The organism is Serratia marcescens (assembly GCF_001902635.1).
Lineage (GTDB): Bacteria > Pseudomonadota > Gammaproteobacteria > Enterobacterales > Enterobacteriaceae > Serratia > Serratia marcescens_F.
In genome coordinates this window covers 1-56,062 of the sequence record NZ_MJAO01000018.1, presented here as the reverse complement: position 1 = coordinate 56,062, position 56,062 = coordinate 1, and the positions used below count along the sequence as shown (strand labels likewise).

Sequence of the window (56,062 nt, the reverse complement as noted above, 5' to 3'; positions counted from 1 at the left end):
CAGCCGCGATACGCAACACTATCAGCAGGGCATGGGCACGGTGATGCTCAATCAACTGGCGCGTATGCTGCCGGAGCTGCTGGAACGCTGGATCGAACGCGCATGACGCCGATTGCGCCCAGCCTGCAGCAGCCGGTGGACGCTTTTCTGCGTTATTTGAAGGTGGAACGGCAGCTCAGCCCGCTGACGCAGCTCAGCTATTCACGCCAGCTGGCGGCGCTGATGCGTCTGGCGCAGGAGATCGGCGTCACCGAATGGACGGCACTGGACGCCGCCCGGGTGCGCATGCTGGCGGCGCGCAGCAAACGCGCCGGTCTGCAATCCTCCAGCCTGGCGCTGCGGCTCTCTTCGCTGCGCAGCTTCCTCGACTGGCTGGTGAGCCAGGGCGTGCTGCCCGCCAATCCCGCCAAAGGCATCCGCACGCCGCGCAGCGGCCGTCATCTGCCGAAGAACATCGACGTTGATGAAATGAACCAACTGCTGGAGATCGATCTCAACGATCCGCTGGCGGTGCGCGATCGCGCCATGCTGGAAGTGATGTACGGCGCCGGTTTGCGCCTCTCCGAGCTGGTGGGGCTGGACTGTCGTCATGTCGATATGGCGGCCGGCGAGGTGTGGGTGATGGGGAAAGGCAGTAAAGAGCGCAAATTGCCGATCGGGCGCACCGCCGTCACCTGGTTGGAGCATTGGCTGGCGATGCGCGAGCTGTTCGGGCCGGAGGACGACGCCATGTTTCTGTCCAATCAGGGGCGGCGCATCTCGACGCGTAACGTGCAAAAGCGCTTCGCCGAATGGGGCGTGAAGCAGGGCGTCAACAGCCATATCCATCCGCACAAGCTGCGCCACTCCTTTGCCACCCACATGCTGGAATCCAGCGGCGATCTGCGCGCGGTGCAGGAGCTGCTCGGTCACGCCAACCTGACCACTACGCAAATTTATACCCACCTCGACTTTCAACATCTGGCGAACGTGTACGATGCCGCGCATCCGCGCGCCAAACGGGGGAAATCCTGATGCATTTTTATCGCCCGCTGCGCCCGCTGGCGGCGCTGACTTTTGATCTGGACGACACGCTGTATGACAACCGTCCGGTGATCAGGCAGACCGAACAACAGTCGGTGGCCTTCCTGCAAAGCTATCATCCCGGCCTGAGCAGTTTCCAGTCGGCGGATTTTCACCGCCTGCGCCAGGAGCTGCGTGAGCAGGATCCGGAGATCTACCATGACGTCACCCAGTGGCGCTGGCGTGCCATTCATCTGGCGTTGAGCCAGCAGGGGTTGCGCGACGCCGAAGCCGCGATCGGGGCCGATGCGGCGATGCAAAACTTCGCGCTGTGGCGCAGCCGCATTGAGGTGCCGGAAGCAACCCATGCCACGCTGAAGGCGCTGGCCGCACGCTATCCGCTGGTGGCGATCACCAACGGCAACGCCGATCCGGCGCAGTGCGGCCTGGATGGTTACTTCCAGTTTGTGTTGCGCTCCGGGCCGGATGGGCGCGCCAAGCCGTATCAGGACATGTATCACTTGGCCGTCGAGCGCCTGGGCGTGGCGCCTGAACAGATCCTGCACGTGGGCGACGATCTGACCACCGATGTGGCCGGCGCGCTGCGCGCGGGGCTGCAGGCCTGTTGGATCAACGATCGGCAACGCGATTTGATGCAGGCCGCCGACAGCCGCCTGCTGCCGCATATTGAGATTTCGCAGTTGGCATCGCTGACAGCATTGTTATAATCCCTGCCAGAACTCTGTATAAATTTCCAGTGAAAATCCGCCGCCGGCGGGTTTTCCCTTAACCATTAGTGGTGCCTATGGACGTCTCCGATCTGCTCGACAGCCTGAATGAAAAACAACGTGAAGCCGTGGCGGCGCCGCGCAGCAACCTGTTGGTTCTGGCCGGTGCGGGCAGCGGCAAGACGCGGGTGCTGGTGCATCGCATCGCCTGGCTGCTGTCGGTGGAAAACTGCTCGCCGTATTCGATTATGGCGGTGACCTTCACCAACAAGGCGGCGGCGGAAATGCGTCACCGTATCGAACATCTGATCGGCACCAGCCAGGGCGGTATGTGGATCGGCACCTTCCACGGCCTGGCGCATCGCCTGCTGCGCGCTCACCACCTGGAAGCCAACCTGCCGCAGGACTTCCAGATCCTCGACAGCGACGACCAGCTGCGGCTGCTCAAGCGCATCATCAAGGCGCTGAACGTCGACGAGAAGCAATGGCCGCCGCGTCAGGCGATGTGGTACATCAACGGCAAGAAGGACGAAGGCCTGCGCCCGCAGCACGTCGAGACCTACAACAACCCGGTGGAGGCCACCTGGCTGCGCATCTATCAGGCCTATCAGGAAGCCTGCGATCGCGCGGGGCTGGTGGACTTCGCCGAGCTGCTGCTGCGCGCGCACGAGCTGTGGTTGAACAAGCCGCATATCCTCAACCACTACCGCGAACGTTTCACCAACGTGCTGGTGGACGAATTCCAGGATACCAACAGCATCCAGTACGCCTGGATCCGCCTGCTGGCGGGTGGCAACAGCAACGTGATGATCGTCGGCGACGACGACCAGTCGATCTACGGCTGGCGCGGCGCGCAGGTGGAAAACATCCAGCGCTTCCTGAAGGATTTCCCCGGCGCGGAGACCATCCGCCTGGAGCAGAACTACCGTTCCACCAGCAACATCCTGAAAGCGGCCAACACCCTGATCGCCAACAACGACGGGCGCATGGGTAAAAACCTGTGGACCGAAGGCGGTGAAGGCGAACCGATTTCGATCTACTGCGCTTTCAACGAACTCGACGAAGCGCGCTTCGTGGTCAACCGCATCAAGACCTGGCAGGACAACGGCGGCGCGCTGAACGACTGCGCCATTTTGTACCGCAGCAACGCCCAGTCGCGCGTGCTGGAAGAAGCTTTGCTGCAAACGGCGATGCCGTATCGCATCTACGGCGGCCAGCGCTTCTTCGAGCGTCAGGAAATCAAGGATGCGCTGGCTTATCTGCGCCTGATCTCCAACCGCAACGACGACGCGGCCTTCGAGCGCGTGGTCAACACTCCGACGCGTGGCATCGGCGATCGCACCCTCGACGTGGTGCGCCAGGCGGCGCGCGATCGTCAGCTGACGCTGTGGCAGGCGACGCGTGAGCTGATGCAGGACAAAGTGTTGGCCGGCCGCGCCGCGTCGGCGCTGCAGCGCTTTATCGAACTGGTGGAGTCGCTGGCGCATGAAACCGCCGACATGCCGCTGCACGTGCAGACTGACCGGGTGATCCGCGACTCCGGGCTGTTCATCATGTATGAGCAGGAGAAAGGCGAGAAAGGGCAGGCGCGCATCGAAAACCTCGAGGAACTGGTGACGGCGACGCGCCAGTTCAGCTATCAGGAAGAAGATCAGGATCTGATGCCGCTGCAGGCGTTCCTGTCGCATGCGGCGCTGGAGGCGGGTGAAGGCCAGGCCGACGCGTATCAGGACGCGGTGCAGCTGATGACCCTGCACTCGGCCAAGGGGCTGGAGTTTCCGCTGGTGTTTATCGTCGGCATGGAAGAGGGCATGTTCCCGAGCCAGATGTCGCTGGATGAAGGCGGTCGCCTGGAGGAAGAGCGCCGTCTGGCCTATGTGGGCGTGACGCGCGCCATGCAGAAGCTGACGCTGACCTATGCCGAAACGCGCCGCCTGTACGGTAAAGAGGTTTACCACCGGCCGTCGCGCTTTATCGGCGAGCTGCCGGAAGAGTGCGTGGAAGAAGTGCGCCTGCGCGCCAGCGTATCGCGCCCGGTCAATCACCGCCGCATGGGCACGCCGATCAGCGAGAACGACACCGGCTACAAGCTGGGCCAGCGCGTGCGCCATCCCAAGTTTGGCGAAGGCACTATCGTCAATCTGGAGGGCAGCGGCGAGCACAGCCGCTTGCAGATCGCCTTCCCGGGCGAGGGCATCAAATGGCTGGTGGCGGCCTACGCTCGCCTGGAAACGGTATAAAGGGAGAGGCGAGTTGCAGGGGCTCGCCCCTGCAATCGTTCATTATCAGTGAGGGTAGCGATCGCCGACCTGCGCGGTGGCGTACCAGCGCATTACCGCTTCGGTGCCTTCGCCGCCTTCCTGCGGCGCCCATTGCATGCAGTCCTCTTCGGTCAGCGCCTGATAGGGGCCTTGCTTCACTTCAAATACCACGCCGCCGGCATCGACTGACAGCACCGCATGCCAGGTAAATGCCGGCATTTCCAGCACTTTGGTTTCTTCGCCGAGCAGGGTGCGTTGCGTCACGACGCCGTCATCGTTGAACTGCAACACGACAAAGCGACCGCGCAGCGGCGTCAGCAGCTCCCAGGTTTGCGGGTGGCGGTGCGGGCGGATATAGGTGCCGGGCTCCATGGCGATCGCCAGACGTTGTACCGGGTCGCTCAGTTCTTCGTGTAAGGTGCGGTGCGCGCGCAGGCGAGCCACGCTGGCGGCCTGTTCGCTCATCGCGGTCAGTTCATGGGCGGTAATCTGTTTCATCGTTTAAATCCGCATGCTTGTCGTACCATTAAGGGTGACGTCATATTAACAACATTCTTGGTGGCGGTAAGCGATCGCCGCGACTTTTTCAGCATGGTTTATCCCAGGTTAAGTGCGATTTTTGTTATTGATCATCGTGATGATTTGTTGCGCAATTATCCCGCCTAACGTGTTGACAGGCTTTTTCCTCTCGGCGTAACATGCGCGCACTATTATCATTGAGGACAGACGCCTTGGACACACCCAGTAGATACTGGCTCACTGACCTGCGCCGCAGGTATAACTTCTAAGGCTCTCCGTTTCTGCTGATAGCCTTCGTGGTTGTCGGCGACCCCGCAAAGCGTCGCTATGAGTCAGATCTCTTCATGGTCTGAAACAAACCGGTGATACGCATCTCCCTCTGTTTCTGTGCTTCAACGCGTTGTCCGCACCCGTTACCTTCAGGGAGTTTCGGCACATGCTGAGCGCTTTTAAATTAGATAACCGCCGCTTGTCCCGTCTGGAGCTGGACGACTCAGATGACCTCACCTCATCGCTGTGGGTTGACCTGGTCGAACCGGAAGAAGGCGAGCGTGAGCGCGTGCAGAATGAGCTGGGGCAAAGCCTGGCGACGCGTCCCGAACTGGACGACATCGAAGCCTCCGCCCGTTTCTTCGAAGACGAAGACGGCCTGCATATTCACTCCTTCTTTTACTTTGAAGATGCGGAAGATCACGCGGGCAACTCCACGGTGGCGTTCACCATTCGCGACGGCCGTCTGTACACCTTGCGCGAGCGTGAGCTGCCGGCGTTCCGCCTGTACCGCATGCGCGCCCGCAACCAGACCCTGCTCGAAGGCAACGCCTACGAACTGTTGCTGGATCTGTTTGAAACCAAGATCGAACAGCTGGCGGACGAGATCGAGAACATCTACAGCGATCTGGAGCAGCTCAGCCGAGTGATCATGGAAGGGCATCAGGGCGATGAATACGACGCTGCGCTGTCGACGCTGGCGGAACTGGAAGATATCGGTTGGAAGGTGCGTTTGTGTCTGATGGATACCCAGCGTGCGCTCAACTTCCTGGTGCGCAAGGCGCGTCTGCCGACCGGCCAGCTGGAACAGGCGCGCGAAGTGCTGCGCGACATCGAATCCCTGTTGCCGCACAACGAATCGCTGTTCCAGAAGGTGAACTTCCTGATGCAGGCGGCGATGGGCTTTATCAACATCGAACAGAACCGCATCATCAAGATCTTCTCGGTGGTGTCGGTGGTGTTCCTGCCGCCTACGCTGGTGGCCTCCAGCTACGGCATGAACTTCGAATTCATGCCGGAGCTGAAATGGTCGTTCGGCTACCCGGGCGCTATCACATTGATGATCCTGGCCGGCCTGGCCCCTTACCTGTACTTCAAACGCAAGAACTGGCTGTAACCCGGCGTGCCGCTCAGCGCAGCTTGCGCTGAGTGTAGAGCGCGTCGAGGGTAAACAGGATCAGCGCCGCCCAGATAAAGCCGAAGGTCACCAGTTTGTCCTGACCGACGGTCTCGCCATAGAAGGTCACCGCCAGCAGGAACATCAGCGTCGGGCCGAGGTACTGGAAGAAACCGAGCGTCGACAGGCGCAGGCGGGTGGCCGCCGCGGTGAAGCACAGCAGCGGCACGGTGGTGACGATGCCGGCGGCCACCAGCAGCAGGTTTAGCGACCACGGGTTGGCGCTCAGATGGCTGGTGGGGCTGTCGGCGATCAAGAACAGATGGGTCGCCGCTACCGGCAGCAGCCACAGCGTTTCGATCAGCATGCCGGTCTGGGCGTCGATGGCGATTTTCTTACGCAGCAGGCCGTAGAAGGCAAAGCTGAACGCCAGCCCCAGAGCGATGATCGGCAACGAGCCGAACTGCCAGAGCTGCACCAGCACCCCGGTGAACGCCAGCGCCACCGCCACCCACTGCATGCGGCGGAAGCGCTCGCCGAGAAACAGCATCCCCAACAGCACGTTAACCAGCGGGTTGATGAAGTAGCCCAGGCTGGCCTCGAGCATATGGTGGTTGTTCACCGCCCAGATGAACAGCAGCCAGTTGCCGCCGATCAACAGTGCGGTGACCGCCAGCAGCAGCAGCCGTTTGCGATTCTGGCAGGCGGCGCGCACTTTCGGCCAGTTGCGGCCCAGCGAGATCAACGCCAGCATGAAGAAAAACGACCAGATGATCCGGTGGGTGAGGATTTCATCCGCGGGCACTTGCTGAATCAGTTTGAAATAGGCCGGGGCGATGCCCCACATAAAATAGGCGGCCAGGGCGAAGAAAATACCCTGACGCGTTTGTTTTGCGTCCATGACGTCACTCTGGTGGGGAACTTTAGATGCGGTGAGTGTACTGAAGACGCTCACCGCACACAATCATCAGCCGACCAGGTAGGTGGCGGTGGCGGTGGCGATGTGCAGGCCGTCGTGGTTATGCAGTTCGACGCGCGCGACGGCGACTTTGTTGCCGCTGCGCAGCACGCTGGCGGAGGCGACGAAGTGTTCGCCGCGGCCGGGGCGCAGGTAGTCGACGCGCAGGTCGATGGTACCCATGCGCGACAGCTTGGCGGCGATCTCTTCTTCGATCAGTGGCTCCATGCGCGTCAGCACACCGCCGGCGCACGCCAGTCCGGCGGCGACGTCAAGCACGGCGGCGATCACGCCACCGTGCAGAATCTCCTGTGCGGCGTTGCCCACCAGCTTGCGCTGGTTGGTGAAGCTCAGCTCGACGTAGTCATCATCGAAGCGGCGCAGCTCCAGCCCGAGCTCGCGGTTAAACGGCATGTGGTAGACAAAAATTTCGCCGATCTTGCGGCGGGCGGCTTCCAGGGTCAGTGGTGTGGTCGACATAGCGGGTTTCCGTTCTTCTTTTGCGTTTTAAGGGAGCTAACTGGTCAGTCCAGGTTAATGGAGTGTTGATTTTATGCTTAACCTTTGTTGCTTTCCAGCGTGTTTCGGCAAAAGAGTCGCACGCGCGTTGGTGTCATGCTGAACGATATTATGTAATCATACCCGGTGGGTGTGTACCGATGAAAAAATGGGGAAGTGTGTGTCAACCGCAGCAGTGATTAACAGAGAGTTGCTGGCCGAGCAGGTATTGCGCGATACCTTCGGCTACCAGCAATTCCGTCCGGGGCAGCAAACGATTATCAATGCCGCGATCGGCGGGCAGGATTGCCTGGTGGTGATGCCGACAGGCGGCGGCAAGTCGTTGTGTTACCAAATCCCGGCGCTGGTGATGGACGGCCTGACGCTGGTCGTTTCACCGCTGATCTCGCTGATGAAAGACCAGGTCGACCAGCTGTTGGCCTACGGCGTTTCCGCCGCCTGCTACAACTCGACGCAAACCCGGGAGGAGCAGCTGGACGTCATGGCCGGCTGCCGCAACGGCACCATCAAGATGCTGTACATCGCGCCGGAACGGCTGATGATGGAAAGCTTCCTCAACCTGCTCGATCACTGCCCGCCGGCGATGCTGGCGGTGGATGAGGCGCACTGTATTTCGCAGTGGGGCCATGACTTCCGGCCGGAATATCGCGCGCTGGGCCAGCTGAAACAGCGCTTCCCGTCGATGCCGGTGATCGCGCTGACCGCCACCGCCGACGAGTCCACCCGCGGCGATATCGTGCGCCTGCTGTCACTGCAGGATCCGCTGGTACAGGTCAGCAGCTTCGACCGGCCGAATATCCGCTACACGCTGGTGGAAAAATTCAAACCGCTCGATCAGCTGTGGCGCTTCGTGCAGGATCAGCGCGGCAAGAGCGGCATTATCTATTGCAACAGCCGCGCCAAGGTGGAAGACACCGCCGCGCGCCTGCAGAGCCGCGGTCTGAGCGTCGGCGCCTACCACGCCGGGCTGGACAACGACCGCCGCGCGCAGGTGCAAGAGGCGTTTCAGCGCGACGATCTGCAGGTGGTGGTCGCCACCGTCGCCTTCGGTATGGGCATCAACAAACCCAACGTGCGCTTCGTGGTGCATTTCGACATTCCGCGCAATATCGAATCCTATTATCAGGAGACCGGCCGTGCCGGGCGCGACGGCCTGCCGGCCGAAGCCATCCTGCTATACGATCCGGCCGACATGGCCTGGCTGCGCCGCTGCCTGGAGGAAAAACCCGCCGGGCAACAACTGGATATCGAGCGCCACAAGCTGAATGCCATGGGCGCTTTCGCCGAGGCGCAAACCTGCCGCCGCCTGGTGCTGCTCAACTACTTCGGCGAAGGCAAGCACGAGAACTGCGGCAACTGCGACATCTGCCTCGATCCGCCCAAGCGCTACGACGGGCTGGAGGACGCGCGCAAGGCACTGTCCTGCGTGTACCGGGTCGGCCAGCGCTTCGGCCTGGGGTACATCGTGGAAGTGCTGCGCGGTTCCAACAACCAGCGTATTCGCGAATACGGTCACGACAAGCTGCCGGTGTACGGCATAGGCCGCGACCAAACCACTGAACACTGGACCAGCGTGCTGCGTCAGCTGATCCATCTGGGCTTTATCACCCAGAACATCGCCATGCACTCGGCGCTGCAATTGACCGAGGCGGCGCGCCCGGTATTGCGCGGCGAGGTGGCGCTGCAGCTGGCGGTACCGCGCATTCAGAGCCTGAAGTCGCGCAGCAGCGCCAACCAGAAATCCTACGGCGGCAATTACGATCGCAAGCTGTTCGCCAAGCTGCGCAAACTGCGCAAATCGATCGCCGACGAAGAAAACATTCCGCCCTACGTGGTGTTCAACGACGCCACGCTGCTGGAAATGGCCGAACAGATGCCGATCAAGGCCGGCGATTTGTTGAGCGTCAACGGCGTTGGCCAGCGCAAACTGGAGCGTTTCGGCGCGCCCTTTATGGCGATGATCCGCGACCATCTCGATAATGACGAAGACTGAGGGCGATAAATCATGCTGATGCTGTTTCTCACCGTGGCGCTGGTGCATCTGATTGCGCTGATGAGCCCGGGGCCTGACTTCTTTTTCGTGTCGCAAACCGCCGCTAGCCGCTCGCGTCGCGAGGCAATGATGGGAGTGGCCGGCATTTCGCTCGGTATCGTGGTATGGGCCGGTGTGGCGCTGATGGGGCTGCATCTGATCCTGCAGAAGATGGCCTGGCTGCACCAGATCATCATGGTCGGCGGCGGCATTTACCTGTGCTGGATGGGCTGGCAACTGCTGCGTTCCGCGCGGGCGCAGCAAGCGCAGCCGGCGGCGGAGGCCCAGGTGGCGTTGCCGAAGGCCGGGCGCAGCTTTATTCGCGGCTTCTTGACCAATCTGTCCAACCCGAAAGCGGTGATCTATTTCGGCAGCGTGTTCTCGCTGTTCGTTGGTGACAACGTCGGCGCCGGGGCGCGCTGGGGGCTGTTCCTGCTGATCGTCGCCGAGACCTTCGTCTGGTTCAGCCTGGTGGCGGTGGTGTTCACCGGCTTCGGGTTACACCTGATCTTTACCCGCTAACAGGCAGTGAAACGCCAAGGGCCGAGCAGCGATGCTCGGCCTTTTTTGTCAGGCTTTGCGGGCGGTCGCCAGCAGCCCCGCCACCAGGATGAACAGCGAGCCGAACAGCCGGTTGAGCAGCTGCATCTGGCGCGGGGTCTTCAGCCAGCCGGCGATGCGCGTCGCCAGGGTGGCGTAACCGATCATCACCAGAATATCCACCACCACGGTGGTGACGCCGAGCACCAGATACTGCTCGGCCTGCGGCTGATTGGGCAGGATGAATTGCGGGAACAGCGCGGCGAGAAACACGATGCTTTTCGGGTTGGTCAGATTCACCAGCACCGCGCGGCGGAACAAGCGGCGGCGCGGCATACTGCCCGCCAGCGCATGCAGATCCAGTGCGCCGGCGGCGCGCCACTGCTGGATGCCGAGCCACACCAGGTAGGCGGCACCCAGCCATTTCAGCAGCTCGAACGCCAGCAGCGATTGCGAAATCAGCGCGCCGAGGCCGATGCCCACCAGCACGATGTGCGCGCTCAGCCCGACCTGCAGCCCGGCGATCGACGCGGTGGCACCGCGATAGCCGTGGCTGATGCCGGTGCTCATGGTGTTGATGGCGCCTGAACCGGGGGACAGGCTGAGGATAAGCGTGGTCAGCAGATAGGTTAACCACCAGTCCAAGGTCATGGCTCGGCTCCCTGAAAGTGTCGTTTTGTGCCACAATGCGCCGAGGCGGCGCCGTTTTTTGTAAGAATTGAATCACAATACGCTAGTATGATTTCTTGTGCCAGCGGTCACACTTTACCGCCGGCCACACGGGGAAAACGCTCTCGATGACCTCATTCACTCTCAGTTCCGATGACTGGTTAACGCGTGAAACGCAGTTTGCGTCTTTCGCCACCGGGCCGTTGCTGGATTTCTGGCGACAGCGCGAAGAAGGCGAGTTCAGCGGCGTGGACGGCGTGCCTATACGCTTTGTGCGCTTCAGCTCCGCGCGGCATCAGCGGGTGGTGATGGTCAGCCCCGGCCGCATCGAAAGCTATGTAAAATACCCCGAGGTGGCCTACGACCTGTTCCACTGCGGTTACGACGTGGTGATCATCGATCATCGCGGCCAGGGGCGCTCCGGCCGTTTACTGGCGGATACGCACCGCGGTCATGTGGTAAACTTCGCCGACTACGTGGCGGACTTCGAGCAGCTTTGGCTGCGCGAGGTCGAGTCGCGCGGTTATCGGCAGCGCTTCGCGCTGGCGCATTCGATGGGCGGCGCGATACTGGCGCAGTTCCTGCTGCGCCGGCCGCAGGCGTTCGACGCGGCGGCGTTTTGCGCGCCAATGTTCGGCATCCAGTTGTCGATGCCGGGTTGGCTGGCCGATCACATTCTCGACTGGGTGGATAAACGCCCGGCTATCCGTGACTATTATGCGGTGGGCACCGGCCAGTGGCGTCCGCTGCCCTATGTGGTCAACGTCTTGACCCACAGTCGCGAGCGTTACCGGCGCAACCTGCGCTATTACGCCGACGATCCCGAGCTGCAGGTGGGCGGCCCGACTTACCATTGGGTGCGGGAGAGCATCCGCGCCGGTCGGCAGATCATCGCTCAGGCCGGTGATATCACGACGCCGCTATTGCTTTTGCAGGCCGGTGAGGAGCGGGTGGTCGACAACCGTTCGCATCAGGCCTTTTGTCAGGCTCTGTCAGACGCGGGGCGCCCTTGCGAAGGGACGTTCCCGCGGGTTATCAGCGGCGCACGCCATGAGATCCTGTTCGAGCGGGACGCGATGCGCGCCGAAGCATTGAACGCAATCCTGCGCTTCTTTGCTCAACACTTAGGCGGCGCGCTGCCGCCGACAACTCCATCAGAGGTTAGAACATAACGCTATGTATCACGTCGTCGCTTCCGATTTAGATGGCACGCTGCTGTCTCCCGACCATACCCTGTCGCCGTACGCCAAAGAAACGTTGAAGCTGCTGACCCAGCGCGGCGTACACTTCGTGTTCGCTACCGGTCGTCACCATATTGACGTTTCGCAAATTCGCGACAACCTGGAAATCAGCGCTTTCATGATCACCTCCAACGGGGCACGGGTGCACAACACCGCCGGCGAGCTGATCTTCAGCCATAACCTGGACGAGGACATCGCCGGCGATCTGTACGGGATGCTGCACGACGATCCGGAGATCACCACCAACGTCTACCGCAACGACGATTGGTTCATCAACCGCGAAAGCCCGGAGCAGGAAGAGTTTTTCCAGGAGTCGGTATTCAAATATCAGCTGTTTGAGCCGGGCCTGCTGGAAACCGACGGCGTCTGCAAAGTCTACTTCACCTGCGAAGATCACGAGCGGTTGCTGCAGGTGGAAGACGCCATCAACGCGCGCTGGGGCGATCGGGTCAACGTCAGCTTCTCGTTCCCGACCTGTCTGGAAGTGATGGCGGGTGGCGTGTCGAAAGGGCATGCGCTGGAAGAAGTGGCCAAGATCATCGGCTATACGCTGCAAGAGTGCATCGCCTTCGGCGACGGCATGAACGATCTGGAGATGCTGTCGATGGCCGGCAAGGGCTGCATCATGCGCGATGCGCATCAGCGCCTGAAGGATATGCTGCCGGAGCTGGAGGTGATCGGCTCCAACGTCGATAACGCGGTGCCGCACTACCTGCGCAAAATGTTCCTCTGAAGTAACCCTTAAATAACAAGGGCGCCTTGCGGCGCCCTTGGCATTACTTGTGCTGGCCCTGCTTCTGCAGGAACTGCACACCCTTGTCCGGGAAGTCGGTGAACACGCCGTCGACGCCGGCCTGGTTGTAAATCACGTCATACAGTTGATTCACGTCGGTCACGTATTTCGGCAGCGCATCGGCGCGGATGGTGAACGGATGCACCGCCAGCTTGCTGGCGTGCGCTTCTTTCACCATGTCGGTCAGCACGATGTGGCCCGGCTTGGATTGATCCGCCACTACCAGCATGTGGTAGTCCGGCCCGATGCCGTCGGCATACTGAGCGATTTTCTTCATCGCGCCCGGCTTGAACATCCAGTCGTAGTCGTATTCTACCCACTTGCCGTCGGCCTTCTGCTCGTAGGTTTCCTGCCAGTCGTTATAGGCGATCAGCTGCACCAGCTTCAGATCCATGCCCAGTTTCGGCTCCAGCTCGTTCTTGATACGTTTGAGCTCGTTGGCGTCGAAGCACTGCAGATAGACGTTGTCGTTCTTGCCGGTGTAGCCGTACTGCTTCAGCACCGCCAGCACTTTGCTGGAGATGTCTTTGCCTTCCTGTTTATGGAACCACGGTGCCTTGATTTCAGGGTAGATGCCGATGTTCTTGCCGGTCGAATGGTTCAGACCCTGCACGAACTCGATCTCTTCCTGGAAGGTGTGTACGCGGAAGTCGGATTTGCCCATCGGGAAGCGGCCAGGATAGCCCTGTACCTTCTTGCCGTTTTCGATGTCGAAACCTTCGGTGAACTTCAGCGATTTGATCTCCGCCAGCGTAAAGTCGATGGCGTAGTAGCGGCCGTCTTTGCGCGCGCGGTCCGGGAAGCGCTCGGCGACGTCGGTGACGCGATCGAGGTAGTGGTCATGCAGCACCACCAGCTCGTTGTCCTTGGTCATCACCAGGTCTTGCTCGAGGTAATCGGCGCCCTGCGCGTAGGCCATCGCCTTCGCCGGCAGGGTGTGTTCCGGCAGGTAGCCGCTGGCGCCACGGTGGGCGATCACCACTTTATCCGCCGCCTGCGCGGCGCTGACCATAGAGGTCGCGAGGATGATCCCTGTCAGCAGGGCTTTGACTTGAGTCCGCATTCTATTTTTCTCCGTGTTGTTGGGGCAGGGTAGTAAAAAGGCCGCAGGGCGGCCTTTAAATCATGCAAAAGTCGTGTGACGCTTAACCGCGCTTGGCGGCGATTTCCGCGTGATGTTTCTTCTCGTTCAGCATGGTCAGCAGCAGCAGGATAACCGCCAGCACGCCGCCGCCGATCATCACCATAAAGCCGCCGTCCCAACCGAAGAAGTCTACGGTGTAGCCGACGATGGCGCTGGCCGCGACCGAGCCGCCCAGGTAGCCGAACAGGCCGGTGAAGCCTGCGGCGGTGCCGGCGGCTTTCTTCGGCGCCAGCTCCAGCGCGTGCAGGCCGATCAGCATGACCGGGCCGTAGATCAGGAAGCCGATGACCAGCATACAGATCATGTCCACGGTCGGGTTGCCCGGCGGGTTCATCCAGAACACCACGGTGGCGATGGTTACCAGCGTCATGAAGAACACGCCGGTGGCGCCGCGGTTGCCTTTGAACACTTTGTCCGACATCCAGCCGCACAGCAGGGTGCCCGGGATACCGGCATATTCATACAGGAAGTAGGCCCAGGAGGACTTGTCCAGCGCGAAGTGCTTCACTTCTTTCAGGTAAGTCGGCGACCAGTCCAGAATGCCGTAACGCAGCAGGTAGACGAACACGTTGGCGACCGCGATGTACCACAGCAGCTTGTTCGGCAGGATGTACTGCATGAAGATCTGCTTGGCGGTCAGCTCTTCTTCGTCTTTTTCGCTGTAGTCGTCCGGATAGTCGTTTTTGTACTCTTCAATCGGCGGCAGGCCGCAGGATTGCGGGGTGTCGCGCATCAGGCCGAAGGCGATCAGGGCCACCAGGATGGCGCCGAAGGCCGGCATGTACAGCGCTGCGTGCCAGTCGTTGAACCAAGCCATGCCCAGCAGGAACAGCAGCGGCGGCAGGCCGCCACCCACGTTGTGGGCGCAGTTCCAGATGGAGACGATGCCGCCGCGTTCTTTCTGCGACCACCAGTGCACCATGGTGCGGCCGCACGGCGGCCAACCCATGCCCTGGAACCAGCCGCACAGGAACAGCAGGACGAACATGATGGCGATGCTGGAGGTCGCCCACGGCACGAAGCCCATGAACAACATCACCGCCGCCGCCAGGATCAGGCCGGCAGGCAAGAACACTCGCGGGTTGGAACGGTCGGAGACCGAACCCATGATGAATTTGGAGAAGCCGTAGGCGATGGAAATGCCCGACAGCGCGAAGCCGAGGTCACCGCGGCTGAAGCCTTGTTCGATCAGGTAAGGCATGGCCAGGGTGAAGTTCTTACGCACCAGATAGTAAGCGGCGTAACCGAAGAAGATCCCCAGGAAAATTTGCCAGCGCAGCTTACGGTAGAGCGGGTCTACCTTATCGCTCGGCACACGGGCGATGTGTGCGGCCGGCTTAAAAATACTCAACATGAGCGCCTCCGATGGCTTTATCTGTTATCACATCAATATGACCTTTTACGTTCATTTGATGATTGAGCGGATATCGAATGTGGTGTTTTTGTGTTCCATAACGAGCGCCATTGTCATCAAATACGCCTGGTGTCGCTGTGACGAATGGCGCAATTGTTACACTTTCATGAAACCACGGCGGATTTTGAGCGATTCGTTAACGTTATGAAATAGAAAAACGACCAAAAATCGTGATTATGATCACATTGATGGTTTTTTGTGGACATTTTTATTTCGTTTCATGTTCGTTATTGTTCCTTATCAAACAAAACCCCTAATAACCGTGGCTCAATAGGCTCATAACTACCGATCCTGAGGGAGCGACATGAGCAGCTATTTTGACGGCGGCGAAACGGATGTGATCATTATCGGCGGCGGCGCCACCGGCGCAGGCATCGCCCGCGACTGTGCGCGTCGCGGTTTGCGCTGCATTTTGCTGGAGCGCCACGATATCGCCACCGGCGCCACTGGCCGCAACCACGGTTTGCTGCACAGCGGCGCGCGCTATGCGGTGACTGACGGCGAGTCGGCGCGCGAGTGCATAGAAGAGAACCGCATCCTGAAACGCATCGCCCATCACTGCATCGAACGCACCGATGGGCTGTTCATCACCCTGCCGCAGGATTCGCTGGACTATCAGCAGCAGTTTATCGCCGCCTGTCGCCAGGCCGACATCGACGCCGAAGCGATCGACCCGCAACTGGCGCTACGGCTGGAGCCGGCGGCCAACCCGGCGTTGATTGGCGCGGTGCGGGTGCCGGACGGTACCGTCGATCCCTTCCGGCTGACCGCCGCCAATATGCTGGATGCGCGCGAACACGGTGCGCAGATCCTGACCTACCATCAGGTAGTGGGCTTGCTGCGCAGCGGGGATCGGGTGACGGGCGTGCGCGTTTACGACCATCAGAGCAAGCGGCGTTATGAGCTGCACGCGCCGGTGGTGGTCAACGCCGCCGGCATCTGGGGCCAGCAGATCGCCGAATACGCCGACCTGCGTATCCGCATGTTCCCGGCCAAGGGCGCGCTGCTGATCCTCGGCCATCGTATCAACAACATGGTGATCAACCGTTGCCGCAAACCGGCGGACGCCGACATCCTGGTGCCGGGCGACACCATCTCGCTGATCGGCACCACCTCGACCCATATCGATTACGACCAAATTGACAACATGCTGGTGACCCCGCAGGAGGTGGATATTCTGATCCGCGAGGGGGCGCTGTTGGCGCCAACGCTGGCGCAGACCCGCATTCTGCGCGCCTATGCTGGGGTGCGGCCGCTGGTGGCCAGCGATGACGATCCCAGCGGGCGCAACGTCAGCCGCGGCATCGTGCTGCTCGATCACGCCAGCCGCGATGGGCTGGAAGGGTTTATCACCATCACCGGCGGCAAGCTGATGACCTACCGCCTGATGGCGGAGTGGGCTACCGACAAGGTGTGCGAAAAGCTCGGCGCCGGCAGCCCGTGCACCACTGCGCAGGACGCGTTGCCCGGTTCCCGTCAGTCGGCGGAGGAGACGGTGCGCAGCGTGGTTTCCCTGCCCGCCAGCATTCGCGGCTCGGCAATTTACCGCCACGGCGATCGCGCCAGCCAGGTGCCGGCGGCCGATCGGCTCGACACCAGCCTGGTGTGCGAATGCGAAGCGGTAACCGCCGGGGAAGTGCGTTACGCGGTCAACTCGCTGACCGTCAATAACCTGGTGGATCTGCGCCGCCGCACCCGCGTCGGCATGGGCACCTGCCAGGGGGAACTCTGCGCTTGTCGCGCCGCCGGGCTGCTGACGCGCTTCAAGGTCAGCACGCCGCAGCAATCCATCGCGCAACTGTCGCAGTTCCTCAATGAGCGCTGGAAAGGCGTACGGCCGATCGCCTGGGGCGACGCGCTGCGCGAGAGCGAATTTACCAGCTGGGTTTACCAAGGGTTATGCGGGCTTGAGGCCCAGGCAGACAAGGCGCGGGAGGCGGATGATGCGATTTGACGTAGTGGTGATTGGCGGCGGCCTGGCGGGCCTGAGCTGCGCCATTGCCGTGGCTGAACAGGGCAAGCGTTGCGCGGTGGTCAGTTCCGGACAAAGCGCGCTCTATTTCTCCTCCGGCTCGCTCGATCTGCTGGCGAGATTGCCGGACGGCACGCCGGTCGAGATGCCGCTGGCGGCATTGCCGCAGCTGGCGCAGCAGGCGCCGCAGCATCCGTACGCCCTGATCGGGCCTGGGCGGGTGGCGGCGCTGTCCGCCGCCGCGCAGCGGCTGCTGGAGCGCTGCGGGCTGAATTTGCAGGGCGAGGGCACCAACAACCATCTGCGCATTACGCCGCTGGGCACGCGCCGCGCCACCTGGCTCAGCCCGCAGGCGATCCCGACGCTGCCGCTGACCGGCCAACTGCCGTGGCAGCGCATTGCGGTGATCGGCATCGAGGGTTTCCTCGATTTCCAGCCACAGATGGCCGCCGACTCCCTGAGCCGGGAACTTGGCGTGCAGACGGACGTGGCCTATTTGCACATGCCGGCGCTGGATAGACTGCGCAACAACCCCAGCGAATTCCGCGCGGTGAATATCGCCCGGGTGCTGGATTTGATGGAAAGCCTGCCGCCGATGGCCGAGGAGCTGCGGCGGCTGGCGGGTGAGGCCGACGCGCTCTTCCTGCCGGCCTGTTTGGGATTGGAGGACGATGCGTCGCTGGCGGTGTTGCAAGATGCGGTCGGCAAACCGATCCGCTTGCTGCCGACGTTGCCGCCTTCGGTGCCCGGCATGCGCTTGCATCAGGCGCTGCGGCGGCGTTTCCAGCAGCTGGGCGGCGTTTTCATGCCTGGCGACAGCGTGCTGCGCGCCGAGTGCGAAGCCGGCCGCGTCACCGGCCTGTATACCCGCAACCACGGCGACATTCCGCTGCGGGCGCAACAAGTGGTACTGGCCAGCGGCAGCTTCTTCAGCAATGGGCTGGTGGCGGATTTCGACGGAGTACGCGAGCCGATCTTCGGACTGGATGTGCACAGCCGCGCCGATCGCGCCGACTGGAGCCGGCGCGAGCTGTTCGCACCGCAGCCTTATCTGCAGTTCGGCGTACGCACCGACGGCAGGCTGCGGGCGATGAAGCAGGGTATGCCATTCGACAATTTGTATGCCATCGGCGCGGTCGCCGGCGGTTATGACCCGCTGCAGCAGGGCTGTGGCGCCGGCGTGTCATTGATCGGCGCGTTGCATGTCGCGCAGCAGATCGCCGCGGAGGAAAACGCATGAGCCTGCATCAGGACCACAGCTTTGAAAGCTGCATCAAATGCACCGTCTGCACCACCTACTGCCCAGTCGCCAAGGTCAATCCGCTCTACCCGGGGCCGAAACAGGCGGGGCCGGATGGCGAGCGCCTGCGGCTGAAAGATCCGGCGCTGTACGACGAAGCGCTGAAATACTGCACCAACTGCAAGCGCTGTGAAGTGGCCTGCCCGTCCGACGTCAAAATCGGCGACATCATTCAACGCGCTCGCGCCGACTTCGCCCAGAGCAAGCCGACGCTGCGCGACGCCATTCTCAGCCATACCGACATCATGGGATCGCTGTCGACGCCGTTTGCGCCGATTGTTAACGCTGCCACCGGGCTGAAACCGGTGCGCAAGCTGTTGGATAAGGCGCTGAAGATCGACCACCGCCGCGAACTGCCGAAATATTCGTTCGGCACCTTCCGCCGCTGGTATCGGCAACAGGCGCAGGCTCAGCAGCGCTACGCCGAACAGGTAGCGTTTTTCCACGGCTGTTTCGTCAACTATAACCATCCGCAGTTGGGCAAGGATTTGATCCGGGTGTTCAACGCGCTGGATATCGGCGTGCAGTTGCTGAAGCGCGAGAAATGCTGCGGCGTGCCGCTGATCGCCAACGGGTTTATCGATCAGGCCAAAAAGCAGGCCAGGGTCAACGCCGAGTCGCTGCATGAAGCGGTGCTGGAGCGCGGCATCCCGGTGGTGGCGACCTCATCGAGCTGCACCTTCACCCTGCGCGACGAATACCCACATCTGCTGGACGTGGACACCACTCCGGTGCGCGATCGGGTGGAGCTGGCGACGCGCTATCTCTACCGCCTGATCAATCAGGGGCGCAGCCTGCCGCTGAAGCACACGCCGCTGCGGGTGGCTTATCACACGCCTTGCCATATGGAGAAGATGGGCTGGACCGCCTACACCCTGGAGCTGCTGCGGCAGATACCGGGGCTGGAGCTGGTGGTACTGGATTCGCAGTGCTGCGGCATCGCCGGCACCTACGGGTTCAAGTCGGAGAACTACGCCACTTCGCAAGGCATCGGCGCGCCGCTGTTCCGGCAGATAGAAGAGAGCGGGGTGGATCTGGTGGTGACCGACTGCGAGACCTGCAAATGGCAGATAGAAATGTCCACCAGCAAGCGTTGTGAACATCCGATCACCCTGCTGGCGCAGGCGTTGGCGTAAAGGCCAAGGGGCCGGCAAACCGGCCCCTGCGGGATTACTGCTTCAGCTTCAGGGTAGAAATGATGCCTTCGGCTTCGGTTTGCGCCTGCTGCTGATTGTCCGCCGGCAGCGTCACCTGAATGGTCAACATGTTGTTGTTCAGCGAGCCGATCAGGATGGAAGAGTAGGCCTTTTCGCCGCCGCTGGTGATGATGCTGTCCAGCTGACGCAGCGGCACGCCGTTGACGTCGATAGCCTTGTTGGTGATTACCTGCAGGTTGGCGTCGCGCGCGCGCTGGGTGTTCTCCAGGCGCTGGGCCAGGGTCTCCAGGCTGTCGGCGGTCTTGTCGCCCAGGATCACGATCACCGCGCGTTGGCCGGTGCTGTCTGCGTAAACATGCATGTTGTTGGCCTGGTTGCCCAGCTTGCCGCTCTGATCTGCCATGCCGACCGGCAGGGTGAACGCCAGTTTGCCGTCCAGCAGGCTGACCTGCTGCCCGGCCGCCGCGCTGGCCGCCGTGCCGTTCGCCGTTGCCTTGGTGTCTTTGGTGTCGCCGTCGCAGGCCGCGAGACCAAGCGCCAGCAGGCTGATACCCATCAATTTCGCTACTTTACGCATTGGGTTTCCTTCTTCCTTTCCGGTAGGGATTTACTGTCGTATCGCAACCTATTCCAGGTTGAAATGCAAGGCAGATGTTGTCACAAGTTTTTTTCCAGTAATAGCCGATAATCAGCCACTTCGCCTTTCTTTTCCAGCTGAACAATCTGATAGTGATGGGCGATCAGCAGCGTCAGCATGGCGCGGAACCGGTTACGGGTTTTGACGGTCAGTTGGCGGTAGCCCTGCGCCCGCGCCCAGCGTTCCTGTTCGGCCAACAAGGCCTGCGCCACGCCGCCGCGACGAAACGCCGGCAGCACGCCGCCCAGCCAGCTGTAAAACACCGTTTCCCGTTGTTGATAACCGAGTTTGAAACTGGCCGGCTGGCCGTTGATCTCGGCGATCAACAGGCTGTCGGGGGCGGCGCCGATACGCTGCTGCAGATCGGCCAGGCTATGCAGGCCGCCGAATTCGGGGATGCGTTGGTACAGTTGATGGATTTCTTCGAGCGTGGCGCTGCGGGTGGTCAGGGGCATGGGCGGCCTCCAAAGGGTATGGCCGCCATGATAGCACGGCTCAGCCCGGCTGCAGGCTGCCGCTGCGCGCCGCGATGCGTTTGAGCAGCATGTTCAGCAACACGCCGTACATCGGCAGGAAGAACAGCAGGCAGATCATCACTTTGAAGCTGTAATCCACCAGCGCGATCTCCACCCAGTTGTTGGCCATGAAGGGATCGCTGCTCTTATAGAAGGCGATGAAGAAGAACGCCAGCGTATCGCTGATGTTGCCGAAGAACATCGCCGCTGCCGGCGCCACCCACCAGGCACTGCGTTGGCGCAGACGGTTGAAGACGTGTACGTCGAGGATTTGGCCGAGCACGTAGGCCATAAAGCTGGCGACGGCGATGCGCGCCACGAACAGGTTAAAACTGCCTAGTGCCGCGAAGCCCTGCCATTCCCCCTGGTAGGTGACGGTGGAGATCACGTAGGAGATGAACAGCGCCGGCACCATCACCGCCAGGATAATCCGCCGCGCCAGCGGCGCGCCGAAAATGCGCACGGTCAGATCGGTCGCCAGGAAGATAAACGGGAAGGTAAAGGCGCCCCAGGTGGTATGGAAGCCGAAAACGGTGATCGGCAGCTGCACCAGGTAGTTGCTGGAGGTAATGATGGCGATATGAAACATCGAAAGCCAGACCAACGCCGTGAAGCGCTGCTGTGCGGTAAACGAATACATGTTGTAGCCTTTTTAGCAGTGGGGTGAGGGAACCCAGTGTGTCTTGTTAAAACAGCAAAAAACGCTGCGCGGCGGCATGATACGCGTTTGCGCAACCAATGCAATGGTTAAATTTAACGCAAACGTTAACGCATCTTGCGCAGAAAAACTACCGGCGTAAACTAGGCGCTAATGAGATGCGGCGAGCGTTCGCCGATCGTTTTTGAACGAGAAAAATTGCATGACTGACTTATTTGCCCAGGCAGACCAGACGCTCGACGCGCTGGGCCTGCGTTGCCCGGAACCGGTGATGATGGTGCGTAAAACCGTGCGCCATATGGACAACGGCGAAACGCTGCTGATTATCGCCGACGATCCGGCCACCACCCGCGATATCCCGGGGTTCTGCCGCTTTATGGAGCACACGCTGGTGGCGCAGGAGACCGAGCAGGCGCCATACCGTTACCTGTTACGTAAAGGCGTATAGTTTTTAAGCGCCTCCTGAGATAAGCTCCCTGCGATTGGGGAGCGCTCAGCGGAGGGCGGGTAAACATGGCCATTTCGGTGGTGTTTTAATCTAAATCCGGTTTTTCAGGCATGATGATCCCGTGCCGGTATCTAAAGCCATCGTTTTTCGCTGGTCGGTGCAGCCTGGCGGGCAACCGTTTTGTCGCAGGTGCGTCTGGATAGCGGAAGGTAACCGATTGGTTTGGCGCCAGGGTCTATTGCTTATCAGTGACCGTTCGCGTGGCATCGCAGTTAAGGTATCGCCCTGCTGCGACAAATGCGATGGCGCCAGAATAAGTAAAATTGTTGGCGAATTACGCGAGGTTGGCGTGGTTAATCAGTATTTGCGTTATCTCCTCCAATGCATAGAGCTGGTTGTGGGTGATCCCGTCTACGTGGGTGGGGGCAATCGGTAGAATGAAATCCTGATGCTGATTGTGCAGCCACAAAGCCGTGAAATTGCACCACGCCAAATTCAGTTCTCGCAGTTGAAACGCCTGCTGCTGCACCCGGGCATCCGCTTCTGCGGCATGGAGTGCGTTTATTGTAGATACTAGCGTTGGCCCATCGAGGGTCATCGACACGAAATTGAGTTTGCCCTCTTCTAAATTCAGATGAATGTCGGCAACGACGTCACCTCCGGAAAGGAGGAGATATCGCCATCCCATCTTTTGCGCTCCTTCAATCAGTGACTTTGTTTTCATAAACATATCCCTGCCAACGTGGAATACGTCGATAGGCATCGATGTCGAAATATTGCTTAAATCCAGGCGGCTGGTTGTATGAATCATTCCCGCTGCCGAAATATTTTGTAGAGTGGATGCAAGCATTTCAGTCGCACCCTCTGGATGGCTTGAAAATAAAATAGGCATTTTATTCCTTGACTCTTTCTGAAATGGTTTATGCATTCGATCAGGCAGACGAATATTGTGTTAAGACCACATCCTGATTGATGCAGTTGGTGTTCGCTCCAGACATTGAAGCAGAATATATGCGCCAGAAGCTAGCACGGCATCTGGGTAAAATCAGTGAACCACCAATATGCCAAGGGGTCTCCACGGTAACCCACAGGGAATGAAGAATAGTTTACAATCTGAATGCCAAACATCGGGTCGAAAATCTTCCAGAAAGAGCCCCCTCCTTCATTGTATGCATCAGAAAGAACTATCGCATGACCAAGCGCCCCATCGACATCGTGTCCATACGAGAATCTCACGCCCATCACCATGGGCCTATTTTGTAATAGCTCTGTTAACATGCTGCTGTCAGGCGCTCTCCCCGATATTTCTTTGGCAAAGGCATTGATGGCACCCAGAGCTTTGGAGGGCCACCCAGTGCCGTTGCAGCACGTGTCTTCATTCGGATATGTTCTGGGCGGACAATTGCAAGTGCCCAATGGAAGATCTTTTGCCATCTCGTAGATTGTCTCTTGGCGGTATCCAAAATCTTTTTCTTTATAATAACTTCCAATACTTGCCGCGCAGGCAACCCAGCACCAATGAGATTGCTCCTGGATTTGCCCATAGCCATTTTTAACTAAATCGGTGAAGTAACCAGAACTGTTGCCGTAAAGTTGGCTTGAATGAATATTGGAATTTGTAGTTTTAACATCGACTTTCGTAAACGAAAGACATTGTGGAAGGCTATTAATAGATGGAGTATTCATAAATACCTTTCATAAGAAATAGTTTAAAAGGAATTAGAGTACATAGAATTAATTAGCTAACTGAATATCCACGCCATGTGGTGGCAATTAAATTGCCTCAGTCCTTATCGGGATCCTGATACCTCGGAAAGTATAGGTGGGATTTTCCCTTTTTCTAGTTCAAGGCGGCGTTATTGAATAAATAGCGATTTTAGGTGGCGGTGGATCTGATCGTGATGGTCGCGTCAACATCGGGTTCCTATGGCAACGTGTTATATTCTCTGAAAAATAAAACACCATCGCCATAACTTATTGTGCTGACGGTAAGAGAGCTAACAAAAGGCGGGGAGAGACGTCGTCACCCGCAAAACTTTGCAGAAGCGAAATGGATAACGCCGGGTTCCCCCATCGAGAAACCCGGCGCAGCGTTATTGGCGCTTTTTCAACAGCCGCAACGCGTTGGCGGTGACCAGTGCGGTGGCACCGGAGTCCGCCAGCACCGCCAGCCACAACCCGGTTAACCCCAGCAGGCTGGTGATCAGGAATACCCCTTTCAACCCCAACGCGATGGTGATGTTTTGCCGGATATTGGCGTGGGTGGCGCGCGAGATGCGGATCATCTCGGCGACGCCCAACAGCCGGTTGTGGGTCAGGGCGGCGTCGGCGGTTTCCAGCGCCACGTCGGTGCCGCTGCCCATGGCGATGCCGATGCTGGAGGCCTTCATCGCCGGGGCGTCGTTGATGCCGTCACCGATCATCGCCGTCGGGCGCAGCTCGCTCAGCTCGGTGACCGCTTTGACCTTATCTTCCGGCAACAGACCGGCGCGATAGTCGAGGCCCAGTTCGCCGGCGATCGCCGCAGCGGCGCGCGGGTTGTCGCCGGTCAGCATTACGCCGCGGATACCCAGCGCGTTCAGTTCCGCCATCGCCTGTTTGGCGTCGCTGCGCAGCGTATCGCGCAACGCCAGCAAGCCGATGGGTGAGCCATCTTCCAACACCACCACCGCCGTTTTACCGGCGCTTTCCAGCTTATCCACCTGGCCTTGCCATTGGGTGCCGAGCAGGCCCGGCGCCAGTTTGCCCGGCGCACTGATCAACACGGTTTTGCCGTCTACGATCCCTTCCACACCGACGCCGGCCAGGGCGCGGCGCGCCTGCGCCAGCGGCAGCGTATCCCCGCTCTCGGCGGCGCGGTTGATGATCGCCTGCGCCAGCGGGTGATGTGAACCGGCCTCCACTGCGGCGGCCAACGTTAACAGCTGCTGTTCGCTGAGAGTGCCGATCGGCAGCACGTCGGTGACCGTCGGTTTGCCTTCGGTCAGGGTGCCGGTTTTATCGAAGGCGATGGTTTGAACTTGCCCCAACTGTTCCAGCGCCGCACCGCCTTTAATCAGCGCACCGCGCCGCGTTGCCGCCGCCAGCCCGGAAGTAATGGCCGCCGGGGTCGAGATCACCAGGGCACATGGACAGCCGATCAACAGCAGCGTCAGGCCGCGATAGATCCAGGTATCCCAAGGCTGCGAGAACAGCAGCGGCGGCAGCAGGATCACCGCGACGGCCAGCAGCATAATGGCCGGGGTGTAATAGCGGCTGAAGCGATCGAGGAAGCGTTCGATCGGCGCGCGGCGCTCTTCGGCTTCTTCAATCAGCTGCAGAATGCGGTCGATGGCGTTTTTGCCGGGCTCGGAGATCACCTTCATCTGCGCTGCCTGATCGACAGACAGGCTGCCGGCGGCCACTTTCTCACCCTGTTGGCGCTCGACCGGCACCGATTCACCGGTCAGCGCGCTTTCGTCGAAGCTGGCAAAGGGATTGAGCAGCTCGGCGTCGGCCGGCAGGCGCCCGCCGGGCGCGATTTCAATCACATCGCCAGGGCGCAGGCTAGCGACCGGCACGCGTTTGCGTTCCGTGCCTTGCAGCAGCAGCGCATCTTCCGGCACCAGCTCCATCAGCGCCGTCACTCCGCGCCGAGCACGGTTGGCGGCGTAGGATTCCAGCAGTTCGCCGACCATAAACAGCAGCAGTACCATCGCCGCTTCGGCGGTGGCGCCGATGAACAGCGCGCCGATGGCCGCCACGCTCATCAGCGTTTCGATGGCGAACGGCGTACCGGAACGCATCAGACGCAGTGCCTTGGCGGCGACCGGCGCCAACCCAACCAGCGTGGTGGCGATAAAGGCGATGCGGCCCAGCTCCGGGTTAACCCGATCCAGCACCCAGCTAACGACCATCAGGGTGGTTAATAGCAGCAGCGGTGCGAATTCGCCGAAGCGTGAGGTCTTTGGCGCGGCGGCTTTGGCGGTCTGAGTGCCGAGCAGGGTAAAGCCGGCTTGGGCAACCGCGTCCTGGATTCGCAGGCTGATGTCGGACTGCGCGTCTACCACCAGTTTTTCGGTGGCGAACAGCACTCGCGCGCTGTCGACGCCGGGGAGGGCGGTCACGGCATTTTCGATTTTCTTGGCGCAGCTGGGGCAGTCCATACCGGTGACTTTCCAGCTGAAACGTTGGCTGCCGGAAGGGGGCGCGGCAGCCAGCCTGTCGCTTTCCTCGTCCGGATCGTTGGGCGCGGCGGTACTGCAGCAGCTATCGCCATGTTCGTGATGGTGGTGAGCATGTTCGGCGTGAGCAGCGGTGTTTTTAGGCTCGCTGCTGCAGCCATGCTGGGTTTTGCTGTGGCTGTGGTTGCAGCCGCATCCGCCTTCGGCGTGCTGATGTTCCTGATGATTATGATTTTGCTGATTGTGCATAACGTCCCCCTTCGGGCAGTTAACCGGGTTTGCTCACCCGACTCTACACCTTGGAGTCCACTCCAGAGTCAAGCGCCGGATGAGAATTATTGCTAATGCCGGGCCAGGGAGTGAAGGGGAATTCATTCAATGGTGAATCATATGAATATCAATCTATTGGCTTTGCTTATTACCTATTTCGATAAAAAGGCTCGCCGCCGTTAGTTTAAATAAGAAAACAATATTCCTATAGAAACTAAAAAATCCCCCGGCCTAATAATAAAGAGTTATTAATCTATAAATCTTTAGCAAAATTTACCTTTCATAGGGCGGCAAGCCAGCATTATTCGCTTGTGTCTGCAGGCCGCATTGCCATTGAAGTTTGGTGCCAACTTATCCGAGTTGAGTTTCATTTGTTTTGTAAAGACAGCAATAAAGTAGCACAACAATCTTTCGTTGAGCCAATAAATGGTTGATTATTTTATGTTCAGTTTTACGGCCCTGCCTATAATTGGAATCGATTACCGTTTTTAATGGTGATCTTATTTGCTGATATATATGCATTAATTCTACCTAACACACTGCCGGCAACGGCGCATAAGCCCCTTCCAGCAAGCTTAAGGTTCATTAACCGTAGATTGCGGGGAGGTTATGTCTATCTGTCTGATTGATAACAATCAGATAATGAGTGGAATCGAACCAATGCAATCTACTAAAAAGGCAATTGAAATTACTGAATCCAACTTCGCAGCCGCGACTACCGGCTACGATGCTGTAGACAGCCTGCTGCATTATCATGAGCGTGGCAACGGGATTCAGATTAATGGCAAGGATTCATTTTCTAACGAGCAAGCTGGGCTGTTTATTACCCGTGAGAACCAAACCTGGAACGGTTACAAGGTATTTGGCCAACCGGTCAAATTAACCTTCTCCTTCCCGGACTATAAGTTCTCTTCCACCAACGTCGCCGGCGACACTGGGCTGAGCAAGTTCAGTGCGGAACAGCAGCAGCAGGCTAAGCTGTCGCTGCAGTCCTGGGCCGACGTTGCCAATATCACCTTCACCGAAGTGGCGGCCGGTCAAAAGGCCAACATCACCTTCGGCAACTACAGCCAGGATCGTCCCGGCCACTATGATTACGGCACCCAGGCCTACGCCTTCCTGCCGAACACCATTTGGCAGGGCCAGGATCTGGGCGGCCAGACCTGGTACAACGTCAACCAGTCCAACGTGAAATATCCAGCGACCCAAGACTATGGCCGCCAGACGTTCACTCATGAGATTGGCCATGCGCTGGGCCTGAGTCACCCAGGGGATTACAACGCCGGGCAGGGCAACCCGACCTACCGCGACGCCACTTATGCGGAAGACACCCGCCAGTTCAGCCTGATGAGCTACTGGAGTGAAACCAACACCGGCGGTGACAACGGCGGTCACTACGCCGCGGCTCCGTTGCTGGATGACATTGCCGCCATTCAGCATCTGTATGGCGCCAACCTGTCCACCCGCACCGGCGACACCGTGTACGGCTTCAACTCCAATACCGGCCGTGATTTCCTCAGCACCACCAGCAACTCGCAAAAACTGATCTTTGCGGTCTGGGATGCGGGCGGCAACGATACCTTTGACTTCTCCGGCTATACCGCTAATCAGCGCATCAACCTGAACGAGAAATCGTTCTCCGACGTTGGCGGCCTGAAGGGTAACGTATCAATCGCTGCCGGCGTGACCATCGAGAATGCCATTGGCGGTTCCGGCAACGATGTGATCGTCGGCAACGCGGCCAACAACGTGCTGAAAGGCGGCGCAGGCAACGATGTGCTGTTCGGCGGCGGTGGGGCGGATGAGCTGTGGGGCGGTACCGGCCAGGATATCTTCGTGTATTCCGCCGCCAGCGATTCTGCTCCGGGCGCTTCGGACTGGATCCGCGACTTCCAGAAAGGGATCGACAAGATTGACCTGTCGTTCTTCAACAAAGAGGCGCAGAGCAGCGACTTCATTCACTTCGTCGATCATTTCAGCGGCGCGGCCGGTGAAGCGTTGTTGAGCTACAACGCGTCTAACAACGTGACCGATCTGGCGGTGAACATCGGGGGGCATCAGGCGCCGGACTTCCTGGTGAAAATCGTCGGTCAGGTAGACGTCGCTACTGACTTTATCGTGTAACACAGTAACGGAACGCCCGGTGCAGCATCGGCCGGGCGTGAAACGGGGGCCGAGATGAAAACGAGTTTAACGCGCACTGCCCTGGCGGCGGGCGGCATGATGGTGACGAGCGCGGTGATGGCCGGCAGCCTGACGCTGCCGACCGCACAGTCGCTGGCGGGGCAATGGCAGGTCGCCGACAGCGAGCGACAGTGCCAAATCGAGTTTCTGGCCGATGAACAGAACGAGACGAACGGCTATCAGTTGGTAGATCGGCAACGCTGTTTGCAAAGCGTGTTTGCGGCCGAAGTGGTGGGCTGGCGCCCGGCACCGGACGGCATCGCCCTGCTGCGGGCGGATGGCAGCACGCTGGCATTCTTCTCGCGTGACGGCGATCTGTATCGCAATCAGTTGGGCGCCGATGACGCGCTGACGCTGAAGGCGTTGGTGTAATGGAAGAAACGGGTTCGGCGCACCGAACCCGCGGTAGGCGTTTACAGGTAGAGCGAACGTACGATCAGGAAGTGGCCGGAGAAGTAACAGAAGGCCACAATGGCGTCCGCCGCGCGGAAGGTGAAACGATAGCGGTTGATCAGCCAGACCACGTTGGCCAGCAGCAGCAGCGAAGTGCCGGTCAACAGCGAGAAGCCGAAATCGGTGCTGCGCAGGAAGTATTGCTCGCCCGCCAGCCAGACCATCAGCAGCGTCATCGCCACGTAGGTGGCGATCGGCCAGCGCATCTCCTCCAGCCGGGTCCAGATGGTCGCCAGCAGCAGCGCGCCGATCGCCAGCAGCGTCAGCGGCAGCGGCCAGAACAGGCTGAAGGTCATCTGGCTGGCGAAGCTCAGGGTATACAGCAGGTGGGAGAGGAAAAAGGCGCCGATGGCGTACAAAACCCGCTCGCGCGGCAACAGGAGCAGCGCGTCGCCGATCAACGTCGCCAGCAGGCCGAGTACGATCAGGTAACCTGCGGCGCCCAGCACCGGCGCCTGCCAGGCCAGCAACAGCAACAGCAATAACGTGACGGGTTTGAATACCCATCGCTGCCAACGCGGCCCGCGGTAAGAGGCGTCGACGAACAGCCAACCGGAAAAGAATACGGCAAGGAACGGCCAACTCATTATGTCTTCCTTATGTATGAGGGAGCCGCAACAACCGGCTCCAAACTGTCACCAATGTCACTTCTTATTTCAGTGTAGGTAGCCTGCCGACGATCGACAATGCTTTCTTGAGAATGCTATGTTTACGCCGATTTGACCGCGAAGGGAATGGGAAACCGATGAGCAAACCGCCGTTATTTTTTGTTGCCGTGATTGCATTGATCGCCGTGCTGGCTACGCAACGCTACTTCAAACAGCGCCAGCAGGAGGCGGAAAACGATCGCGCGCCGATGCGCAGTCTGCAGGTGACGGTGAGCGACAAGCGGAGTTTCCCGGTCGCCAAGACCCGCGCGCCGCAGCGCGAACCGTTGGTCAACGAGCCGATGTATTACGAGGTGGTGTTCAGCCCGGCGCAGGGTGGCGAAGACATCACGCTGCGGCTGAAGCAATGGCAATACAACCCGATAGAAAAAGGCGCGCAGGGCATGCTGAACATGCAGGGCACGCGCTTCGTCTCTTTCACCGCTCAGCCGTAACGGTTACTTCTTCTTGATGGGCGGCTGTTTCTTTTGCCAGGCCAGCAGCTCGAACACGCCAAAGATAAAGATCTTGGCCTCCTGCCAGTAGCTGATCGGCTGATCCTTCGGCTGGGTAGATTTCAACAGCACCAGCTGCAGGCCGTGCATCACCACCATAAAGAACAGCGCCACGTCGATGAAATACTTCAGCGGTTTGGGAAATGGATGGAACAGGTTGGAGAGCAGGAAGCCCCACACGCACAGCATCAGCAGGCGGCCCAGATTAATCAGCATGGTCGGTTTTCTCTTGCGAACGAATATAAAGGCGATAAGCCACCTGGCCGGCGACCTTCTCCCGGTGCAGTTGCCAGTTGGCAGGCACGTCCGCCGCGGCGCTTTCCGCCTCGGCTTCTACATAGATCCAGGCCTCGTCGGCCAGCCAGCCCCGCAGCTCCAGCAACAAGGCGGTCTCCGCCAGCAGGCCTTTGCGGAACGGCGGATCGAGGAACACCACGTCGAACGGTTGGCCGTCGCCCGCCAGCCAGCCCAGTGCGTTGGTGTTGATCACCACGCCTTTGCCCTGCAGCAGCGCCAGATTTTTCTCCAGCTGCTGCGCCACCGGCCGTTCAAACTCCAGTAGGGTAACGCTGCCGGCATAGCGCGACAGCGCCTCCAGGCCTAGCGCACCGCTGCCGGCGAAGCAGTCCAGGCAACGCGCGCCCTGAATCACCGGCGCCAGCCAGTTGAACAGGGTTTCGCGCACCCGGTCGGTGGTGGGGCGCAGCCCCGGGCTATTAGGCACCGGCAGCTTGCGGCCGCGCCATTGGCCGCCGATGATGCGGATCTGTCCGGCTGCGGCCTGGGACGGTTTTTTGGCCGCCGCCCGTGGCGAGAGTCTTGTCATAAGCGTTGTTTGATTTCTTTTGCGGCGCGGGGCCGCAGGGGTTAACGAAAAGTTGCCCCTATTCTACCGGTGACGGGCGCCGGGGGGAACGGTAAAACTCTGTTGTCTGATTTCACACCGGAAAGCATGCCGGATGCGTGTTGCTGCGCGAGGGAAAGTGATAGACTCGGCGGATTATTGTCAGCATATATCCTTCAGGTATGTAGGGTAAGCGAGCCTTCGGTACGGAGTAGAGTCATAACATGGCAAAAGATAAGAAACGTGGGTTTTTCTCCTGGCTGGGCTTTGGCCAGAAGGAAAAGGAAGAAGAGCAGCAGCAACCTGAGCAGCCGGTAGAGCAGGCAGAACCTCAGGCAGCGGAGACGCCGGCTGAACCGGCTGCCGCCAAGCTGGACGACAAGCTCCCCGCCCAGGAATCTGAACCTGCCGCCTCCGTCGAGACCCCGGGGGAATGGGATAACGGCCAGGCCGGTGAACAAATCGCGGAAAACGTGCCGGCGGTGGCTGAACATCCGGCGGCGCCGCAAGCGTTAGCCGAAGAGATTGCCAGCGTGACCGAGCAGGTAGTGGCGCAGCATCAGCCGATCGTCGAACCCGAACCGGTGGTTGAGCCGGAGCCGGTTGTCGAACCCGAGCCGGTGGTTGAGCCGGAGCCGGTCGTCGAACCCGAGCCGGTGGTTGAGCCGGAGCTGGTTGTCGAACTCGAACCGGTGGTTGAGCCGGAGCCGATCGTCGAACCCGAGCCGGTTGTCGAACCTGAACCGGTGGTTGAGCCGGAGCCGATCGTCGAACCCGAACCGGTGGTTGAGCCAGAGCCGGTGGTTGAGCCGGAGTCGGTCGTTGAGCCAGAGCCAGTTGTTGAGCCAGAGCCAGTCGTCGAACCTGAACCGGTGGCGCCGGTTGCTGCGCAAGAGCAGGAGCGCCCGACCAAAGAGGGCTTCTTCGCCCGCCTGAAGCGCAGCCTGCTGAAGACCAAGCAAAACCTCGGCTCCGGCTTTATGGGGCTGTTCCGCGGTAAAAAGATCGACGACGACCTGTTCGACGAGCTGGAAGAGCAGCTGTTGATCGCCGATGTCGGCGTGGACACCACGCGCAAGATCATCACCTCCCTGACCCAGCACGCCAGCCGCAAGCAGCTGAAAGATGCCGAGGCGCTGTACGGCAAGCTGAAGGAGGAAATGTCCGAAATTCTGGCCAAGGTCGATCAGCCGCTGGATGTCAGCGGGAAAGCGCCGTATGTCATCCTGATGGTCGGCGTGAACGGCGTGGGTAAAACCACCACCATCGGTAAGCTGGCGCGTCAGTTCCAGGCGGAAGGCAAGTCGGTGATGCTGGCGGCGGGGGATACCTTCCGCGCCGCAGCGGTGGAACAGCTGCAGGTATGGGGCGAACGCAACCGCATTCCGGTGGTGGCGCAGCATACCGGCGCGGATTCCGCTTCGGTGATCTTCGATGCGGTGCAGGCCGCCAAGGCGCGCGGCATCGACGTGTTGATCGCCGATACCGCCGGCCGTCTGCAGAACAAATCGCACCTGATGGAAGAGCTGAAGAAGATTGTCCGGGTCATGAAAAAACTGGACGACCAGGCCCCCCATGAGGTTATGCTGACGCTCGATGCCAGCACCGGGCAGAATGCCGTCAGTCAGGCGAAATTATTTAATGAAGCCGTGGGCTTAACCGGCATCACGCTGACTAAACTGGACGGTACCGCCAAGGGTGGGGTGATCTTCGCCATCGCCGATCAGTTCGGTATCCCGATTCGCTATATCGGCGTCGGGGAAGGCATCGAAGATTTGCGGCCGTTTAAGGCTGACGATTTTATTGAGGCACTTTTTGCCCGAGAGGATTAATACGGATGATTCGCTTTGAACAGGTCAGTAAAGCTTATCTGGGCGGACGGCAAGCGCTGCAGGGGGTTGATTTCCATCTGCGCCCGGCGGAAATGGCGTTTCTGACCGGCCATTCCGGCGCGGGGAAAAGTACCCTGCTGAAACTGATTTGTGGCATCGAACGGCCCAGCGCCGGCCACATCTGGTTTGGCGGTCACGACATCAGTCGTTTGAAAAACCGCGAGGTGCCGTTCCTGCGTCGGCAGATCGGCATGATTTTCCAGGATCACCATTTGCTGCTGGATCGCACGGTCTATGACAATGTGGCGATGCCGCTGATCATCGCCGGCGCCAGTACCGAAGACATCCGCCGCCGCGTCTCCGCCGCGTTGGATAAGGTCGGTTTGCTGGATAAAGCGAAGAACTTCCCGATTCAGCTGTCCGGCGGTGAGCAGCAGCGCGTGGGCATCGCCCGCGCGGTGGTGAACAAACCGGCGGTGCTGCTGGCGGATGAACCGACCGGCAACCTGGACGACGCGCTGTCCGAAGGCATTCTGCGCCTGTTTGAAGAATTCAACCGCGTCGGCGTCACGGTGTTGATGGCGACGCACGATACCGGGCTTATCGCCCGCCGTAATTACCGCATCCTGACGCTGAGTCAGGGCCGTATGCTGGGAGGCGCTCACCATGGCCAATAACGCAAAAACCGCCAAGAGCAAAGCGCTGCGCGGCGGCTGGCGCGAACAGTGGCGTTACGCCTGGATGAACGCCATCAAGGACATGCTGCGCCAACCGTTGGCGACGCTGCTGACGGTGATGGTGATCGCCATTTCCCTGACGCTGCCGAGCGTGTGCTACATCGTCTGGAAAAACGTCAGCACCGCGGCCAGCCAGTGGTACCCAACGCCGCAGCTGACGGTCTATCTGGATAAATCGCTCGACGACGATGCGGCGCTAAAAGTGCTCGACGCCATTAAGGCGGAAGCCGGGGTGGAGAAGGTGCACTACCTGTCGCGCGAAGAAGCGCGCGGTGAGTTCCGCAATTGGTCGGGCTTTGGCGGCGCGCTGGACATGCTGGAAGAGAACCCGCTGCCGGCGGTGGCGATCGTTACACCGAAGTTGAATTTCCAGAGTTCGGACACCCTCAACACCCTGCGCGATCGCGTGGCGGCGGTGCAGGGCGTTGAAGAAGTGCGTATGGATGACAGCTGGTTCGCCCGCCTGGCGGCGCTGACCGGGCTGGTGGGCCAGATCGCGGCGATCATCGGCGTGTTGATGATCGTGGCGGTGTTCCTGGTGATCGGCAACAGCGTGCGTCTGAGCATCTTCAGCCGCCGCGATACCATCAACGTGATGAAGCTGATCGGCGCCACCGATGGCTTTATCCTGCGGCCGTTCCTCAACGGCGGAGCGATGCTGGGCTTTGCCGGTGCGCTGCTGTCGCTGGTGCTGTCCGGTGCGTTGGTGTGGCAGCTGGAGTCGGTGGTGGCCGGCGTGGCCAAAGTGTTCGGCACAGCCTTTGCCCTGCACGGGTTGGGCTGGGACGAGGCGCTGTTGCTGCTGATCATCTCCGCGATGATCGGTTGGATCGCCGCCTGGCTGGCGACCGTGCAACATTTACGCCGATTTACACCACAGTAAGATTTTTTTGGTATACTCTTCTCCTGCTGCTTTTTGATCGCGTTGCGGGAGAAGAGTGACCTCAAGCGAAGTCAGCACCATACCTCTCTTCTTAGCGCACAAATTCCCTATCGGCCTGCACCTTCGTCACGTATTGTCAGCAACAATGCGGTCAAAAAAAGGGTGAACTTATAGGGCGGAGTACGGTCAAAAATTGCAGCAAATGTTAAGGTGCCCGGCGAGTGGAACCGCTTTTGCTTCAGCAACTGCCGTAGAATCAATCATTTCCCCGCTGTAATAATCACCTGCATGATTTTGTATTCTCAATAGAGAGGGTTTGAATGACCAAAGAAATGCAAACTTTAGCCTTAGTACCCCAAGGCAGCTTGGAAGCCTATATCCGAGCAGCCAACGCCTATCCGATGCTGACGGCAGAGGAAGAGCGGGAGCTGGCTGAACGGCTGCATTATCAGGGCGATCTGGATGCCGCTAAGCAGCTCATCCTGTCTCACCTGCGCTTTGTCGCTCATATTGCCCGCAATTATTCAGGCTATGGTCTGCCGCAGGCGGACCTGATTCAGGAAGGCAACATCGGCCTGATGAAAGCCGTTCGCCGCTTCAACCCTGAAGTCGGCGTGCGTCTGGTTTCCTTTGCGGTGCATTGGATTAAGGCGGAAATCCACGAGTATGTATTGCGCAACTGGCGCATCGTGAAAGTGGCGACCACCAAAGCGCAGCGCAAGCTGTTCTTTAACCTGCGCAAAACCAAACAGCGTTTGGGCTGGTTCAACCAGGACGAAGTGGAACTGGTGGCCCGTGAGCTGGGCGTAACCAGCAAAGACGTGCGCGAGATGGAGTCTCGCATGGCGGCGCAGGACATGACTTTCGATCCGACTCCGGATGACGAGGCCCGCGACGGCCAGTCGATGGCGCCGGTGCTGTACCTGCAGGACAAGAGTTCCGACTTCGCCGAAGGCATCGAGGAAGATAACTGGGAAAGCAACGCCGCAGACAAACTGGCCTATGCGCTGGAAGGTCTGGACGAGCGCAGCCAGCATATCATCCGCGCCCGTTGGCTGGACGACGACAACAAGTCGACGCTGCAGGAACTGGCCGATCAGTACGGCGTTTCCGCGGAGCGCGTGCGCCAGCTGGAAAAGAACGCCATGAAGAAACTGAAAATGGCGATCGAAGCCTGAGTCGAGACGATATTCGATAAAAAAAGCCCGGCAAGCCGGGCTTTTTAGTGCCTGAAATTCGGCGTTATGGCGCCACGGCGGCGAAATCTGGCGCCGGGCAGTCGTAACCGAATTTGGCGGCCCAGGGGTAGCGGGTGCCGGTGTTGATATAGCGCTGATAAAGCGCCCGGCCGGTCTTGGCGTCGCGCTTGATAACCCAGCTGGCGGCGTTACACAGCACGGCGGCGTAGGCTTGGCTTTTCGGCGGCAGCAGATCGGCCGCCTGTTGCGCCAACCCCACTGCCTGCCAGCGATAGTGCAGGAAACGGTTGTCCTGCGCCGGCAACGCCGCCTTGGCGCGCGCCGCTTCCGCGCTGTCGATCCAGCTTTTATGCTTCAGCTCGCGAGTATCGAACGCATCCCCCAGATAGGAATAGCCGGCGCCATAGATGGCGTAGTCCGGCGTCATCTCGTAGCCGGTAAATTCGAGCCCCTGAGCGCGCAGCAGGTTGGCGGCGCGATAGTAAGCCTGCGCGCGCGTCAGCGGCGCGGCGGATTTGTCCTTGGCGGCCTTCAGCTCGTCGGCGTACTGCTGCGCCGCCTGCCGGTAGTTGGGAATATCGAAGTAGGCCAACGCCTCCGGCGCCCGTCCGGCGCGCATCAGCCGCCGTGCCAGCAGTTCGCGCAGCTGCACTTCCGGCGTGATCTGCTGGCCACCGTAGTCGTCGGGGTTAACCGGCTTCAGCGGCGTTGTCGGCGCCGGGGCGTGCTTATCGACAAAGCTTTTCAACTCATCGACGGTCAGCACCCGTTCCGCCACATCGGCCACGTCGGCCCAGTAGATCGCCTTGCCGCGATACAGCAGGTCCATCGCCTGCAGATAGTCGCCGCGGTTCAGCGCCAGGATCGCCTGTTCGCCGGCCACTCGGCACTCGGGCACGATGGTTTCCGCGACGAAGTCTGCATTGCGCTGCTCGCCCCAGCTTTCGTCGGCGGGGAACGCGCTTGCCGCTTTGGCGTAGGCGGCGGTGGCGGCTTTCACGTCGCCGTCACGCAGCGCCATTTTCGCGCGCAGCCACCAGGCGAGGCCGCTGTCACCGGCATTTTTCAGCAGGCTGGCCGCCATCGGGTATTGCCCGGAACGGTAGGCCAATGCCGCCAGCCGATCGCTGCCGGCGAAGCCGTTCTTCACCGTGCCGTCCAGCAGCGTCAGGATCTGGCTGATGATCTGCGTGGAGCGGCCGTTGCCGTCGGTATCCGCCATTTGCAGATTGCCGCTGCGGGCGAACAACTCAATGGTCACCAACTGCTGGATCAAGGGATCGCCGATAACCTGTTTCAGCGTTTCCAGATGGCCGGGATTGACCAGATAGCTGGAGACGAACTGCAGCGACTGCCCGCCGCTTGGATCGCCCTGCGCCGCCTGTTGTGCGTACAGGTGGGCGGCGGGGGCGACGTCACCCAGCCACAGGTGGATACGCGCCTGCTGCCCGAGGCTGCTTAGCGCCAGCTGGTCGGGATCGGCTGCGCCACTTTTCACCCGATCGATCACCTGCTGGAATGCCGCCAGCGCCTGCTCAAGTTCGGCTTTCGGCGGATGTTCGGCGGCGGGGGCCGGCTCACCGGATTCATTCACTGGCGTGCCGTGGTCATTCATCAACACCCGTCCAAGTGAATACTGTGCTCGTAGCCCCCAGTCGCCTTGCTCGGCGGCCGGGAGCTTCAGCACCTGCTGGAAATAGTCTGTGGCGCGCGGATCGTGGCTGGCGAAAGCGACGGCGCCCAGTTGATAAAGACGCGCGGCATTGGACAACCCCTGCGTATTGACGGCGTCGGCCTCTTCCACGGTCTTGGCGGCGCGCATTTTGCCGATCGCCACCGTTTCCGGCGACAGCGGCATCGGTTTCGGCGGCATTGGCGGCGGCGGGGCTTGCCAGTGCGGCAACTGTTTATCCGTCGGCACCAGCCGGCCGGCTTCGAAAGCGAAATTGCCCTCCGGCATATACAGCAGGGTGCCGTTGCGGTCGATCAGCAGTCGGTTAGGGAAATCCGGGCCGCAGGCATAGCCATTCAGCGGCAGTGCCAGCGCGGCGCCGACCAGCATGGCCAGCGGAAGAAGGCGGCGGGTGTTCCGTGCCGCGCGCGTATCAAGGTGTGACAAGGGTGCCTCCTGGCGTCAGTTGTTGGCAGCGCAGCCAGCCCAGCGGCCGGGATTGCCCGGCGCGCAGCTGATCGCCGCTGATGCGGATAAAACGCTGCCGTTGAGGAGCGGATTCCAGCCGGTAGTTGCCGACCGCGTCCGCCGCCAGGCAGTCGTCGGCGCGGATGACGACCTCTTGCGGCAGCGGGGCGTCCACCGGCCCGTTGTTATGAATTATCAGGTCATACAGCCCGTTTTGCTGTGGCTGAGGCCTAAATTTTACCTGCCAGTCGACGTCTAGCGGCCGCCGTTCGATCACCGCTCGCAGCGTGGCGAGCGACCAGGCGCGCCGATCGTCCGCCAGCGGCAGTCGGAACCAAATCACGCCGCGCAGCCGGGGTGGCGTTAACTGCGCCAGCGTCTGCAGAAAATCGGCGATCTGCTGCGGCGCGACCGTCAGCTCACGGCCGTTGCCCGCCACGCGCAGCGAGGATTCGCTCTCCACCTGCGCGCCCTGTGCATCAAACCCCAGCAGCGCCATGCCGTAGGCCGGCAGCGCGACGCGAAACGGCTTCGGCGTGACGGCGGCGTACTGCCGCACCCAGCGCAGTGCTAATGGGCCGTCAAACAGCCCTTGCTGCGGCGAGAGCACCGCATGTACCTGCAGGACTGAGCTGTCGGCCTGCTGCAGTAGGCCGGGCAGGTCGGGCGAGCCGATCCAGGTGGGCAGGGCGGTGATGCCGAGCTGCAAAGCAGCGGGCAGCCGTTGGCGCAGCCGGTGCAGAAAACGTTGGTAGTCCGGCAGACGGGCGGTGGCGGCGTCATGGTCGATCTCGACGCCGGTGACGGGCAGCCCGGCCGCCTGCCAGCGTTGGGTGAGTTCCAGCAGACGTTGGATAATGGCCGTTTGGTCCAGCTGCGGCAGCTGGCCGTCAAGACGCGCCACCAGCCAGAGCGGGCGGCCGTCCTGCTTCAGCAGGCTGAGATCGGCCGGGATCTCCCGCCAGCCCTCGCGCGGATGCACCTGCAACGCCAGCACCCGCAGGCCGGTGAACAGATCGCGGCTGTGCGCCAGCGCATCGGCGTGTTGCGGCGTCCAAACCCGCTGCCAGACATAAACCTGCTGATCCCAGCCTGAGGCCAGGCGCAGCGCCTGCTGGCGCCCGAGGAACGTGGCCGCCAGCCCCAGCGCGATCAAGACCAGCGCCGCCAGCCGGCGTTTCATTTTTGCCAGAGATCGCCCTGCGGTGCGAAGCCGCAGGCGCGCATGAAGTTATCGACTTCCCCACGTTCGCGGGGCGCCAGGCCGGCGGTCGACAGCTGCCAGTGGGCGATCTGCGGCAGTTGACGCTGCGCATCCTGCACCAGATAGAGGCCGACGCCGCGGCGGCGCGTCACTTCGCGCACCAGTAAATCCTGCAGCTCGGCGCGATCGCCCTGCAGCGTGATCTTCACCGCGCCCAGCAGGCGCTCGTTAAAGCGGGCGGCGAACAGTGCCTTGCCGTCGCTCAACCAGCTCTGCCACTGTTCCGGCTGCTGATGCGGCCAAATTTTACCGAGGTCGATAATGTCTTGCGGGGACAGCGCGGTCAGGCGCTCGATGGTCAGTTTCATGCAGAATTTCCGCGCAGCTAAATGATGCCGACAGTGTAATAGATCTTGTGCAGAGCGTTGTGTAAGTTTTTCTGTACGATTACTGTGCAATATGTTTTTTGCACGGGGCATTTTCCGAGTAAATAGTTAGTAAACGGATTGTTAACCAGCACAACGCGCTGCGCCTCAAGGTAAACAGCGCAGATTTAATTCGAATTTTATCCTGTTTACACCGCTTGTTTCTGCCGGATGAAGTTGATTTGCAGAAGAAAATTCCTGTTTAATGACATGAAAAATAAAGTCTTATTAGAAAATAATGCCGACAAAACGCCTAAATCATTATTACTTATAACAAAAGCGGTCAATAACGATCGGGCGCAGGCAAACACAACAGGTACGTTCACAACGACAGATGGGGATTTGCGGATGAAATTAACAACAGGTAAGGCACTGCTGGCGGGTTGTATTGCGATGGCCATGAGCCAGGCGGCGATGGCGAAAGACATCAAGGTGGCGATCGTCGGGGCGATGTCCGGCCCGGTCGCGCAGTATGGCGACATGGAGTTTACCGGCGCGCGCCAGGCGATTGCCGACATCAACGCCAAGGGCGGCATCAAGGGTGACAAGCTGGTCGGCGTGGAATACGACGACGCCTGCGACCCGAAACAGGCGGTTGCGGTCGCCAACAAGGTGATCAACGACGGCATTCGCTACGTGATCGGCCATCTGTGCTCCTCGTCCACCCAGCCGGCGTCCGATATCTATGAAGACGAAGGCGTGATCATGATTACCCCGGCGGCCACCAACGCCGATCTGACCACCCGCGGCTACAAGATGATCCTGCGTACCACCGGCCTGGACTCGGATCAGGGCCCGACCGCCGCCAAATACATCCTCAGCGACATCAAGCCGAAACGCATCGCCGTGGTGCACGACAAGCAGCAATACGGTGAAGGCCTGGCCCGCTCGGTGCGCGACAGCCTGAAAAAACAGGGCACCGAAGTGGCGATGTTCGAAGGCATCACCGCCGGCGACAAAGACTTCTCCACCCTGGTGGCGCGCCTGAAGAAAGAGAATATCGACTTCGTTTACTTCGGCGGTTACTACCCGGAAATGGGCCAGATCCTGCGTCAGGCCAAACAGGCCGGGTTGACCACTCGCTTCATGGGGCCGGAAGGCGTGGGCAACTCCTCGCTGTCCAACATCGCCGGCGCCGCTTCGGAAGGCATGCTGGTGACGCTGCCGAAACGCTACGATCAGGTGCCCGCCAACCAGCCTATCGTCGATGCGTTGAAAGCCAAGAAGCTGGATCCGACCGGCCCGTTCGTCTGGACCACCTATGCCGCGCTGCAGTCGCTGACTACCGGCATGGAGCGCAGCGGCAGCCAAGAGCCGGCGGATATCGTCAAGGATCTGAAAACCGGCAAGCCGGTAGATACCGTGATGGGGCCGCTGAGCTGGGATGACAAGGGCGACCTGAAAGGCTTCGAGTTCGGCGTGTTCGAGTGGCATGCCAACGGCACGTCCACACCGATCAAATAAGCCATAATGATTAGGGTGGGGCGCAGCCCGCTGCGCCCGGCGGGTCGGCTTGCCGGCCCCGTCTCCCTTTACCCGCCAGTTCTCCGCCGGCGGGTTTCGCAGCCAAGGGTTCAGAGTATGTCAGAGCAGCTCCTCTATTTTCTGCAGCAGATGTTCAACGGCTTAACGTTGGGCAGCACCTATGCATTGATCGCCATCGGTTACACCATGGTTTACGGCATCATCGGCATGATCAACTTCGCCCACGGCGAGGTGTACATGATCGGCAGCTATGTCTCCTTTATCGTCATCGCCGCCCTGATGATGCTCGGCATCGACGTTGGCTGGTTGCTGATCGGCGCCGCGTTTCTGGTCTCGATCGTCATCGCCAGCGCCTACGGTTGGAGCATCGAGCGGGTGGCCTACAAGCCGGTGCGCAACTCCAAGCGCCTGATTGCGCTGATCTCGGCCATCGGCATGTCGATATTCCTGCAAAACTACGTCAGCCTGACGCAAGGCTCACGCGATCTGGCGCTGCCCAGCCTGGTTACCGGCCAGTGGGTGCTGGGGGAAAGCAACGGCTTCGCCGCCACCATCAGCACCATGCAGCTGACCATCTGGCTCGTGACCTTCCTGGCGATGCTGGCGCTGACGCTGTTTATCCGCTATTCGCGCATGGGCCGCGCCTGCCGCGCCTGTGCGGAAGATCTGAAGATGGCCAGCCTGCTGGGCATCAACACTGACCGGGTGATCTCGCTGACCTTCGTCATCGGCGCGGTGATGGCGGCGGTGGCCGGGGTGTTGCTCGGCCAGTTCTACGGCGTCATCAACCCTTACATCGGGTTTATGGCCGGTATGAAAGCCTTCACCGCCGCGGTGCTGGGCGGTATCGGCAGCATTCCCGGTGCGATGATCGGCGGCCTGGTGCTGGGCGTGGCGGAAGCGCTGACCTCCGCTTACCTCAGCACCGAATACAAAGACGTGGTGTCGTTCGCGTTGCTGATCGTGGTGTTGCTGATCATGCCGACCGGCATTCTCGGGCGTCCGGAGGTTGAGAAAGTATGAAACTCAATCTGCTCAACGCGCTGATCGCCACGGCGGTGCTGTTCGTGATGGCGTCGTTCCTGATGGGCATGCAGCTCAGCCTGGACGGTACCAAACTGGTGGTGCACGGCGCGGCGGAAGTGCGCTGGATGTGGATCGGCATCGGCTGCGTCATCGTCTTTTTCTTCCAGCTGTTGCGCCCGCTGCTGCAGCAGGGATTGAAAAAAGTCTCCGGCCCGGCGTTCGTGCTGCCGAGCTTTGACGGCACCACGCCGCGGCAAAAGCTGCTGGCGGCTCTGCTCATCGTCGCGGCGGTCGCCTGGCCGTTCCTGGTGTCGCGCGGCACGGTGGATATCGCCACCCTGACGCTGATCTATGTGATGCTGGGCCTCGGCCTCAACGTGGTGGTGGGCCTGTCGGGTCTGCTGGTGCTCGGCTACGGCGGTTTTTATGCCATCGGCGCCTACACCTACGCGCTGCTGAATCACTATTACGGCCTCGGCTTCTGGGAGAGCCTGCCGCTGGCGGGCATCGTCACCGCCGCCTTCGGCTTCCTGCTCGGTTTCCCGGTGCTGCGGCTGCGCGGCGACTATTTGGCGATCGTGACGCTCGGCTTCGGTGAGATCGTGCGCATCCTGCTGCTGAACAATACCGAGATCACCGGCGGGCCGAACGGCATCAGCCAGATCCCGAAACCGACCTTCTTCGGCCTGGAGTTCAACCGCAGCGTGCGCGACGGCGGCTGGGATACCTTCCATAACTTCTTCGGTCTGAAATACGATCCGAGCGATCGCATCGTGTTCCTGTACCTGGTAGCGCTGCTGCTGGTGGTGCTGACGCTGTTCGTCATCAACCGCCTGCTGCGCATGCCGCTGGGGCGCGCCTGGGAAGCGCTGCGCGAAGACGAGATCGCCTGCCGTTCGCTGGGCCTCAGCCCGACGCGCATCAAGCTGACCGCCTTTACCATCAGCGCCGCTTTCGCCGGGTTTGCCGGCACGCTGTTCGCCGCGCGCCAGGGCTTCGTCAGCCCGGAATCCTTCACCTTTGTCGAATCGGCCTTCGTACTGGCGATCGTCGTACTGGGGGGCATGGGCTCGCAGTTCGCGGTCATTCTGGCGGCGATCCTGCTGGTGGTGTCGCGCGAGCTGATGCGCGATCTGAATGAATACAGCATGTTGCTGCTGGGGGCGCTGATGGTGCTGATGATGATTTGGCGGCCGCAGGGGCTGTTGCCGATGAAGCGGCCGCAGCTGAAGCTGCAGGCGGCGGACATTCACGCGGGCAAGGGGGAGCAGGCATGAGCGCTCAACCTTTACTGCAGGTGGAGGGCCTGTCGATGCGTTTCGGCGGGCTGCTGGCGGTCAACAACGTGGCGTTGACGCTGAACGAAGGCGAAATCGTGTCGCTGATCGGCCCCAACGGCGCCGGTAAGACCACGGTGTTCAACTGCCTGACCGGTTTTTACCGCCCGACCGGCGGCACCATCAAATTGCGCGATCGCCACCTGGAAGGGTTGGCGGGGCAGGCCATCGCCCGCATGGGCGTGGTGCGCACTTTCCAGCACGTGCGGCTGTTCCGTGAAATGACGGTGATTGAGAACCTGCTGGTGGCGCAGCATCAGCATCTGAAAAGCGGCGTGTTCGCCGGGCTGTTGAAAACCCCGGCCTTCCGCCGCGCCGAAGCCGAAGCGCTGGCGCGCGCGGCGGAGTGGCTGGAGCGCGTCGGCCTGCTGGAGATGGCCAACCGTTCGGCGGGCAACCTGGCCTACGGCCAGCAGCGGCGGCTGGAGATCGCCCGCTGCATGGTGACCCGGCCGGAGCTGCTGATGCTGGACGAACCGGCCGCCGGCCTCAACCCGAAAGAGACCGACGAGCTGGATCACCTGATCGTCGAGCTGCGCGATCGGCATAAGGTATCGGTGCTGCTGATCGAGCACGACATGAAGCTGGTGATGGGCATTTCCGACCGCATTTACGTGGTGAATCAGGGCACGCCGCTGGCGCAGGGCACACCGGCGGAGATCCGCAACAACCCGGACGTGATCCGGGCTTACTTGGGCGAAGAATAATATGTTGTCATTTAATCAGGTATCCGCCCATTACGGCAAAATTCAGGCGCTGCATCAGGTCAGTCTCACGATAAGCCAGGGCGAAATCGTGACGTTAATCGGCGCCAACGGCGCCGGTAAAACCACGCTGCTCGGCACCCTGTGCGGCGAGCCGCGCGCCAGCGAAGGCAGCATCGTCTTTCAGGATCAGGACATCACCCAGTGGCAAACCTCGCGCATCATGCGCGAGGCGGTGGCGATCGTACCGGAAGGGCGGCGGGTCTTCTCGCGCATGACGGTGGAAGAAAACCTGGCGATGGGTGGCTTCTTCGCCGATCGCCGGCAGTATCAACAGCGCATCGAACGGGTGTTCAACCTGTTCCCGCGGCTGCTGGAGCGCCGCAACCAGCGCGCCGGCACCATGTCCGGCGGCGAGCAGCAGATGCTGGCCATCGGCCGCGCGCTGATGAGCCAGCCGAAGCTGCTGCTGCTCGACGAGCCCTCGCTCGGGCTGGCGCCCATCATCATCCAGCAGATCTTCGACATCATTCAGCAGCTGCGGGAAGAGGGTATGACCATCTTCCTGGTGGAGCAAAACGCCAATCAGGCGCTGAAATTGGCGGACCGCGGTTATGTGCTGGAAAACGGCCGCGTGGTGTTGGAAGATACGGGGGCTGCATTGCTAGCCAACGAAGCAGTGAGGTCGGCGTATCTGGGCGGTTAATCCGCCCCCCTACGAATTAAAATAATCAGGTACGAGAAGAAGAAATGAAGACAGAAGGGTTACTCGCACAGCGCATCGTTAACGTAAAAAGTTCTGCCATCCGTGAATTGCTTAAGCACAGCAAGATGGAACACGTCATTTCGCTGGCGGGCGGCATCCCCTCTGATGCGCTGTTCGATTTCGAAGGGTTGAACATCGCCACCCAGCAGGCGATCACCGAACAGCCGAAAAGCGCCTTCCAGTATGGCTTGACCGAGGGCAGCCCGCTGTTGCGTGAGCGCATTTGCGCGCTGTGCGCCGAGCGTGGCGTCACCGCGCGGGCGGAAGAGGTGATGGTCACCGCGGGCTCCCAGCAGGCATTGGATCTGGTGATGCGCGCCATCGTCAACCCCGGCGACGTGTTTGTGGTGGAGCGCCCGACCTACCTGGCGGCGCTGCAAACGCTGGAACTGGCGGAAGCCAACATCATGTCGGTCTCTTCCGACAGCGACGGCATGGTGGTGGAAGAACTGGCCGAACTGCTGAAAACCCAGCGTATCAAGGGCGTGTACGTGGTACCGAACTTCGGCAACCCCAGCGGCATCACCCTGAGCGCCTCGCGCCGCGAACTGCTGGTGAAGCTGGCCGCCGAACATAACTTCCTGATCATCGAAGACGATCCGTACGGTGAGCTGCGTTTCACCGAAGAGCGCCACCCGACGCTGCATCAGGTGTCGCAGCGGGTGCTGGGCAACACCGACCACATCATCTATACCTCGACCTTCTCCAAGATCCTGGCGCCGGGCCTGCGGTTGGGCTGGGCGATCCTGCCGCCGTTCCTGCTGCATAAAGTGGCGATCATCAAGCAGGCGGCGGATCTGCATGCCAGCGCGTTGTCGCAGAGCATCGTCGAATGCTACCTCGGCCTGGGCCGCCTGCCGGCGCAGATCGACAAGATCCGCGCCGCCTACAAACAGAAGGGCGAGATCCTGGCCGGTTTGGTGGAGCAGGAGCTGGGTGACTACATCACCTTTGATAAGCCGAAGGGCGGCATGTTCCTGTGGGCGCGTTTCCGCCAGCCGTTCAACGCCACCGAATGGCTGAACGCTACCCTGCAGCAGGGCGTGGTGTTCGTGCCGGGGGAATACTTCTTCTCCGACAACCCGGATCGTTCGACCTTCCGTCTGTCGTTTGCCACCGCCACCGAACAGCAGATGCAGGAGGCGGTCGCGCGTCTGCGCCGCTCGCTGTAATCCTCGCGGCGGCGGAGCATATCGCCCCGCCGCCGACATCAAACCGCCATCTTCACTTCACCCTTCTGTCACGCGGCTGTCACTTTTTAGTTATTTTTCTGTCATCCGCGCATGGCATGTTAGCTTCCGAACAAAAACTGATTCTTTTCGCTCACGCGCTTTTACACCAGCTTTTTTCAGGAGTTAGGCATGCTCACCTACGCTATTCGCAAAACCACGCTGTGCGTCGCGTTGACCCTGGCGGTCAGCACTCAGGCGCTGGCGGCGACCGAGATCCCGTTCTGGCATTCGATGGAAGGCGAACTGGGTAAAGAAGTGGATTCCCTGGCGGATCGCTTCAACCAGTCGCACAGCGACGTCAAGATTGTGCCGGTTTATAAAGGCAACTATGAACAGAGCCTGGCGGCGGGCATCGCCGCTTACCGCTCCGGCAAGGCGCCGGCGATCCTGCAGGTTTACGAGGTGGGCACCGCCACCATGATGGCCAGTAAAGCCATCAAACCGGTCTATGAAGTGTTTAAAGAGGCCGGCATCAACTTCGACGAGTCGGTATTCGTGCCGACGGTGGCCGGCTATTACACCGACAACAAGAGCGGCCATCTGCTGTCTCAGCCGTTCAACAGCTCTACGCCGGTGCTGTACTACAACAAAGACGCCTTCAAGAAGGCCGGCCTGAACCCGGATCAGCCGCCGAAAACCTGGCAGGAGCTGGCGGCGGATACCGCCAAACTGCGCGCGGCCGGCATGAAGTGCGGCTATGCCAGCGGCTGGCAGGGCTGGATCCAGCTGGAGAACTTCAGCGCCTGGCACGGCGTGCCGTTCGCTAGCGAAAACAACGGCTTCGGCGGCACCAGCGCCAAGTTGGAGTTCAACAAGCCGCTGCAGGTCAAGCATATCGAGCTGCTGGAGGCGATGAACAAGAAGGGTGATTTCACCTACTTCGGCCGCAAAGACGAATCCACCGAGAAGTTTTATAACGGCGACTGCGCCATCACCACCGCTTCTTCCGGTTCGCTGGCGGACATCAAGCACTACGCCAAATTCAACTACGGCGTTGGCATGATGCCTTACGATGCCGATGCGAAAAACGCGCCGCAGAACGCCATCATCGGCGGGGCCAGCCTGTGGGTGATGAACGGTAAAGACGCCGCCACCTACAAGGGCGTGGCCGAGTTCCTGCAGTACCTGGCGCAGCCGGAAATCGCCGCCGAATGGCACCAGAAGACCGGCTATCTGCCGATCACCACCGCGGCTTACGATCTGACCAAGCAGCAGGGCTTCTACGACAAGAACCCGGGTGCCGATGTCGCCACTCGCCAGATGCTGAACAAGCCGCCGTTGCCGTTCACCAAGGGCCTGCGCCTGGGCAACATGCCGCAGATCCGCAGCGTGGTGGATGAGGAACTGGAAGGCGTGTGGACCGGCAAGAAAACGCCTCAGCAGGCGCTGGACGCCGCCGTACAGCGCGGGGACGTATTGCTGCGCCGTTTCGAAGCATCGACGCAATAATCCCATTTGACTACTGCGCTTGCCATCTTGGGAGTGGACAGTGCTCGGACTCCTCACGTACTACGTGTACGCTCCGGGTCCTGTGCGCTGTCCGCACCCAATCTGGCGGCGCTCGCTACGTCAACTGAAATTATTGAAGCCATGACTTTTGGCTCCCGCATTTCGCTTCACTCCGATTCGCCATTTTTGTCTGCATGAGTCCTAGATTATGAGCTCACATCGTCCCGGTTTCGGCTGCAGCTGGTTGCCCTATGCGTTGGTGCTGCCGCAGCTGCTGATTACCGCCGTCTTCTTTTTATGGCCCGCCGGCGAGGCGCTGTGGTATTCGGTGCAGAGCCTCGATCCGTTCGGCCTGTCCAGCCAGTTTGTCGGGCTGGATAACTTTAAGCAGCTGTTCCAGGATCCTTACTACCTCGACGCGTTCTACACCACGCTGATCTTCAGCTTCCTGGTGGCGGGCATCGGGCTGGCGGTTTCGCTGTTCTTCGCCGCGCTGGTGGACTATGTGCTGCGCGGCAGCCGCCTCTATCGCACGCTGATGATCCTGCCCTACGCGGTGGCACCGGCGGTGGCGGCGGTGCTGTGGATCTTTCTGTTCAACCCCGGCTTGGGGCTGATCACCCATTTCCTCAACGGGCTGGGCTATAACTGGAACCATGCGCAAAACAGCGGCCAGGCGATGTTCCTGGTGGTGCTGGCCTCGGTGTGGCAGCAGATAAGCTATAACTTCCTGTTTTTCCTCGCGGCGCTGCAGTCGATCCCACGCTCGCTGGTGGAGGCGGCGGCCATCGACGGCGCCGGCCCGGTGCGGCGCTTCTTCCATCTGGTGCTGCCGCTGATCGCACCGGTGAGCTTCTTCCTGCTGGTGGTTAATCTGGTGTACGCCTTCTTCGATACCTTCCCGGTGATCGACGCCGCCACCGGCGGCGGGCCGGTGCAGTCCACCACCACGTTGATCTACAAGATCTACCGCGAAGGCTTCGCCGGGCTGGATCTCTCCAGCTCCGCCGCGCAGTCGGTGATCCTGATGCTGCTGGTGATCGGCCTGACGGTGATCCAGTTCCGCTTCGTTGAACGTAAGGTGCGCTATCAATGATTGAGAATCGACGCGGGCTGGACATCTTCAGCCATGTGGTGCTGATTATCGGCGTGCTGGTGGTGCTGTTCCCGCTGTACGTGGCCTTTGTCGCCGCCACGCTGGACGACAAGCAGGTGTTTCAGGTGCCGATGACGCTGGTGCCCGGCGGCCACCTGTGGGAGAACATCCGCAATATCTGGCTGGGTGGGGTGGGCAACCTCAAGGTGCCGTTCTCGCTGCTGCTGCTGAACAGCGTGATCATGGCGCTGGCGATCACCTTCGGCAAGATCGCGGTGTCGGTGCTGTCGGCTTACGCCATCGTGTATTTTCGCTTTCCGCTGCGCAGCCTGTTCTTCTGGCTGATTTTCCTCACCCTGATGTTGCCGGTGGAGGTGCGTATTTTCCCGACGGTGGAGGTGATCTCCAACCTCAACCTGCTGGACAGCTACACCGGCCTGACGCTGCCGCTGATGGCCTCGGCCACCGCCACCTTCCTGCTGCGCCAGTTCTTCATGACGCTGCCGGATGAGCTGCTGGAGGCGGCACGCATCGACGGTGCCGGGCCGATGCGGTTTTTCTGGGACATCGTGCTGCCCCTGTCGAAAACCAATCTGGCGGCGCTGTTCGTCATCACCTTTATCTACGGGTGGAACCAATACCTGTGGCCGATCCTGATCACCAGCGATGCCTCGATGGGCACTGCGGTGGCGGGCATCAAGAGCATGATCTCCACCTCCGGCGCGCCGACCCAGTGGAACCAGGTGATGGCGGCGATGATTCTGACTTTATTGCCACCGCTGGCGGTGGTGCTTCTGATGCAGCGCTGGTTTGTGCGCGGTCTGGTTGATAGCGAGAAATAACGACGATGGCAGGATTAAAACTACAGGCGGTCACCAAGTCTTACGACGGTAAAACGCCGGTGATCAAACAGATCGACCTCGATGTGGCGGACGGCGAATTCATCGTGATGGTCGGCCCGTCCGGCTGCGGCAAATCCACGCTGCTGCGCATGGTGGCCGGGCTGGAACGCACCACCAGCGGCGATATCTATATCGATACCCGGCGCGTGACCGATCTGGAGCCCAAGGATCGCGGCATTGCGATGGTGTTCCAGAACTACGCGCTCTATCCGCACATGAGCGTGAACGACAACATGGCCTACGGCCTCAAGATCCGCGGTTTCGGCAAAGAGCATATCCGCCAGCGGGTGGAGGAAGCGGCGCGCATTCTGGAGCTGGAGCCGCTGCTCAAGCGCAAACCGCGCGAGCTTTCCGGCGGCCAGCGCCAGCGTGTGGCGATGGGGCGCGCCATCGTGCGCGAACCGGCGGTATTCCTGTTCGATGAGCCGCTGTCGAACCTGGACGCCAAGCTGCGGGTGCAGATGCGTCTGGAGTTGCAACAGCTGCACCGCCGTCTGAAAACCACCAGCCTGTATGTGACCCACGATCAGGTGGAGGCGATGACGCTGGCGCAGCGGGTGATCGTGATGAACAAGGGCGTGGCGGAGCAGATCGGCACCCCGAGCGACGTGTATCAGCGGCCGGCTTCGCTGTTCGTCGCCGGCTTTATCGGATCGCCGGCGATGAACCTGCTGCCCGGCACCCTCAGTGCCGACGGTGGGCAGCTGTTGCTGGCGGACGGGATGGCGCTGCCGTTGCCGGCGGCCAAACCGCAGTGGGCGGGGCGGCAGTTGACGTTGGGCATTCGGCCGGAGCATATTCAGCTGGTGGCGCAAGGCCAGGGAGTGCCGCTGCAGCTGCAGACGCTGGAACTGCTGGGGGCCGACAATCTGGCGCACGGCCAGTGGGGCGGCCACGGGGTGATCGCGCGGCTGTCGCATGAAACCTTGCCGGCGGCGGGCAGTACGCTATATTTGCAGCTGCCTGCTCAGGCGCTGCACTTCTTTGACACCCACAGCGGATTACGGATGGATTGATGACTAGACCCTGGCCTTATCCCCATATTGTCGCCCATCGCGGCGGTGGTTCTCTGGCGCCGGAAAACACCCTGGCAGCGATCGACGTCGGCGCGCGTCACGGCCACAAGATGATCGAGTTCGACGCCAAGCTGGCGCAGGACGGGCAAATTTTCCTGCTGCACGACGACACGCTGGATCGCACCAGTAACGGCTGGGGCGTGGCGGGCGAGCTGCCGTGGGATAAATTGGTGCAGCTGGACGCCGGTAACTGGTATAGCTCGGCCTTCAAGGGCGAGCGGCTGCCGCTGTTGTCGGAAGTGGCGGAACGCTGCCAGGAACACGGCCTGATGGCCAATATCGAGATCAAGCCGACCACCGGCAGCGACGATGAAACCGGGCGGGTGGTAGCACTGGCGGCGCGGCTGTTGTGGCAAGGGCAGACCGACCCGCTGCTCTCCTCCTTCTCCGTGGAAGCGCTGGCGGCTGCGCAGCGCACCGTGCCGGATTTGCCGCGCGGCCTGCTGCTGGAGACCTGGGACGACAACTGGCGCGAGCTGACCGAACGCCTGGACTGCGTCTCGCTGCATATCGATCACCAGGAGCTGACCGCCGAGCGGGTAAAAGCGTTGAAAGACGCCGGGCTGCGCATTCTGGTGTATACCGTCAACCAGCCGGATCGTGCGCGCCTGCTGCTCGACTGGGGCGTGGACTGCATTTGCACCGACCGGATAGATTTGATCGGCCCGGATTTCTAATCCGGCGCCGATGGATCCCGCGACGGCAAACCTTGCCGTCGCACCGCCGGAAGAAATGTGATGCCTGGTTGCATGCCGTCACTGTGGCACCAGATCGTGCGGTCTTTCCCGCTGTTCGTCCCGATCGCGTTGGATTATGGGCTGTTCCTTACCGTCATGGGCGTGCGGGTGTAGCCGGTAGCGGAGCCTGCGGCACCGCCGGCGCGGTGCGGTTGAACGGATCGCGCGGTTGGTTGCCGTTGGGCAGCAATTGCCCGCCGTTCGGCGCGGTTTGCAGCAGCTGTTGCCGCTGATTGTCGAACTGCCGCTGCTGCTGCTGGCGGCGTTGATCCCTCTGCCGGTTGTTCAACAGGCGCTGTTGCTGCGCCTGTTGGCTGTTTTGGTTAAGAAGCTGCTGCTGTGAGCGCAGGTCGGTCACGCCGTTGGCCGCTGCGGCCAGCCCAGGCAGCAACAGCAGGGCGAACAGAATGTGAGAAGTTTTCATGATGGCCACCTCGCCTTTTTATTAAGCCTAACCCAGCGATGAAATCCTGCCGGTAGTTTGTATTTCACTCAAATGTAAACTGCCTTTTCGCCACCGTGGCGCGAATCTTCCGTTACAATCGCCCTTTCGGTCTTTTTAGGATGAACCCATCGTGCTGCTTTTGGTTATAACCACCATCCTGTGGGCGTTCTCTTTCAGCCTGATCGGCGAGTACCTGGCGGGCCATGTCGACAGCGGGTTCTCGGCGCTGATGCGTATCGGGCTGGCGGCTCTGGTGTTCCTGCCGTTCCTGCGCTGGCGCAATATCAAACCCAGAGTGATCCTGCTGTATATGCTGGTGGGCGCCTTCCAGCTGGGCATCATGTACCTGTTCAGCTTCCGCGCTTATCTTTATCTGACGGTGCCGGAGTTCCTGCTGTTCACCGTGCTGACGCCGCTGTACATCACGCTGATCTACGACTTGCTGAGCGGCCGGCGCCTGCGCTGGGGCTATGTGTTCAGCGCGCTGTTGGCGGTACTGGGCGCGGCGATCATTCGCTATCACCAACTGAGCGAACACTTCTGGTGGGGGCTGCTGTTGGTGCAGGCGACAAACATCAGCTTCGCCATTGGCATGGTCGGCTATAAACGCCTGATGGAAGTGCATCCACTGCCGCAGCACACCGCGTTTTCCTGGTTCTATCTGGGGGCCGCTCTGGTGGCGGTGGTGGCCTGGTTCCTGTGGGGCAACCCGCAGCAGTTGCCGACCACCAACCTGCAGTGGGGCGTGCTGATCTGGCTGGGCGTGGTGGCGTCGGGGCTGGGCTACTTCATGTGGAATTACGGTGCGACGCAGGTGGATGCCGGTACGCTCGGCATCATGAATAATATGCATGTGCCGGCCGGTTTGCTGGTCAATCTGGCCATCTGGCATCAGCAGCCGCACTGGACGAGCTTTATCATTGGCGGGGCGGTGATTGTCGCGTCACTGTGGGTGCACCGCCGCTGGGTGGCGCCGAAACAGGTCAGCTAAACGTTCAGGCCACCCAATACGGGTGGCCTGAACGTTTATACGCCGGTCGCCAACGCTTTGGTGCCGGTAGCGCCAGGGCGCGCGGCGTCGCGCACGAACGGCAGATGATCGCAGGCGTGCTGACGTGCCGAACGGATAAAGGCTTCGGTCACTGCCTGGCGTTGCTCGCCGTCGCGCACGGAGGCGTACAGGCGGCTCCACAGGCCGTCGCCCAGGGTTTTAGTCACCACCAGCCCTTGGCGTTCGAAACTTTCTACCACCCAGTGCGGCAGCGCCGCAATCCCCATCCGCGCCGCGACCATCTGGATCAGCAGCAGCGTGTTATCGACGCTCTTCAATGCCGGATTGACGCCCGCCGGCTGCAGGAAGTGCCGCCATATATCCAGCCGCTGACGCTGAACCGGGTAAATCAGCAGCGTTTCATCGCTCAAATCTTCCGGTTCGATATGTGGCTTGCTGGCCAGCGGGTGATCCGGCGCCAGTACCAGGCGTACCTCGAAATCGAACATCGGCGAATAGTGCAGACCACTGCGCGGCAGAATATCCGAGGTCATCACCAGATCCAGTTCGCCCTGCTGCAAGGCCGGCTGCGGATCGAAGGTGACGCCGGATTTGAAGTCCATCACCACCTGCGGGAAGCGCTGGCGGAAGTTGTCGAGCGCCGGCGTCAGCCACTGAATGCAGCTGTGGCATTCGATGGCGATGCGCAGCGTGGTCTGGTGCGGTTCGTGGCAGGCCTGCAGCGCCTGCTGGATCTGCGGCAGCACCTGCTCCGCCAATTGCAGCAGGATCTCGCCCTGGGCGGTGAAGCGCAGCGGCTGGCTCTTGCGAACGAACAGCTTGAAGCCCAGGCGTTGCTCAAGATCGCTGAACTGGTGCGACAGGGCAGACTGCGTCTGATGAAGTTGGGCCGCCGCCCCCGCCAGCGAACCGGTGTTGCGCAGGGCCTGCAGCGTCCGTAAATGTTTCAGTTCGATCATGAGATTCCTTCACAGTGACAGTGAATAAATTGCGCTTGTGGTTAATACAGTACCTGCGGATTATGGATGTGTAAACATCTGGACGGCTAAATGGGGAATATGACGATGGCAATTTTGAATCACACACTGGGTTTTCCTCGCGTTGGGCTACGACGTGAGCTGAAAAAAGCTCAGGAAAGTTACTGGGCTGGCAACTCAACGCAGGAAGAGCTGTTGGCGGTTGGCCGCGAGCTGCGTGCTCGTCACTGGCAGCAGCAACAGCAGGCCGGAGTGGATTTGGTGCCGGTCGGCGATTTCGCCTGGTACGATCATGTGTTGACGACCAGCCTGCTGCTGGGCAACGTGCCGGCGCGCCATCAGAATGCGGATGGCTCGATCGATCTGGACACGCTGTTCCGCATCGGCCGTGGCCGCGCCCCGACCGGCGAGCCGGCGGCCGCGGCGGAAATGACCAAATGGTTCAATACCAACTACCACTACATGGTGCCCGAATTCCAGCAAGGGCAGCAGTTCACACTGGGCTGGACCCAACTGCTGGACGAAGTGGACGAAGCGCTGGCGCTGGGCCATAACATCAAGCCGGTACTGCTTGGCCCGGTGACCTATCTGTGGCTGGGCAAGGTGAAGGGCGAGCCGTTCGACCGTCTGTCGCTGCTGAAAGACATCCTGCCGGTTTACCAGCAGGTGCTGGCCGAGCTGGCGAAACGCGGCGTCGAGTGGGTACAAATTGACGAACCTGCGCTGGTGCTGGAGCTGCCGCAAGCCTGGCTGAACGCCTTCAAACCGGCTTATGACGCGTTGCAGGGGCGGGTGAAGCTGCTGCTGACCACTTACTTCGACAGCGTCGGCCACAACCTCAACACCCTGCGCACGCTGCCGGTACAGGGGTTGCACGTCGATCTGGTCGCCGGCCATGACGATATCGCCGCGTTGAGCGCCGCATTGCCGAAAGACTGGCTGCTGTCGCTGGGCGTGATCAACGGCCGCAACGTTTGGCGCGCCGATCTGAGCCGCTGGTTCGAGCGTCTGCAGCCGCTGGTGGGGAACCGCGCGCTGTGGATCGGCACCTCCTGTTCACTGCTGCACAGCCCGATCGACCTGAGCGTGGAAAGCCGTCTGGACGAAGAGATGAAGAGCTGGTTTGCCTTCGCGCTGCAAAAATGTGCCGAGCTGGCGTTGCTGACTTCGGCGTTGAACGCGCCTGACGCGGCGAAGCAGGCTGAATTGGGCGCCTACAGCGCGCCGATCCGCGCCCGGCGCCAGTCGAGCCGCGTTCATAATGCGCAGGTCGAGCGCCGTCTGGCGGCAATCACCGCGCAGGATAGCGAACGCCAAAGTGTTTACGCCGAGCGCGCCAAGGCGCAGCGTGAACGTTTTAACCTGCCGGCTTGGCCGACCACTACCATCGGTTCGTTCCCGCAGACCACCGAGATCCGCGGCCTGCGTCTGGACTTTAAACAAGGCCGTTTGGACGGCAGCAACTACCGCACCAGCATCGGCGAGCACATTAAACAGGCGATCGTCGAGCAAGAGCGACTCGGGCTGGACGTGCTGGTGCACGGTGAAGCCGAGCGCAACGATATGGTGGAGTACTTCGGCGAGAACCTGGACGGTTTCGTGTTTACCCAGAACGGCTGGGTGCAGAGCTACGGCTCCCGCTGCGTGAAGCCGCCGGTGATCATCGGCGACGTCAGCCGCCCGGAAGCCATCACCGTCGAATGGGCCAAATTCGCCCAGTCGCTGACCGACAAGCCGGTGAAAGGCATGTTGACCGGGCCGGTGACCATCCTGTGCTGGTCGTTCCCGCGTGAAGACGTGACCCGCGAAGCGATCGCCAAACAGATTGCGTTGGCGCTGCGCGACGAGGTGGAGGATCTGGAAAAAGCCGGCATCGGCATCATTCAGATCGACGAACCTGCGCTGCGTGAAGGGTTGCCGTTGCGTCAATCCGACTGGGCCGCGTACCTGAACTGGGCGGTGGACGCTTTCAAACTGAACGCCGCCGTGGCGCAGGATGACACCCAGATCCACACCCACATGTGTTATTGCGAGTTCAACGACATCATGGATTCTATCGCGGCGCTGGACGCCGACGTGATCACCATCGAAACCTCGCGTTCCGATATGGATCTGCTGGAAGCCTTCAAGGAGTTCGAGTACCCGAACGAAATCGGGCCGGGCGTATACGACATTCACTCGCCGAATGTGCCGAGCGTGGAATGGATCGAAGCGTTGCTGCGTAAAGCCGCGCAGAATATCCCGGCGGAGCGCCTGTGGGTCAACCCGGACTGCGGCCTGAAAACCCGCGGTTGGCCGGAAACCCGTCAGTCGCTGGCCAACATGGTGCTGGCGGCGCAGCGCCTGCGTGAGCAAGCGTGATGCCGTGCGGCGGATGAACCGCCGCGTATAGATTGACTGGTGTGATGATTGGGCGCTTCGGCGCCCT

General features: G+C 60.7%; 53 protein-coding genes and 1 other RNA gene (1 of these 54 cut by a window edge). 34 read left to right on the top strand and 20 right to left on the bottom strand.

Features of this window, described 5'->3' with window-relative positions:
- The 4 genes from BHU62_RS17815 to uvrD all read left to right on the top strand — a co-directional run.
- Positions 1-106, top strand: partial view of a DUF484 domain-containing protein gene (locus BHU62_RS17815; protein ID WP_073533186.1) — the 3' end only. Its footprint begins 608 nt before the window's first position; the window shows 106 of its 714 coding nt (coding positions 609-714); the start codon falls outside the window, past its left edge; the stop codon is at positions 104-106.
- Entirely contained in the window at positions 103-1,014 is a 912-nt protein-coding gene (gene xerC, locus BHU62_RS17810) for a tyrosine recombinase XerC (RefSeq protein WP_073533185.1), read from the top strand. The genes BHU62_RS17815 and xerC overlap by 4 nt, the downstream gene beginning before the upstream one ends.
- Positions 1,014-1,730, top strand: coding sequence for a 5-amino-6-(5-phospho-D-ribitylamino)uracil phosphatase YigB (yigB, locus tag BHU62_RS17805; protein ID WP_073533184.1), 717 nt, complete (start codon positions 1,014-1,016; stop codon positions 1,728-1,730). The genes xerC and yigB overlap by 1 nt, the downstream gene beginning before the upstream one ends.
- A gap of 77 nt (positions 1,731-1,807) precedes the next feature.
- Positions 1,808-3,970 (top strand): DNA helicase II, encoded by a 2,163-nt coding sequence (uvrD, locus tag BHU62_RS17800; RefSeq protein WP_038874108.1) that lies wholly within the window; start codon positions 1,808-1,810, stop codon positions 3,968-3,970.
- A gap of 45 nt (positions 3,971-4,015) precedes the next feature.
- Here the strand turns inward: uvrD and BHU62_RS17795 are convergent, their stop codons facing one another.
- Complete coding sequence (locus BHU62_RS17795) at positions 4,016-4,489, bottom strand: WbuC family cupin fold metalloprotein (RefSeq protein ID WP_025160392.1); 474 nt, start codon at positions 4,487-4,489, stop codon at positions 4,016-4,018.
- A gap of 457 nt (positions 4,490-4,946) precedes the next feature.
- On the opposite strand from BHU62_RS17795, the gene corA reads away from it, so the two are divergent.
- The gene (gene corA, locus BHU62_RS17790) at positions 4,947-5,897 is read left to right on the top strand and encodes a magnesium/cobalt transporter CorA (protein WP_073533183.1); all 951 of its coding nucleotides are present in this window, start codon (positions 4,947-4,949) and stop codon (positions 5,895-5,897) included.
- A gap of 13 nt (positions 5,898-5,910) precedes the next feature.
- Here the strand turns inward: corA and rarD are convergent, their stop codons facing one another.
- Positions 5,911-6,798 (bottom strand): EamA family transporter RarD, encoded by an 888-nt coding sequence (rarD, locus tag BHU62_RS17785; protein ID WP_073533182.1) that lies wholly within the window; start codon positions 6,796-6,798, stop codon positions 5,911-5,913.
- 66 nt (positions 6,799-6,864) lie between these two features.
- Positions 6,865-7,335, bottom strand: coding sequence for a thioesterase family protein (locus BHU62_RS17780; RefSeq protein WP_033636656.1), 471 nt, complete (start codon positions 7,333-7,335; stop codon positions 6,865-6,867).
- Positions 7,336-7,534: 199 nt separating this feature from the next.
- On the opposite strand from BHU62_RS17780, the gene recQ reads away from it, so the two are divergent.
- Entirely contained in the window at positions 7,535-9,367 is a 1,833-nt protein-coding gene (recQ, locus tag BHU62_RS17775; RefSeq protein WP_049200049.1) for an ATP-dependent DNA helicase RecQ, read from the top strand.
- 12 nt (positions 9,368-9,379) lie between these two features.
- The gene (gene rhtC / locus BHU62_RS17770) at positions 9,380-9,928 is read left to right on the top strand and encodes a threonine export protein RhtC (RefSeq protein ID WP_073533181.1); all 549 of its coding nucleotides are present in this window, start codon (positions 9,380-9,382) and stop codon (positions 9,926-9,928) included.
- Between the two features lie 48 nt (positions 9,929-9,976).
- Here rhtC and rhtB read toward each other — a convergent pair whose 3' ends face one another.
- Positions 9,977-10,597 (bottom strand): homoserine/homoserine lactone efflux protein, encoded by a 621-nt coding sequence (rhtB, locus tag BHU62_RS17765; RefSeq protein WP_073533180.1) that lies wholly within the window; start codon positions 10,595-10,597, stop codon positions 9,977-9,979.
- 146 nt (positions 10,598-10,743) lie between these two features.
- On the opposite strand from rhtB, the gene pldB reads away from it, so the two are divergent.
- Complete coding sequence (gene pldB, locus BHU62_RS17760; protein WP_073533179.1) at positions 10,744-11,787, top strand: lysophospholipase L2; 1,044 nt, start codon at positions 10,744-10,746, stop codon at positions 11,785-11,787.
- Between the two features lie 4 nt (positions 11,788-11,791).
- Positions 11,792-12,589, top strand: a complete 798-nt coding sequence (yigL, locus tag BHU62_RS17755) for a sugar/pyridoxal phosphate phosphatase YigL (protein WP_073533178.1) — start codon at positions 11,792-11,794, stop codon at positions 12,587-12,589.
- A 43-nt stretch (positions 12,590-12,632) separates the two neighbouring features.
- Here yigL and glpQ read toward each other — a convergent pair whose 3' ends face one another.
- Positions 12,633-13,712: a glycerophosphodiester phosphodiesterase gene (glpQ, locus tag BHU62_RS17750; protein WP_073533177.1), complete on the bottom strand. Its 1,080-nt coding sequence runs from the start codon at positions 13,710-13,712 to the stop codon at positions 12,633-12,635.
- 82 nt (positions 13,713-13,794) lie between these two features.
- On the bottom strand, positions 13,795-15,147 hold the full coding sequence (gene glpT / locus BHU62_RS17745) for a glycerol-3-phosphate transporter (protein ID WP_073533176.1): 1,353 nt from the start codon (positions 15,145-15,147) through the stop codon (positions 13,795-13,797).
- 364 nt (positions 15,148-15,511) lie between these two features.
- On the opposite strand from glpT, the gene glpA reads away from it, so the two are divergent.
- From glpA to glpC, 3 genes are read left to right on the top strand one after another with little or no spacing between them, the layout of a single operon-like run.
- Entirely contained in the window at positions 15,512-17,161 is a 1,650-nt protein-coding gene (glpA, locus tag BHU62_RS17735; protein ID WP_073533175.1) for an anaerobic glycerol-3-phosphate dehydrogenase subunit A, read from the top strand.
- Complete coding sequence (gene glpB, locus BHU62_RS17730; protein ID WP_073533243.1) at positions 17,151-18,419, top strand: glycerol-3-phosphate dehydrogenase subunit GlpB; 1,269 nt, start codon at positions 17,151-17,153, stop codon at positions 18,417-18,419. Before glpA ends, glpB begins: the two co-directional genes overlap by 11 nt.
- Entirely contained in the window at positions 18,416-19,615 is a 1,200-nt protein-coding gene (gene glpC, locus BHU62_RS17725) for an anaerobic glycerol-3-phosphate dehydrogenase subunit GlpC (RefSeq protein WP_073533174.1), read from the top strand. The genes glpB and glpC overlap by 4 nt, the downstream gene beginning before the upstream one ends.
- Before the next feature lie 34 nt (positions 19,616-19,649).
- Here glpC and BHU62_RS17720 read toward each other — a convergent pair whose 3' ends face one another.
- From BHU62_RS17720 to BHU62_RS17710, 3 genes are all read right to left on the bottom strand, one after another.
- Complete coding sequence (locus tag BHU62_RS17720; protein WP_073533173.1) at positions 19,650-20,213, bottom strand: DcrB family lipoprotein; 564 nt, start codon at positions 20,211-20,213, stop codon at positions 19,650-19,652.
- An 80-nt stretch (positions 20,214-20,293) separates the two neighbouring features.
- Complete coding sequence (locus BHU62_RS17715) at positions 20,294-20,728, bottom strand: GNAT family N-acetyltransferase (RefSeq protein ID WP_073533172.1); 435 nt, start codon at positions 20,726-20,728, stop codon at positions 20,294-20,296.
- Positions 20,729-20,768: 40 nt separating this feature from the next.
- Positions 20,769-21,428, bottom strand: coding sequence for a 7-cyano-7-deazaguanine/7-aminomethyl-7-deazaguanine transporter (locus BHU62_RS17710; RefSeq protein WP_073533171.1), 660 nt, complete (start codon positions 21,426-21,428; stop codon positions 20,769-20,771).
- Positions 21,429-21,648: 220 nt separating this feature from the next.
- On the opposite strand from BHU62_RS17710, the gene tusA reads away from it, so the two are divergent.
- Positions 21,649-21,894, top strand: coding sequence for a sulfurtransferase TusA (gene tusA / locus BHU62_RS17705; RefSeq protein WP_025304890.1), 246 nt, complete (start codon positions 21,649-21,651; stop codon positions 21,892-21,894).
- A gap of 334 nt (positions 21,895-22,228) precedes the next feature.
- Here tusA and BHU62_RS17700 read toward each other — a convergent pair whose 3' ends face one another.
- The 3 genes from BHU62_RS17700 to BHU62_RS17690 all read right to left on the bottom strand — a co-directional run bounded on the left by BHU62_RS17700 (position 22,229) and on the right by BHU62_RS17690 (position 26,306).
- The gene (locus BHU62_RS17700) at positions 22,229-22,786 is read right to left on the bottom strand and encodes a hypothetical protein (RefSeq protein ID WP_073533170.1); all 558 of its coding nucleotides are present in this window, start codon (positions 22,784-22,786) and stop codon (positions 22,229-22,231) included.
- 131 nt (positions 22,787-22,917) lie between these two features.
- On the bottom strand, positions 22,918-23,580 hold the full coding sequence (locus BHU62_RS17695) for a papain-like cysteine protease family protein (protein WP_073533169.1): 663 nt from the start codon (positions 23,578-23,580) through the stop codon (positions 22,918-22,920).
- 407 nt (positions 23,581-23,987) lie between these two features.
- Positions 23,988-26,306, bottom strand: a complete 2,319-nt coding sequence (locus BHU62_RS17690; protein ID WP_073533168.1) for a zinc/cadmium/mercury/lead-transporting ATPase — start codon at positions 26,304-26,306, stop codon at positions 23,988-23,990.
- Between the two features lie 681 nt (positions 26,307-26,987).
- Here BHU62_RS17690 and BHU62_RS17685 point away from each other — a divergent pair.
- Together BHU62_RS17685 and BHU62_RS17680 are read left to right on the top strand one after the other, a co-directional pair.
- Positions 26,988-28,451 (top strand): serralysin family metalloprotease, encoded by a 1,464-nt coding sequence (locus tag BHU62_RS17685; RefSeq protein ID WP_073533167.1) that lies wholly within the window; start codon positions 26,988-26,990, stop codon positions 28,449-28,451.
- Between the two features lie 54 nt (positions 28,452-28,505).
- A complete protein-coding gene (locus BHU62_RS17680; protein ID WP_073533166.1) occupies positions 28,506-28,883 on the top strand; it encodes an AprI/Inh family metalloprotease inhibitor in 378 nt (125 codons plus the stop codon).
- Positions 28,884-28,924: 41 nt separating this feature from the next.
- Here the strand turns inward: BHU62_RS17680 and BHU62_RS17675 are convergent, their stop codons facing one another.
- Entirely contained in the window at positions 28,925-29,551 is a 627-nt protein-coding gene (locus BHU62_RS17675) for a lysoplasmalogenase (protein WP_073533165.1), read from the bottom strand.
- Positions 29,552-29,709: 158 nt separating this feature from the next.
- Between BHU62_RS17675 and BHU62_RS17670 the strand changes: the two genes are divergently transcribed.
- Positions 29,710-30,066 carry a DUF2500 domain-containing protein gene (locus BHU62_RS17670; protein ID WP_073533164.1) on the top strand — a complete coding sequence of 119 codons (357 nt, stop codon included), beginning with the start codon at positions 29,710-29,712 and terminating at the stop codon, positions 30,064-30,066.
- A gap of 3 nt (positions 30,067-30,069) precedes the next feature.
- On the opposite strand, the gene BHU62_RS17665 is transcribed toward BHU62_RS17670, so the two are convergent.
- Together BHU62_RS17665 and rsmD are read right to left on the bottom strand one after the other, a co-directional pair.
- A complete protein-coding gene (locus BHU62_RS17665) occupies positions 30,070-30,342 on the bottom strand; it encodes a DUF1145 family protein (protein WP_004934327.1) in 273 nt (90 codons plus the stop codon).
- Positions 30,332-30,952 (bottom strand): 16S rRNA (guanine(966)-N(2))-methyltransferase, encoded by a 621-nt coding sequence (gene rsmD / locus BHU62_RS17660; protein ID WP_073533163.1) that lies wholly within the window; start codon positions 30,950-30,952, stop codon positions 30,332-30,334. The genes BHU62_RS17665 and rsmD overlap by 11 nt, the downstream gene beginning before the upstream one ends.
- A 242-nt stretch (positions 30,953-31,194) precedes the next feature.
- Here rsmD and ftsY point away from each other — a divergent pair, with 242 nt between their 5' ends.
- From ftsY to rpoH, 4 genes are all read left to right on the top strand, one after another.
- Positions 31,195-32,802 carry a signal recognition particle-docking protein FtsY gene (gene ftsY, locus BHU62_RS17655; protein ID WP_073533162.1) on the top strand — a complete coding sequence of 536 codons (1,608 nt, stop codon included), beginning with the start codon at positions 31,195-31,197 and terminating at the stop codon, positions 32,800-32,802.
- Positions 32,803-32,807: 5 nt separating this feature from the next.
- On the top strand, positions 32,808-33,479 hold the full coding sequence (gene ftsE / locus BHU62_RS17650; protein ID WP_073533161.1) for a cell division ATP-binding protein FtsE: 672 nt from the start codon (positions 32,808-32,810) through the stop codon (positions 33,477-33,479).
- A complete protein-coding gene (gene ftsX, locus BHU62_RS17645; protein WP_073533160.1) occupies positions 33,469-34,422 on the top strand; it encodes a permease-like cell division protein FtsX in 954 nt (317 codons plus the stop codon). Before ftsE ends, ftsX begins: the two co-directional genes overlap by 11 nt.
- Before the next feature lie 320 nt (positions 34,423-34,742).
- Positions 34,743-35,600, top strand: coding sequence for an RNA polymerase sigma factor RpoH (gene rpoH, locus BHU62_RS17640; RefSeq protein ID WP_004934345.1), 858 nt, complete (start codon positions 34,743-34,745; stop codon positions 35,598-35,600).
- Between the two features lie 64 nt (positions 35,601-35,664).
- Here the strand turns inward: rpoH and BHU62_RS17635 are convergent, their stop codons facing one another.
- Genes BHU62_RS17635 through panM form a run of 3 tightly spaced genes read right to left on the bottom strand, consistent with a single transcriptional unit; the run spans position 35,665 to position 39,333 of the window.
- Positions 35,665-37,683, bottom strand: a complete 2,019-nt coding sequence (locus tag BHU62_RS17635; protein WP_088776067.1) for a hypothetical protein — start codon at positions 37,681-37,683, stop codon at positions 35,665-35,667.
- 43 nt (positions 37,684-37,726) lie between these two features.
- Positions 37,727-38,944 (bottom strand): DUF3142 domain-containing protein, encoded by a 1,218-nt coding sequence (locus tag BHU62_RS17630; RefSeq protein WP_073533158.1) that lies wholly within the window; start codon positions 38,942-38,944, stop codon positions 37,727-37,729.
- A complete protein-coding gene (gene panM / locus BHU62_RS17625; protein WP_073533157.1) occupies positions 38,941-39,333 on the bottom strand; it encodes an aspartate 1-decarboxylase autocleavage activator PanM in 393 nt (130 codons plus the stop codon). The genes BHU62_RS17630 and panM overlap by 4 nt, the downstream gene beginning before the upstream one ends.
- Positions 39,334-39,738: 405 nt before the next feature.
- Here panM and BHU62_RS17620 point away from each other — a divergent pair, with 405 nt between their 5' ends.
- The 12 genes from BHU62_RS17620 to ugpQ all read left to right on the top strand — a co-directional run bounded on the left by BHU62_RS17620 (position 39,739) and on the right by ugpQ (position 51,140).
- On the top strand, positions 39,739-40,854 hold the full coding sequence (locus BHU62_RS17620; RefSeq protein ID WP_015376289.1) for a branched-chain amino acid ABC transporter substrate-binding protein: 1,116 nt from the start codon (positions 39,739-39,741) through the stop codon (positions 40,852-40,854).
- A 117-nt stretch (positions 40,855-40,971) separates the two neighbouring features.
- Positions 40,972-41,898: a high-affinity branched-chain amino acid ABC transporter permease LivH gene (livH, locus tag BHU62_RS17615; RefSeq protein ID WP_015376290.1), complete on the top strand. Its 927-nt coding sequence runs from the start codon at positions 40,972-40,974 to the stop codon at positions 41,896-41,898.
- Entirely contained in the window at positions 41,895-43,178 is a 1,284-nt protein-coding gene (locus tag BHU62_RS17610) for a high-affinity branched-chain amino acid ABC transporter permease LivM (RefSeq protein ID WP_060441197.1), read from the top strand. The genes livH and BHU62_RS17610 overlap by 4 nt, the downstream gene beginning before the upstream one ends.
- The gene (gene livG, locus BHU62_RS17605; protein ID WP_073533156.1) at positions 43,175-43,945 is read left to right on the top strand and encodes a high-affinity branched-chain amino acid ABC transporter ATP-binding protein LivG; all 771 of its coding nucleotides are present in this window, start codon (positions 43,175-43,177) and stop codon (positions 43,943-43,945) included. The genes BHU62_RS17610 and livG overlap by 4 nt, the downstream gene beginning before the upstream one ends.
- 1 nt (position 43,946) lies before the next feature.
- Positions 43,947-44,648 carry a high-affinity branched-chain amino acid ABC transporter ATP-binding protein LivF gene (gene livF / locus BHU62_RS17600; protein ID WP_073533155.1) on the top strand — a complete coding sequence of 234 codons (702 nt, stop codon included), beginning with the start codon at positions 43,947-43,949 and terminating at the stop codon, positions 44,646-44,648.
- Between the two features lie 44 nt (positions 44,649-44,692).
- The gene (locus BHU62_RS17595) at positions 44,693-45,880 is read left to right on the top strand and encodes a PLP-dependent aminotransferase family protein (RefSeq protein WP_073533154.1); all 1,188 of its coding nucleotides are present in this window, start codon (positions 44,693-44,695) and stop codon (positions 45,878-45,880) included.
- Between the two features lie 189 nt (positions 45,881-46,069).
- The gene (gene ugpB, locus BHU62_RS17590; protein WP_073533153.1) at positions 46,070-47,389 is read left to right on the top strand and encodes a sn-glycerol-3-phosphate ABC transporter substrate-binding protein UgpB; all 1,320 of its coding nucleotides are present in this window, start codon (positions 46,070-46,072) and stop codon (positions 47,387-47,389) included.
- Between the two features lie 55 nt (positions 47,390-47,444).
- Positions 47,445-47,515, top strand: a non-coding RNA gene (locus tag BHU62_RS17585) — sX9 sRNA.
- A gap of 82 nt (positions 47,516-47,597) precedes the next feature.
- A complete protein-coding gene (gene ugpA, locus BHU62_RS17580; protein ID WP_073533152.1) occupies positions 47,598-48,485 on the top strand; it encodes a sn-glycerol-3-phosphate ABC transporter permease UgpA in 888 nt (295 codons plus the stop codon).
- Complete coding sequence (gene ugpE / locus BHU62_RS17575; RefSeq protein WP_073533151.1) at positions 48,482-49,327, top strand: sn-glycerol-3-phosphate ABC transporter permease UgpE; 846 nt, start codon at positions 48,482-48,484, stop codon at positions 49,325-49,327. Before ugpA ends, ugpE begins: the two co-directional genes overlap by 4 nt.
- A 5-nt stretch (positions 49,328-49,332) precedes the next feature.
- The gene (locus BHU62_RS17570) at positions 49,333-50,403 is read left to right on the top strand and encodes a sn-glycerol-3-phosphate import ATP-binding protein UgpC (protein WP_073533150.1); all 1,071 of its coding nucleotides are present in this window, start codon (positions 49,333-49,335) and stop codon (positions 50,401-50,403) included.
- Complete coding sequence (ugpQ, locus tag BHU62_RS17565; protein ID WP_073533149.1) at positions 50,403-51,140, top strand: glycerophosphodiester phosphodiesterase; 738 nt, start codon at positions 50,403-50,405, stop codon at positions 51,138-51,140. Before BHU62_RS17570 ends, ugpQ begins: the two co-directional genes overlap by 1 nt.
- Positions 51,141-51,294: 154 nt before the next feature.
- On the opposite strand, the gene BHU62_RS17560 is transcribed toward ugpQ, so the two are convergent.
- On the bottom strand, positions 51,295-51,624 hold the full coding sequence (locus BHU62_RS17560) for a hypothetical protein (protein ID WP_073533148.1): 330 nt from the start codon (positions 51,622-51,624) through the stop codon (positions 51,295-51,297).
- A 151-nt stretch (positions 51,625-51,775) separates the two neighbouring features.
- On the opposite strand from BHU62_RS17560, the gene BHU62_RS17555 reads away from it, so the two are divergent.
- Positions 51,776-52,636 (top strand): carboxylate/amino acid/amine transporter, encoded by an 861-nt coding sequence (locus tag BHU62_RS17555; RefSeq protein ID WP_073533147.1) that lies wholly within the window; start codon positions 51,776-51,778, stop codon positions 52,634-52,636.
- Between the two features lie 35 nt (positions 52,637-52,671).
- Here BHU62_RS17555 and metR read toward each other — a convergent pair whose 3' ends face one another.
- Positions 52,672-53,616: an HTH-type transcriptional regulator MetR gene (metR, locus tag BHU62_RS17550; protein WP_073533146.1), complete on the bottom strand. Its 945-nt coding sequence runs from the start codon at positions 53,614-53,616 to the stop codon at positions 52,672-52,674.
- 90 nt (positions 53,617-53,706) lie between these two features.
- Between metR and metE the strand changes: the two genes are divergently transcribed.
- Positions 53,707-55,995, top strand: a complete 2,289-nt coding sequence (metE, locus tag BHU62_RS17545; protein ID WP_073533145.1) for a 5-methyltetrahydropteroyltriglutamate--homocysteine S-methyltransferase — start codon at positions 53,707-53,709, stop codon at positions 55,993-55,995.
- The last annotated feature ends 67 nt before the right edge of the window (positions 55,996-56,062 follow it).

Bases quoted from the DNA above. Each gene is read 5' to 3' on its own strand.
- yigL (WP_073533178.1), top strand. From the start codon at position 11,792: ATGTATCACGTCGTCGCTTCCGATTTAGATGGCACGCTGCTGTCTCCC.
- ugpE (WP_073533151.1), top strand. From the start codon at position 48,482: ATGATTGAGAATCGACGCGGGCTGGACATCTTCAGCCATGTGGTGCTG.
- BHU62_RS17675 (WP_073533165.1), bottom strand. From the start codon at position 29,551: ATGAGTTGGCCGTTCCTTGCCGTATTCTTTTCCGGTTGGCTGTTCGTC.
- BHU62_RS17715 (WP_073533172.1), bottom strand. From the start codon at position 20,728: ATGCCCCTGACCACCCGCAGCGCCACGCTCGAAGAAATCCATCAACTG.
- panM (WP_073533157.1), bottom strand. From the start codon at position 39,333: ATGAAACTGACCATCGAGCGCCTGACCGCGCTGTCCCCGCAAGACATT.
- BHU62_RS17560 (WP_073533148.1), bottom strand. From the start codon at position 51,624: ATGAAAACTTCTCACATTCTGTTCGCCCTGCTGTTGCTGCCTGGGCTG.
- livG (WP_073533156.1), top strand. From the start codon at position 43,175: ATGAGCGCTCAACCTTTACTGCAGGTGGAGGGCCTGTCGATGCGTTTC.
- glpA (WP_073533175.1), top strand. From the start codon at position 15,512: ATGAGCAGCTATTTTGACGGCGGCGAAACGGATGTGATCATTATCGGC.
- BHU62_RS17710 (WP_073533171.1), bottom strand. From the start codon at position 21,428: ATGTATTCGTTTACCGCACAGCAGCGCTTCACGGCGTTGGTCTGGCTT.
- ftsE (WP_073533161.1), top strand. From the start codon at position 32,808: ATGATTCGCTTTGAACAGGTCAGTAAAGCTTATCTGGGCGGACGGCAA.
- rsmD (WP_073533163.1), bottom strand. From the start codon at position 30,952: ATGACAAGACTCTCGCCACGGGCGGCGGCCAAAAAACCGTCCCAGGCC.
- ftsY (WP_073533162.1), top strand. From the start codon at position 31,195: ATGGCAAAAGATAAGAAACGTGGGTTTTTCTCCTGGCTGGGCTTTGGC.
- BHU62_RS17720 (WP_073533173.1), bottom strand. From the start codon at position 20,213: ATGCGTAAAGTAGCGAAATTGATGGGTATCAGCCTGCTGGCGCTTGGT.
- BHU62_RS17635 (WP_088776067.1), bottom strand. From the start codon at position 37,683: ATGCTGGTCGGCGCCGCGCTGGCACTGCCGCTGAATGGCTATGCCTGC.
- rarD (WP_073533182.1), bottom strand. From the start codon at position 6,798: ATGGACGCAAAACAAACGCGTCAGGGTATTTTCTTCGCCCTGGCCGCC.
- glpT (WP_073533176.1), bottom strand. From the start codon at position 15,147: ATGTTGAGTATTTTTAAGCCGGCCGCACACATCGCCCGTGTGCCGAGC.
- BHU62_RS17690 (WP_073533168.1), bottom strand. From the start codon at position 26,306: ATGCACAATCAGCAAAATCATAATCATCAGGAACATCAGCACGCCGAA.
- BHU62_RS17670 (WP_073533164.1), top strand. From the start codon at position 29,710: ATGAGCAAACCGCCGTTATTTTTTGTTGCCGTGATTGCATTGATCGCC.
- corA (WP_073533183.1), top strand. From the start codon at position 4,947: ATGCTGAGCGCTTTTAAATTAGATAACCGCCGCTTGTCCCGTCTGGAG.
- BHU62_RS17610 (WP_060441197.1), top strand. From the start codon at position 41,895: ATGAAACTCAATCTGCTCAACGCGCTGATCGCCACGGCGGTGCTGTTC.
- tusA (WP_025304890.1), top strand. From the start codon at position 21,649: ATGACTGACTTATTTGCCCAGGCAGACCAGACGCTCGACGCGCTGGGC.
- rhtC (WP_073533181.1), top strand. From the start codon at position 9,380: ATGCTGATGCTGTTTCTCACCGTGGCGCTGGTGCATCTGATTGCGCTG.
- BHU62_RS17795 (WP_025160392.1), bottom strand. From the start codon at position 4,489: ATGAAACAGATTACCGCCCATGAACTGACCGCGATGAGCGAACAGGCC.
- uvrD (WP_038874108.1), top strand. From the start codon at position 1,808: ATGGACGTCTCCGATCTGCTCGACAGCCTGAATGAAAAACAACGTGAA.
- ugpQ (WP_073533149.1), top strand. From the start codon at position 50,403: ATGACTAGACCCTGGCCTTATCCCCATATTGTCGCCCATCGCGGCGGT.
- BHU62_RS17700 (WP_073533170.1), bottom strand. From the start codon at position 22,786: ATGCCTATTTTATTTTCAAGCCATCCAGAGGGTGCGACTGAAATGCTT.
- BHU62_RS17685 (WP_073533167.1), top strand. From the start codon at position 26,988: ATGCAATCTACTAAAAAGGCAATTGAAATTACTGAATCCAACTTCGCA.
- rpoH (WP_004934345.1), top strand. From the start codon at position 34,743: ATGACCAAAGAAATGCAAACTTTAGCCTTAGTACCCCAAGGCAGCTTG.
- livF (WP_073533155.1), top strand. From the start codon at position 43,947: ATGTTGTCATTTAATCAGGTATCCGCCCATTACGGCAAAATTCAGGCG.
- livH (WP_015376290.1), top strand. From the start codon at position 40,972: ATGTCAGAGCAGCTCCTCTATTTTCTGCAGCAGATGTTCAACGGCTTA.
- pldB (WP_073533179.1), top strand. From the start codon at position 10,744: ATGACCTCATTCACTCTCAGTTCCGATGACTGGTTAACGCGTGAAACG.
- xerC (WP_073533185.1), top strand. From the start codon at position 103: ATGACGCCGATTGCGCCCAGCCTGCAGCAGCCGGTGGACGCTTTTCTG.
- BHU62_RS17680 (WP_073533166.1), top strand. From the start codon at position 28,506: ATGAAAACGAGTTTAACGCGCACTGCCCTGGCGGCGGGCGGCATGATG.
- ftsX (WP_073533160.1), top strand. From the start codon at position 33,469: ATGGCCAATAACGCAAAAACCGCCAAGAGCAAAGCGCTGCGCGGCGGC.
- metR (WP_073533146.1), bottom strand. From the start codon at position 53,616: ATGATCGAACTGAAACATTTACGGACGCTGCAGGCCCTGCGCAACACC.
- BHU62_RS17665 (WP_004934327.1), bottom strand. From the start codon at position 30,342: ATGCTGATTAATCTGGGCCGCCTGCTGATGCTGTGCGTGTGGGGCTTC.
- BHU62_RS17630 (WP_073533158.1), bottom strand. From the start codon at position 38,944: ATGAAACGCCGGCTGGCGGCGCTGGTCTTGATCGCGCTGGGGCTGGCG.
- BHU62_RS17595 (WP_073533154.1), top strand. From the start codon at position 44,693: ATGAAGACAGAAGGGTTACTCGCACAGCGCATCGTTAACGTAAAAAGT.
- metE (WP_073533145.1), top strand. From the start codon at position 53,707: ATGGGGAATATGACGATGGCAATTTTGAATCACACACTGGGTTTTCCT.
- rhtB (WP_073533180.1), bottom strand. From the start codon at position 10,597: ATGACCTTGGACTGGTGGTTAACCTATCTGCTGACCACGCTTATCCTC.
- ugpB (WP_073533153.1), top strand. From the start codon at position 46,070: ATGCTCACCTACGCTATTCGCAAAACCACGCTGTGCGTCGCGTTGACC.
- yigB (WP_073533184.1), top strand. From the start codon at position 1,014: ATGCATTTTTATCGCCCGCTGCGCCCGCTGGCGGCGCTGACTTTTGAT.
- glpC (WP_073533174.1), top strand. From the start codon at position 18,416: ATGAGCCTGCATCAGGACCACAGCTTTGAAAGCTGCATCAAATGCACC.
- glpB (WP_073533243.1), top strand. From the start codon at position 17,151: ATGCGATTTGACGTAGTGGTGATTGGCGGCGGCCTGGCGGGCCTGAGC.
- BHU62_RS17695 (WP_073533169.1), bottom strand. From the start codon at position 23,580: ATGAATACTCCATCTATTAATAGCCTTCCACAATGTCTTTCGTTTACG.
- glpQ (WP_073533177.1), bottom strand. From the start codon at position 13,712: ATGCGGACTCAAGTCAAAGCCCTGCTGACAGGGATCATCCTCGCGACC.
- BHU62_RS17780 (WP_033636656.1), bottom strand. From the start codon at position 7,335: ATGTCGACCACACCACTGACCCTGGAAGCCGCCCGCCGCAAGATCGGC.
- BHU62_RS17620 (WP_015376289.1), top strand. From the start codon at position 39,739: ATGAAATTAACAACAGGTAAGGCACTGCTGGCGGGTTGTATTGCGATG.
- ugpA (WP_073533152.1), top strand. From the start codon at position 47,598: ATGAGCTCACATCGTCCCGGTTTCGGCTGCAGCTGGTTGCCCTATGCG.
- BHU62_RS17570 (WP_073533150.1), top strand. From the start codon at position 49,333: ATGGCAGGATTAAAACTACAGGCGGTCACCAAGTCTTACGACGGTAAA.